54 protein-coding genes and 2 pseudogenes (1 of these 56 running past the window's edge) are annotated in these 57671 nt (G+C 39.7%); 32 read left to right on the top strand and 24 right to left on the bottom strand.

Annotation, left to right across the window (positions count from 1 at the left end):
* Positions 1 to 286, bottom strand: the beginning of a protein-coding gene (locus MMU07_RS14500) for a 3-hydroxybutyryl-CoA dehydrogenase (protein WP_241126595.1). Its footprint begins 602 nt before the window's first position; only the first 286 of its 888 coding nucleotides appear in the window; it begins with the start codon at positions 284 to 286; its stop codon lies off the left edge, out of view.
* A gap of 151 nt (positions 287 to 437) precedes the next feature.
* On the opposite strand from MMU07_RS14500, the gene MMU07_RS14495 reads away from it, so the two are divergent.
* Positions 438 to 1265, top strand: coding sequence for a CvfB family protein (locus MMU07_RS14495; RefSeq protein ID WP_241126594.1), 828 nt, complete (start codon positions 438 to 440; stop codon positions 1263 to 1265).
* Here the strand turns inward: MMU07_RS14495 and MMU07_RS14490 are convergent.
* A complete protein-coding gene (locus MMU07_RS14490) occupies positions 1262 to 1621 on the bottom strand; it encodes an arsenate reductase family protein (RefSeq protein WP_241126593.1) in 360 nt (119 codons plus the stop codon). The genes MMU07_RS14495 and MMU07_RS14490 overlap by 4 nt on opposite strands.
* Positions 1622 to 2183: 562 nt before the next feature.
* Here MMU07_RS14490 and MMU07_RS14485 point away from each other — a divergent pair.
* On the top strand, positions 2184 to 3113 hold the full coding sequence (locus tag MMU07_RS14485; protein ID WP_241126592.1) for an ROK family protein: 930 nt from the start codon (positions 2184 to 2186) through the stop codon (positions 3111 to 3113).
* Positions 3114 to 3346: 233 nt separating this feature from the next.
* Here the strand turns inward: MMU07_RS14485 and MMU07_RS14480 are convergent, their stop codons facing one another.
* Both MMU07_RS14480 and MMU07_RS14475 read right to left on the bottom strand, forming a co-directional pair.
* Positions 3347 to 3742, bottom strand: a complete 396-nt coding sequence (locus tag MMU07_RS14480) for a hypothetical protein (protein ID WP_241126591.1) — start codon at positions 3740 to 3742, stop codon at positions 3347 to 3349.
* Positions 3735 to 4985: a sterol desaturase family protein gene (locus tag MMU07_RS14475; protein ID WP_241126590.1), complete on the bottom strand. Its 1251-nt coding sequence runs from the start codon at positions 4983 to 4985 to the stop codon at positions 3735 to 3737. Before MMU07_RS14475 ends, MMU07_RS14480 begins: the two co-directional genes overlap by 8 nt.
* 124 nt (positions 4986 to 5109) lie before the next feature.
* On the opposite strand from MMU07_RS14475, the gene MMU07_RS14470 reads away from it, so the two are divergent.
* The 3 genes from MMU07_RS14470 (at position 5110) to MMU07_RS14460 (ending at position 10255) form a co-directional block, all read left to right on the top strand.
* Positions 5110 to 5610, top strand: a complete 501-nt coding sequence (locus MMU07_RS14470; RefSeq protein ID WP_241126589.1) for a DNA topoisomerase IV — start codon at positions 5110 to 5112, stop codon at positions 5608 to 5610.
* Between the two features lie 24 nt (positions 5611 to 5634).
* Positions 5635 to 7530, top strand: a complete 1896-nt coding sequence (locus MMU07_RS14465) for a DNA topoisomerase IV subunit B (RefSeq protein ID WP_241126588.1) — start codon at positions 5635 to 5637, stop codon at positions 7528 to 7530.
* A gap of 88 nt (positions 7531 to 7618) precedes the next feature.
* Entirely contained in the window at positions 7619 to 10255 is a 2637-nt protein-coding gene (locus tag MMU07_RS14460; RefSeq protein ID WP_241126587.1) for a DNA gyrase/topoisomerase IV subunit A, read from the top strand.
* A gap of 215 nt (positions 10256 to 10470) precedes the next feature.
* Here MMU07_RS14460 and MMU07_RS14455 read toward each other — a convergent pair whose 3' ends face one another.
* From MMU07_RS14455 to MMU07_RS14430, 6 genes are all read right to left on the bottom strand, one after another.
* Entirely contained in the window at positions 10471 to 12342 is a 1872-nt protein-coding gene (locus MMU07_RS14455; protein WP_241126586.1) for a CocE/NonD family hydrolase, read from the bottom strand.
* Between the two features lie 443 nt (positions 12343 to 12785).
* Entirely contained in the window at positions 12786 to 13463 is a 678-nt protein-coding gene (locus MMU07_RS14450) for a hypothetical protein (protein ID WP_241126585.1), read from the bottom strand.
* Positions 13464 to 13523: 60 nt separating this feature from the next.
* Complete coding sequence (locus MMU07_RS14445; RefSeq protein ID WP_241126584.1) at positions 13524 to 14420, bottom strand: hypothetical protein; 897 nt, start codon at positions 14418 to 14420, stop codon at positions 13524 to 13526.
* Between the two features lie 128 nt (positions 14421 to 14548).
* Entirely contained in the window at positions 14549 to 16411 is a 1863-nt protein-coding gene (locus MMU07_RS14440; protein ID WP_241126583.1) for a tetratricopeptide repeat protein, read from the bottom strand.
* 536 nt (positions 16412 to 16947) lie between these two features.
* Entirely contained in the window at positions 16948 to 17517 is a 570-nt protein-coding gene (locus MMU07_RS14435; RefSeq protein ID WP_241126582.1) for a hypothetical protein, read from the bottom strand.
* 60 nt (positions 17518 to 17577) lie between these two features.
* On the bottom strand, positions 17578 to 18189 hold the full coding sequence (locus MMU07_RS14430; RefSeq protein ID WP_241126581.1) for a hypothetical protein: 612 nt from the start codon (positions 18187 to 18189) through the stop codon (positions 17578 to 17580).
* Between the two features lie 390 nt (positions 18190 to 18579).
* Here MMU07_RS14430 and MMU07_RS14425 point away from each other — a divergent pair, with 390 nt between their 5' ends.
* Complete coding sequence (locus MMU07_RS14425) at positions 18580 to 19197, top strand: hypothetical protein (protein WP_241126580.1); 618 nt, start codon at positions 18580 to 18582, stop codon at positions 19195 to 19197.
* Positions 19198 to 19596: 399 nt separating this feature from the next.
* Here the strand turns inward: MMU07_RS14425 and MMU07_RS14420 are convergent, their stop codons facing one another.
* The 5 genes from MMU07_RS14420 to MMU07_RS14400 form a co-directional block, all read right to left on the bottom strand.
* A complete protein-coding gene (locus MMU07_RS14420; protein WP_241126579.1) occupies positions 19597 to 20583 on the bottom strand; it encodes an NAD-dependent epimerase/dehydratase family protein in 987 nt (328 codons plus the stop codon).
* 272 nt (positions 20584 to 20855) lie between these two features.
* Complete coding sequence (gene hrpB / locus MMU07_RS14415; protein ID WP_241126578.1) at positions 20856 to 23336, bottom strand: ATP-dependent helicase HrpB; 2481 nt, start codon at positions 23334 to 23336, stop codon at positions 20856 to 20858.
* A gap of 97 nt (positions 23337 to 23433) precedes the next feature.
* The gene (locus MMU07_RS14410) at positions 23434 to 23937 is read right to left on the bottom strand and encodes a DUF2911 domain-containing protein (RefSeq protein WP_241126577.1); all 504 of its coding nucleotides are present in this window, start codon (positions 23935 to 23937) and stop codon (positions 23434 to 23436) included.
* A 76-nt stretch (positions 23938 to 24013) separates the two neighbouring features.
* On the bottom strand, positions 24014 to 25159 hold the full coding sequence (locus tag MMU07_RS14405) for a Gfo/Idh/MocA family protein (protein WP_241126576.1): 1146 nt from the start codon (positions 25157 to 25159) through the stop codon (positions 24014 to 24016).
* A 214-nt stretch (positions 25160 to 25373) separates the two neighbouring features.
* On the bottom strand, positions 25374 to 25817 hold the full coding sequence (locus MMU07_RS14400; RefSeq protein ID WP_241126575.1) for a hypothetical protein: 444 nt from the start codon (positions 25815 to 25817) through the stop codon (positions 25374 to 25376).
* Between the two features lie 1383 nt (positions 25818 to 27200).
* Between MMU07_RS14400 and MMU07_RS14395 the strand changes: the two genes are divergently transcribed.
* The 7 genes and pseudogenes from MMU07_RS14395 to MMU07_RS14365 all read left to right on the top strand — a co-directional run bounded on the left by MMU07_RS14395 (position 27201) and on the right by MMU07_RS14365 (position 32527).
* Positions 27201 to 27659 carry a (2Fe-2S)-binding protein gene (locus tag MMU07_RS14395; RefSeq protein WP_241126574.1) on the top strand — a complete coding sequence of 153 codons (459 nt, stop codon included), beginning with the start codon at positions 27201 to 27203 and terminating at the stop codon, positions 27657 to 27659.
* Positions 27660 to 27661: 2 nt separating this feature from the next.
* Positions 27662 to 29824: a xanthine dehydrogenase family protein molybdopterin-binding subunit gene (locus MMU07_RS14390; RefSeq protein WP_241126573.1), complete on the top strand. Its 2163-nt coding sequence runs from the start codon at positions 27662 to 27664 to the stop codon at positions 29822 to 29824.
* 263 nt (positions 29825 to 30087) lie between these two features.
* Positions 30088 to 30339 carry a type II toxin-antitoxin system Phd/YefM family antitoxin gene (locus MMU07_RS14385; protein WP_241126572.1) on the top strand — a complete coding sequence of 84 codons (252 nt, stop codon included), beginning with the start codon at positions 30088 to 30090 and terminating at the stop codon, positions 30337 to 30339.
* Positions 30336 to 30614, top strand: a pseudogene (locus MMU07_RS14380) (Txe/YoeB family addiction module toxin). The gene MMU07_RS14385 and the pseudogene MMU07_RS14380 overlap by 4 nt, the downstream one beginning before the upstream one ends.
* A gap of 484 nt (positions 30615 to 31098) precedes the next feature.
* Entirely contained in the window at positions 31099 to 31671 is a 573-nt protein-coding gene (locus MMU07_RS14375; protein ID WP_241126571.1) for an Imm26 family immunity protein, read from the top strand.
* A 353-nt stretch (positions 31672 to 32024) separates the two neighbouring features.
* The gene (locus MMU07_RS14370) at positions 32025 to 32246 is read left to right on the top strand and encodes a hypothetical protein (RefSeq protein ID WP_241126570.1); all 222 of its coding nucleotides are present in this window, start codon (positions 32025 to 32027) and stop codon (positions 32244 to 32246) included.
* Positions 32234 to 32527 carry a type II toxin-antitoxin system RelE/ParE family toxin gene (locus MMU07_RS14365; protein ID WP_241126569.1) on the top strand — a complete coding sequence of 98 codons (294 nt, stop codon included), beginning with the start codon at positions 32234 to 32236 and terminating at the stop codon, positions 32525 to 32527. Before MMU07_RS14370 ends, MMU07_RS14365 begins: the two co-directional genes overlap by 13 nt.
* A 78-nt stretch (positions 32528 to 32605) precedes the next feature.
* Here MMU07_RS14365 and MMU07_RS14360 read toward each other — a convergent pair whose 3' ends face one another.
* The 3 genes and pseudogenes from MMU07_RS14360 to MMU07_RS14350 form a co-directional block, all read right to left on the bottom strand.
* Positions 32606 to 32761, bottom strand: a complete 156-nt coding sequence (locus MMU07_RS14360) for a hypothetical protein (RefSeq protein WP_241126568.1) — start codon at positions 32759 to 32761, stop codon at positions 32606 to 32608.
* Between the two features lie 361 nt (positions 32762 to 33122).
* A pseudogene (locus MMU07_RS14355) lies at positions 33123 to 33491 on the bottom strand (putative polyvalent protein kinase domain-containing protein); the annotation flags it as partial.
* Between the two features lie 15 nt (positions 33492 to 33506).
* Positions 33507 to 33755: a hypothetical protein gene (locus MMU07_RS14350; RefSeq protein ID WP_241126567.1), complete on the bottom strand. Its 249-nt coding sequence runs from the start codon at positions 33753 to 33755 to the stop codon at positions 33507 to 33509.
* A 133-nt stretch (positions 33756 to 33888) separates the two neighbouring features.
* Here MMU07_RS14350 and MMU07_RS14345 point away from each other — a divergent pair, with 133 nt between their 5' ends.
* Positions 33889 to 34113, top strand: coding sequence for a hypothetical protein (locus tag MMU07_RS14345; protein ID WP_241126566.1), 225 nt, complete (start codon positions 33889 to 33891; stop codon positions 34111 to 34113).
* 5 nt (positions 34114 to 34118) lie between these two features.
* Positions 34119 to 34418: a type II toxin-antitoxin system RelE/ParE family toxin gene (locus tag MMU07_RS14340; RefSeq protein ID WP_241126565.1), complete on the top strand. Its 300-nt coding sequence runs from the start codon at positions 34119 to 34121 to the stop codon at positions 34416 to 34418.
* 130 nt (positions 34419 to 34548) lie between these two features.
* Here the strand turns inward: MMU07_RS14340 and MMU07_RS14335 are convergent, their stop codons facing one another.
* Positions 34549 to 34905 carry a hypothetical protein gene (locus MMU07_RS14335; protein WP_241126564.1) on the bottom strand — a complete coding sequence of 119 codons (357 nt, stop codon included), beginning with the start codon at positions 34903 to 34905 and terminating at the stop codon, positions 34549 to 34551.
* Between the two features lie 79 nt (positions 34906 to 34984).
* On the opposite strand from MMU07_RS14335, the gene MMU07_RS14330 reads away from it, so the two are divergent.
* Complete coding sequence (locus MMU07_RS14330) at positions 34985 to 36130, top strand: cysteine desulfurase family protein (protein WP_241126563.1); 1146 nt, start codon at positions 34985 to 34987, stop codon at positions 36128 to 36130.
* Here the strand turns inward: MMU07_RS14330 and MMU07_RS14325 are convergent.
* Both MMU07_RS14325 and MMU07_RS14320 read right to left on the bottom strand, forming a co-directional pair.
* The gene (locus MMU07_RS14325) at positions 36127 to 36726 is read right to left on the bottom strand and encodes a nucleotidyltransferase family protein (RefSeq protein WP_241126562.1); all 600 of its coding nucleotides are present in this window, start codon (positions 36724 to 36726) and stop codon (positions 36127 to 36129) included. The genes MMU07_RS14330 and MMU07_RS14325 overlap by 4 nt on opposite strands.
* Complete coding sequence (locus MMU07_RS14320; RefSeq protein ID WP_241126561.1) at positions 36723 to 37841, bottom strand: XdhC family protein; 1119 nt, start codon at positions 37839 to 37841, stop codon at positions 36723 to 36725. Before MMU07_RS14320 ends, MMU07_RS14325 begins: the two co-directional genes overlap by 4 nt.
* A gap of 439 nt (positions 37842 to 38280) precedes the next feature.
* Between MMU07_RS14320 and MMU07_RS14315 the strand changes: the two genes are divergently transcribed.
* Positions 38281 to 38742 carry a cold-shock protein gene (locus tag MMU07_RS14315; RefSeq protein ID WP_241126560.1) on the top strand — a complete coding sequence of 154 codons (462 nt, stop codon included), beginning with the start codon at positions 38281 to 38283 and terminating at the stop codon, positions 38740 to 38742.
* A gap of 37 nt (positions 38743 to 38779) precedes the next feature.
* Entirely contained in the window at positions 38780 to 39265 is a 486-nt protein-coding gene (locus MMU07_RS14310; RefSeq protein WP_241126559.1) for a hypothetical protein, read from the top strand.
* 46 nt (positions 39266 to 39311) lie between these two features.
* On the opposite strand, the gene MMU07_RS14305 is transcribed toward MMU07_RS14310, so the two are convergent.
* Positions 39312 to 39530 carry a hypothetical protein gene (locus MMU07_RS14305; protein ID WP_241126558.1) on the bottom strand — a complete coding sequence of 73 codons (219 nt, stop codon included), beginning with the start codon at positions 39528 to 39530 and terminating at the stop codon, positions 39312 to 39314.
* A 34-nt stretch (positions 39531 to 39564) separates the two neighbouring features.
* Here MMU07_RS14305 and MMU07_RS14300 point away from each other — a divergent pair, with 34 nt between their 5' ends.
* The 9 genes from MMU07_RS14300 (at position 39565) to MMU07_RS14260 (ending at position 50876) form a co-directional block, all read left to right on the top strand.
* Positions 39565 to 42897: a carbohydrate binding domain-containing protein gene (locus MMU07_RS14300; RefSeq protein ID WP_241126557.1), complete on the top strand. Its 3333-nt coding sequence runs from the start codon at positions 39565 to 39567 to the stop codon at positions 42895 to 42897.
* 92 nt (positions 42898 to 42989) lie between these two features.
* The gene (locus tag MMU07_RS14295; protein ID WP_241126556.1) at positions 42990 to 43448 is read left to right on the top strand and encodes a lipocalin family protein; all 459 of its coding nucleotides are present in this window, start codon (positions 42990 to 42992) and stop codon (positions 43446 to 43448) included.
* 166 nt (positions 43449 to 43614) lie between these two features.
* Positions 43615 to 44463, top strand: coding sequence for an amidohydrolase family protein (locus MMU07_RS14290; protein WP_241126555.1), 849 nt, complete (start codon positions 43615 to 43617; stop codon positions 44461 to 44463).
* Between the two features lie 156 nt (positions 44464 to 44619).
* Entirely contained in the window at positions 44620 to 45723 is a 1104-nt protein-coding gene (locus MMU07_RS14285; RefSeq protein ID WP_241126554.1) for a DUF922 domain-containing protein, read from the top strand.
* Between the two features lie 84 nt (positions 45724 to 45807).
* Complete coding sequence (locus MMU07_RS14280; protein WP_241126553.1) at positions 45808 to 46374, top strand: antitoxin Xre/MbcA/ParS toxin-binding domain-containing protein; 567 nt, start codon at positions 45808 to 45810, stop codon at positions 46372 to 46374.
* Positions 46375 to 46379: 5 nt separating this feature from the next.
* A complete protein-coding gene (locus MMU07_RS14275; protein WP_336246197.1) occupies positions 46380 to 46847 on the top strand; it encodes an RES family NAD+ phosphorylase in 468 nt (155 codons plus the stop codon).
* A gap of 61 nt (positions 46848 to 46908) precedes the next feature.
* Positions 46909 to 48426, top strand: coding sequence for a serine hydrolase domain-containing protein (locus MMU07_RS14270; protein ID WP_241126551.1), 1518 nt, complete (start codon positions 46909 to 46911; stop codon positions 48424 to 48426).
* 128 nt (positions 48427 to 48554) lie between these two features.
* A complete protein-coding gene (locus tag MMU07_RS14265; protein ID WP_241126550.1) occupies positions 48555 to 49031 on the top strand; it encodes a GAF domain-containing protein in 477 nt (158 codons plus the stop codon).
* A gap of 210 nt (positions 49032 to 49241) precedes the next feature.
* Positions 49242 to 50876, top strand: coding sequence for a M1 family metallopeptidase (locus tag MMU07_RS14260; RefSeq protein ID WP_241126549.1), 1635 nt, complete (start codon positions 49242 to 49244; stop codon positions 50874 to 50876).
* 23 nt (positions 50877 to 50899) lie between these two features.
* Here the strand turns inward: MMU07_RS14260 and MMU07_RS14255 are convergent, their stop codons facing one another.
* A complete protein-coding gene (locus MMU07_RS14255; RefSeq protein ID WP_241126548.1) occupies positions 50900 to 51220 on the bottom strand; it encodes a hypothetical protein in 321 nt (106 codons plus the stop codon).
* Positions 51221 to 51934: 714 nt separating this feature from the next.
* Here MMU07_RS14255 and MMU07_RS14250 point away from each other — a divergent pair.
* The 3 genes from MMU07_RS14250 (at position 51935) to MMU07_RS14240 (ending at position 55276) form a co-directional block, all read left to right on the top strand.
* The gene (locus MMU07_RS14250) at positions 51935 to 52357 is read left to right on the top strand and encodes a hypothetical protein (protein WP_241126547.1); all 423 of its coding nucleotides are present in this window, start codon (positions 51935 to 51937) and stop codon (positions 52355 to 52357) included.
* 91 nt (positions 52358 to 52448) lie between these two features.
* A complete protein-coding gene (locus MMU07_RS14245) occupies positions 52449 to 54203 on the top strand; it encodes an adenylate/guanylate cyclase domain-containing protein (protein WP_241126625.1) in 1755 nt (584 codons plus the stop codon).
* Between the two features lie 188 nt (positions 54204 to 54391).
* Positions 54392 to 55276: a sulfite exporter TauE/SafE family protein gene (locus MMU07_RS14240; protein ID WP_241126546.1), complete on the top strand. Its 885-nt coding sequence runs from the start codon at positions 54392 to 54394 to the stop codon at positions 55274 to 55276.
* A gap of 130 nt (positions 55277 to 55406) precedes the next feature.
* Here the strand turns inward: MMU07_RS14240 and greB are convergent, their stop codons facing one another.
* Complete coding sequence (gene greB, locus MMU07_RS14235) at positions 55407 to 56045, bottom strand: transcription elongation factor GreB (RefSeq protein WP_241126545.1); 639 nt, start codon at positions 56043 to 56045, stop codon at positions 55407 to 55409.
* Here greB and MMU07_RS14230 point away from each other — a divergent pair.
* Together MMU07_RS14230 and MMU07_RS14225 are read left to right on the top strand one after the other, a co-directional pair.
* A complete protein-coding gene (locus MMU07_RS14230) occupies positions 55993 to 56277 on the top strand; it encodes a TSUP family transporter (protein ID WP_336246196.1) in 285 nt (94 codons plus the stop codon). The two genes, greB and MMU07_RS14230, sit on opposite strands and share 53 nt — an antisense overlap.
* A 465-nt stretch (positions 56278 to 56742) precedes the next feature.
* Positions 56743 to 57671, top strand: a 929-nt coding sequence (locus MMU07_RS14225) for an SLC13 family permease (protein ID WP_241126543.1), incomplete at its 3' end; no start/stop codon positions are given.

The following is a 57671-nucleotide window of genomic DNA, read 5'->3' as shown; positions in this document are numbered from 1 at the left end:
TTATCTCAAGGTTTTCGGTGGCAGCCTCAATCACCAAATCAGAATTCTTCACGCCCTCTTGCAGGGAATTAAAAGATTGGATGCGGCTCAAGGTGTCCTGTTTGTCATGTTCAGTCAAAGTTCCTTTGGCCACTTGCCTGTCTAAGTTTCTGGAAATGGTAACCAAAGCCTTATCCAAGGCAGCCTGATTGACATCAATGAGGCAGACGTGGTAGCCATATTGGGCAAAAACATGGGCGATTCCGTTTCCCATTGTTCCGGAACCAATAACAGAAATAGTATTCATTTTGATTTGGGTTTAGTATTCAGGTAGTTAACAATTGAAATGAAAAATGTACCGAAAAGGATTTAATTTTCCCTGTCAAATTTTGACCAAATCTAATTTGATTCGCAAGCAAATCCAATTCTCAATCATATAAAATGGCTAACTTTGAGGCATGAAAGAATTAGGAAAAATCAGTTCGCTTCTGATAAACAGATTCACTGCCAATGGTGCTTACCTAGCCCTGCGTGAAGGGGGTGAAGTATTATTGCCAAAAAGCTATCTCAAAGGCGAGGAAAAGGAAGGGGAGGAACTGGAAGTTTTTGTGTACACAGACAGTGAAGACCGACCTGTGGCAGTCACCAATAGACCAATCGCATTATTGGATGAATTTGGCGTCATGGAAGCAAAACAGATCACGGATTTCGGAGCTTTTGTAGATTGGGGTCTTCCTAAAGACCTTTTTGTTCCTAAATCAGAAATGGGCAAAACCATGCAAGTCGGAGGAAAATACCTGGTAATGGTCTGTCAGGATTACAAGACCAACCGCTTGATTGGCGTTTCGAAATATGAGGATTTCATTCTCAGCGATACACAGGGATATGTTGCAGGTCAGGAAATCGATGCGCTTATTTTTGAAGAAACTGACCTAGGATTCAAAACGCTTATCGACGGGAGTTATGAGGGATTGATTTATAAAAATGAAGTCTTTCAACCCATCAAGGTTGGTGATAGGATAAAGGCTTTTGTCAAAAAACGTCGAGATGATTCCAAAATTGATTTGCAGTTGTTGCCTTCCGGTAGGGAAAAATACGAGGAAGGGGCTGAAAAAATCCTGGAAGCCTTAAAAGTCCGGAAATTTTTGCCCCTTCAAGATAAATCATCCCCTGAGTCAATCAAAGAGTTATTGGGAATGAGTAAAAAACATTTCAAACAGTCAATTGGTCAACTGTATAAAGCAAAAAAAATTACAATACAGGAGGATGGAATAAGGCTTGTCTAATCCAATTCCAAAATATTGTTTGGCGTAAGACAAAGCACTGCTTTGTCTTTTTTTATGGCAATAGGTGCCTTCAACAAATGGGGATTTCTGATTAAAATATTAAGCCATCCCTCATCATCCCATGATTTTCCGGCTATGAAACTCTGGTAATCGGGATGTGCCCTGTTCATCAGGTCCTTTGGCCGTAGGTTGAGCTTATCCAAAATCGTCCTCCAGCCTGTCATTGTGATGGATTCCTTTTGTATGTTGATTTCATTGATATGGCGGGCAATGGATTTTGCATAAGCCCGCATTTGCTTGTCTACTTGATGGCTTGGATTGAAGTAGAAAAACAATTCGTTGGGGTGTCCTTTCATAGTATATTGGTTTACAGATGATTAATATACATTTTTTCATATGAAGTACCAAAAAATCTACCTTCATATTTGATCGTAATGAATTCTTATCGTTTCTGAAATTTCACAAAAAAGTTCGAAAAACTGCGCTCTATTGTAAATAGGTGTTTATAAATTGGTTCTTCTGATTGAAGAATATCTTTGGCTGTAGATGAGATTGGATCTATACCTTTTTATTTAGTATAATTTTTAACTCAAATAACCATAAATTACCATTCATTCTGAGTCTTCCAATTTGTATTCGATTTCAAACTGAAAAGGATAAAAGGATAGGATTACATGCCGATGGCTATCGGCATACACCCAGTCTCGGCATCTAAAGATTGACTTCAGCCCGGGAGGTCAAATGGCGTTTTTGTGGGTTTCCATAGAATTTCCCGTAAAATTATTGGAGAGCATAACCCTCAGAATTTCTTTGATTTGGCTTTCAGAAGTTGAAATATTTTAAGACTTTATCAAAGATTTTAGGAAGTAAGACAATCTGTTTATTATTTTAGGGTTTAAAACCTATTGAAAAATAACCATGAGCAAAGGAGAAGAACATTTTTTGGGAATAGATGTCGGAGGGACCCATCTAAAAATTGGCCTTGTCAACAAACAGGGAGAAATTGTTTCGTTTGACAAAATTGACACCGCACCATACCGTGATGACCCCAAAGGTTTTAGTGTCTGTTTTGTAGAAAACATGGTTGACATTTTAAAGAAATATCCTGAAGTCAAAAAAGTGGGTTTAGGATTGCCGGGTTTGATCTCCAAAGACAGAACGACAACACTTGAAATCCCTGCCATCCCTGACCTGAACGGATATAACCTCAAGGGAGAACTCAAAAAAAGATATCCTGGTATTTCTTTCTATCTGGAAAATGATGCTGCTGCTGCCGCTATCGGAGAATACAGGTATGGCAAAAACAATCCCCCTGAAAACTTCCTTTTCATCACCATGGGCACAGGGATTGGAAGTGCTTTGGTATTGGATGGGGAGATATTCAAAGGATCAAGGGGAAATGCAATGGAAATGGGCCATATGCTTTCCCGTGGGAATGAAGGATTGGAAAAGTTGGTAGGAAGAAACGGCATTCTTAAAATAATGGAACGCTTTATCCAAGGTTATCCAAGACTTGCAGGTGAATTGATAGACAAAGAACTCGGAACCCACCTTTTGGTCGATACCGCTAAAGCAGGAAACGAGGTTTCCCTGATGGTATTTGAGGAAGTAGGAAGGATTTTGGGAGAGGCAATCGTCTCTACGATCAGAATCCTAGATGTAACACACGTCTACTTTGGAGGCGGTATTTCAGCAGGATTGGAATATATGATGCCTTCTTTGGACAAGACTGTCAGACAGTACCTCACTCCCTATTATGTCCGGGATTTGCAATTAGTCAGAGCGACTTTGGCCAACAATGCCGGTACTCTTGGTGCAGCAGCTTTGTGCTTTATGGAGGAGGAATGAGGGTTTTAAGGTTAAAATGTTAGGAGGTTTTAGGGTTTTAATCGAACCTTAAAACCTTTTTTTTTGGATAATTTCTAGTTAAAAAATTATCTATCCGACCAATTAAGGATAAAATATAAGCTAACTCTAATTTCTGAAACAATATCCATTAATATCAATTATCGATATATATCAATAATTCAGAAACTTCATGCTTTCCCAACTTTTTAACCATTAACCAATTAACCTTTTTCTTACGGATCCAACCTGCTGATAACCACCTCACTTACCCTACTGTAAGCATTCATCCTGAGCATCACTTTCATTGGTTGTTCTGCAGAGGCATCAAAATTGTCACAGGATGGGGCAGGATCTATAAAATACATGAAAAAGGATTGGCTTCTGTCTGTCAACTCGACTTTGTCAGGCCTTCCAAAAGTCTTGATAATGGATTGATTGTCTTTTCCCAACAAATCGTTTTTGACAACCCTAAATGCTTCTAATTCCTGCATACGTAATCCAATGCAACCATCTCTGTCATTTTTCCAGTTTTCAAGGTTGACATTTTTGAGGTCCACTTTGCCAGAACAAGAAAAGAAAAGGGTTGAAAATGAAAGAATTCCAAGTGCTAAAATAAACGATTTATACATTTTGAGGGGTTTGATTAACTGATTTTTGGAAATTTTTTACCGTTCCATAATTAAACCAAAGCCAAAAGTAGGAGAGGGCCACATAAATAGAAAGGAAAACAAGGGATATGTTTTCAGGCGCCAATTCTTTAAGAATAAACCAATTTGCAATGACAAAAACGGCGACCCTGAGGATTTCCTGAACATGATACCATTTTTTTTGTTCAAAAATCCCGGAAAAACTTACCGTACTCCAAATAATCAGAACAGAAAGGCCAACTTTGGTCATCCAGTCAAATTTTCCCAGATTGAAAAGGAAAAATGCGGTCAATCCCATCAGCACCACATACTGGAAAAAAACATAATAGTTCAGGGCCAAAGGCACCGTGGTATCGAATTTTTTGTAATCAGGTCCTACCTCCTTTACAGGCCGATAGCCTCCAAGATATTCGGGAAGCCATCCGGGCTTGTTAACTAGGTACCTCAGCTTGTCCTTGATATTGGGAATCATTTCTAATTCTTTTTTCATGGTAGCATAATGCGAAATATTCACCCAGACAGGATTCCAGCTTTGTACCGGAGTCGTAATTCCGTAAGTTGGCCTTTCTTCCTCTTCTTGAAAGGTGCCAAACCACTTGTCAAAGATGATAAATGTACCTCCGTGGTTTTTGTCTATATATTTTGGATTGCGCCCATGATGTACACGATGGTGGGAGGGGGTATTCATGAATTTTTCCAAGAAACCCATCCTGTCAATCGCTTCTGTATGGATCCAAAACTGGTATAGCAAGTTAATGCCGGACACCAATACCAGCATCACAGGATCAAAACCGATTACCGCCAAAGGCAGATAAAACATAAAAGTCCAGATCGTCTGTGTCGAGCTTTGTCTCAGGGCTACAGAAAGATTGTATTCCTCCGAAGAATGGTGTACAACATGACCTCCCCAAAAAAGGTTGATTTCATGACTTAGACGATGCGCCCAATAATAGCACAAATCATAAAGGAAAAACAGGATAAAGAATGTCCAGACATTGTTTGGAATCTGAAACAAACCGAAAGTCTCAAAAAAGAAAGTGTAAACACCGATAGAAAGTACTTTAAGAAAAACCCCCGAAACCTGGGAGACCACTCCGAGGTTAATGTTGGTGATGGCATCATTCAGCCTGTAGGTCGGGTTTTTTTGAAACCTTAAGACAAGCAATTCAATTCCCATCAGGATAAAGTACATCGGGATGGCGATTACGACAGGACTCAGATTCATCTTTCTATCAGCTATTTGGGTTTTCGGTCAGGAAATCTACCTATAAAAACCCAAAAAGGAAAAAACAGTTTCGGATTTGTACCATCATTAATCTTTATATTAGCATCCAAAATCAACTAGTTTTATGTATTACCGATTCGGAAAAGTATTTCATTTCATTTCAGTACTCCTGTTTTTATTCACCTTCCTGTATTTCTATTCGGCCATGCCGGAATTTGTGGCCTACGAACTCGATGAAAACGGGTATGCGGCCAAGGAATTTTCAAGAAGTGCCTATTTCTATACGGGCATTATTCTCTTTGCGGTTTTGAACTTTGCACTGATCACCCCTGCCAAACTCATTGAAAATAAAAGCACCAAATCACTGAGGCAACTATTTCCAACTGGGGACATTTTCAGGGATTACATGCTGACTTGGATATTCAGTTTTACAGGAGTTGTAAACATTTCCCTGGCGATCATGTGTTTGTTTATCCACGCCATCAACAATCAGAATGAAATAGGTTCGGGCAGTTATTCCCTTTTCTTTTATATGATTCCTATTCTTTTTGTGGTTTGGATTATCGCTTTGTTTTGGATATTGTTGCAGAAATTCAATGCAATCAGAAATAACAGTACCATTTAACCAAAATACCAACAATAAATTTTCATGGCAGAAAACGTAAAATACACCGAAGACAGCATCAAGTCCTTGGATTGGAGAGAACATATCAGGCTCAGACCGGGTATGTATATCGGAAAATTAGGAGACGGAAGTGCCCAGGATGACGGGATATATGTTTTGGTCAAAGAAGTCCTCGATAACAGTATCGACGAACACATGATGGGTTATGGCAGGACCATCGACATCAAAATATCCGAACACAAAGTAGAAGTCCGTGATTATGGGAGAGGAATACCTTTGGGAAAAGTCATTGACTGTGTATCCAAAATCAATACCGGTGGAAAATACGATTCCGGAGCCTTTCAAAAATCTGTAGGATTGAACGGTGTCGGTACCAAAGCGGTCAATGCACTTTCTGACTTTTTCAAGGTACAGTCCTACCGGGATGGAGAAACGAAGGTTGCGCAGTTTGAAAAAGGGATATTGGTCGAAGACCGTCCTGTAGAAAAAACTTCAGAAAGAAACGGCACCAAAGTCGTTTTCTCTCCTGATGCCGGGGTTTTCAAAAATTACCACTTCATCCCCGAATACCTAGAAAACCAGATTTGGAATTATGCCTTTCTCAACGCAGGCCTGACCATCAATTATAACGGCAAGAAATTTTTCTCTGAAAGGGGCCTATATGACCTTTTGATGAGAAAAGTCGATGAAGAAAGCATCAGGTACCCAATCATCCACCTCAAAGGAAATGACATTGAAATTGCACTCACTCATTCCAACCAATATGGAGAGGAATACTATTCCTTCGTGAATGGCCAATACACGACCCAAGGAGGTACCCACCTTGCCGCTTTTAGGGAGGCAATCGTAAAGACGATCAGGGAATTTTATAAAAAAGAATATGATGCATCAGATATAAGAGGTAGTGTGGTTGCTGCAGTGGCAGTTCGGGTCATGGAACCAGTATTTGAGTCCCAAACCAAGACAAAGTTGGGTTCCCAGACCATTGGGCCGGATGGCCCAACGTTACGTACCTTTGTCAATGACTTTGTAAAAACTGAACTTGACAACTTCCTTCACAAAAACCCGGCTGTGGCAGATGCCTTGCTCAAAAGGATATTGCAGTCCGAAAGGGAAAGGAAAGAAATCTCCGGTATCAAAAAACTGGCAAACGAGAGGGCAAAAAAAGCCAACCTGCACAATAAAAAACTAAGGGACTGCCGTGTCCACTATGACGATGCCAAGGGTGATGAGGAACAGAAAAACAAAACCATGCTCTTCATCACTGAAGGGGATTCAGCCTCAGGCTCTATCACAAAATCACGTGATGTCCAGACACAGGCAGTATTTTCCCTCCGTGGTAAGCCTTTGAACTGCTATGGCATGACCAAAAAAGTGGTCTATGAAAACGAAGAATTCAACCTGCTGCAACATGCTTTGAATATTGAGGACGGAATAGAAAACCTTCGATTCCGAAAAATAGTCATTTCCACAGATGCAGATGTCGATGGCATGCACATCCGCTTACTCATTATGACTTATTTCCTCCAGTTTTTCCCTGACTTGGTCAAAAACGGCCATCTCTATATCCTAGATACGCCGCTTTTTAGGGTAAGAAACAAGAAGGAAACCATCTACTGCTATACCGACGAGGAAAGGCAAAGGGCAATCCACAAAATCGGAAAAACCGCCGAAATCACCCGCTTCAAAGGTTTAGGGGAAATTTCTCCTGAAGAGTTTGGTAAGTTTATTGGAGACGATATCCGCCTAGAGCCGATCATACTGAGTAAAGAAACCAAAATTGTAGAATTGCTGAACTTCTACATGGGCAAAAATACCCCGGACAGACAGACCTTCATCATAGACAACCTCAAAATAGAAAAGGACATCGTTTTTGATGACCCTTCTAAAAAGCAGGAAGAGGAGACCGAAGCGGCGTAAATTCAATTTCTCCTCTAATAAAAGAAAGTCGATCAACTTATACCCAATTCAGATGGCATAGTGCCCATCTCATATTTCAAAATATAGCATGAGCGATATAATTAACGAAACTCCGGAAGGAAAAGACGGAAGCCTACATGAATCCATCCCTGTAACAGGAATGTACAAAGACTGGTTTTTGGATTATGCCTCCTATGTAATTCTGGAGCGTGCCGTGCCGGCGATTGAAGATGGCCTCAAGCCTGTACAGCGACGTATCCTGCACGCCATGAAGGAAATGGATGATGGAAGGTTCAACAAAGTCGCCAACATTATTGGTCAATCTATGCAATACCATCCCCATGGCGATGCTTCCATCGGGGACGCCATAGTTAACATGGGGCAAAAAGACCTTTTGATCGAAACCCAAGGCAATTGGGGTGATATCAGAACAGGTGATGGTGCAGCAGCGGCAAGATACATTGAAGCGAGGTTGTCCAAGTTTGCCTTGGAAGTGGTTTTCAATCCACAGACCACCGAATGGCAGCTTTCCTATGATGGCAGAAAAAGAGAACCTGTAACCCTTCCGGTAAAATTTCCCTTGTTATTGGCCCAGGGAGTGGAAGGTATTGCGGTAGGCCTTTCTACCAAAATTCTCCCGCACAACTTCTGTGAACTGATCTTGGGATCCATTCAGATTCTCAGGGGAGAAAGGACGCATATTTTGCCGGATTTCCCTACAGGAGGAATGGCGGATTTTTCCGAATACAACGAAGGCATAAGAGGGGGAAGGGTAAAGGTCAGAGCTAGAATTGAGGAAGAAGATAATAAAACCCTATTGATCAAAGACATACCGTTTGGTACCACAACCAATTCTTTGATTGAATCCATTATCAAAGCCAATGACAAAGGAAAAATCAAGATCAAAAAAGTGGTCGACAATACGGCCAAAGATGTAGAAATACAGATCCAATTGGCTCCCGGACAGTCTCCTGACATGACCATAGATGCGCTTTATGCATTTACGGATTGTGAAGTAAGCATCTCTCCCAATGCCTGTGTAATCATCAACGATAAACCTGTTTTCCTTTCTGTCAATGACATTTTGGAATACAATACCAAGCAGACCAAAGCCCTCCTCAAAAAGGAACTTGAAATCCGCAAGGCAGAACTGATGGAGAAATTGCTTTTCTCCTCATTAGAAAAAATCTTCATCGAAAACAGGATTTACAGGGATATTGAGGAATGCGAAACCTGGGATGCCGTCATCCAAACGATCGACAAAGGTCTAGAACCTTTTAAGCCTGATTTCTACAGGGAAATCACCACCGAAGACATCGTCAGGCTAACAGAAATAAAAATAAAGCGTATCTCCAAGTTTGATGCTTTCAAAGCTGACGAACTTATGAGAAGGCTGCAGGAAGAGCTGAAAGAGGTCAATCACCACCTGAGGCATTTGACTGAATATGCCATCCAATACTACCAAAATTTATTGGATAAGTATGGCAAAGGAAGAGAAAGAAAAACCGAAATCAGGGCATTTGACACCATTCAGGCCACTGTGGTCGCTGCAAATAACGCCAAGCTGTATGTCAACAATACAGACGGATTTGTTGGGTATGGATTAAAGAAGGATGAATTCGTATGCGATTGCTCTGATTTGGACGATGTGATCGTATTCCGAAGGGATGGCAATTGTGTCGTGACCAAAATCCAGGAAAAGGGATTTGTGGGCAAAGACATTCTCCATGTCGCCATCTTCCGTAAAGGAGACGAACGCATGGTATACAATATGGTCTACTTGGATGGTGAATCCGGCAAGGCTATGGTGAAGCGTTTTCAGGTCATCGGAGTTACGAGAGACCGGGAATATGACTTGACCAAAGGGACCAAAGGCTCCAAAGTATTGTACCTGACGGCTAATCCAAACGGCGAGGCAGAAGTCATCACCATCTACCTTACCCAAGGAGCCAAAGCCAAAATCAAAGTCTTTGACTTTGACTTTAGCAGCATTGAGATCAAAGGACGTGCTGCAGGAGGTAATATTCTGACCAAATATCCTGTCCGAAAAATCCAATGGAAAATGGCAGGAACTTCCACCTTAGGGGGGCTAGATATCTATTTCGATGCCTCTATCGGCAGGCTCAATACCGACCAAAGAGGCCGTAAAATAGGCAATTTCCTTGGTGAAGACAGGATAATCGTATTCTACAAAAACGGGGATTATGAGTTGACAACCTTTGAACTTACCAACCGCTATGAAGCCAATGAGGTGGTATTGATCCAAAAGTTTGACCCAGAAAAAGTGATTTCAGCAGTCTATCTTGATGGCGGAAGTAAATCCTTTTTTGTAAAGCGCTTCCTGATCGAAACCACCACCATCAACAAGAAATTCAACATCATCTCCGACCACAAACAATCATTCCTAAAAATTGTCTCTACCGATAAGCAACCACAGGTCAAAGCAGTCCTTCAGAAAGGTAAAGAAAAAGAGGAACAAGAGTTTGACCTCGATATCCTGATAGATGTCAAAGGATGGAAAGCTATAGGTAACAAACTGTCTTCCTATCCGGTTTTGGAAGTTTCACTGATAGAAAGCACTGCCAAAATCCCTGAGGAAACCGAAATTGCTGCTGAAACTCCAGAAGATACACAAGCAGGGGAGGAAGACTTAGAAATCGGAAGAACCATCGAATTCAAAATCAAAAAAGACGAAGACGAAAAAGACCAACTCGATTTGTTCTGATCTCGTTTTTTTATTAATACCAAAGGCACAAAAGAAACTCATCTTTTGTGCCTTTTTTTTTATTTTCTTTAACTCATTGAGAATTATTCATTCCTTATTTCCATTCTATACCTTACTTCCAAACTGTCATCGTAATTCCACCACAGTTCTCACCTCGAACTTTCAAACTTCCTGACTTCCAACTTCCTTACTTCCCGACTTCAGCAATTCTTATCTCATTTTTTCATTACCGGCAAACTTACACTACTCGGATATTTGCTTGAGTGGTGAATCTTATTGGTAGCAATCACCCCCTCTGTTTCATCATAATTATTCCCACCAGTATTCATATTCCTATCAAATCTCGGGAAGTTGGAGCTGGAAACCTCAATCCGGATCCGGTGCCCTTTTTCGAAGTAATTAGAAGTAGACATGGGAGTCAAATTTACCTGATAGACTTTTCCGCTTTCCATAAAAACTTCCTTCTCATATCCCTCCCGGTATCGCACCCTTTGGATAGTTTCATCCAGATTGTAGGCCTTACCATCAGGGTAGACATCGATCAGCTTGATAGTGAGGTCAGTATCCTTTACATCGGTAGACAAATAGAGGGTAGATTCTATAAATCCGCTGACTTCCATGCCTTCAGCCAAAACCTCAGAGGTATAGACCAAAATGTCATCCCGAAGCTCCATTTCCTGTTGGTCAAAGGAACCGCCTTGCACCGCATTGCCGGTACAGCAGACATTGCCTCCAAAGGAAGTCACAGGATTCATGGGATCGTATTGGAATGTATCAGGATTGTCCTTGCCGGGTTTCTTTTTGGTCAAAATGCCATCACCATTTCGGGTATTGGCTGTGCCGCGGCTATTCAGGTAATAAGTCGTCATTTGCGCTTCTTTGGGTGGCCAAGTATCGGAAGTTTGCCATTTGTTAGAACCCATTGTAAAGTAAGTCACTTTGGCCATTTCCTTTTTTGTCTCACCTTTGAGCCAATAATCAAACCAAGCATACGTCATTTCATTGTAAGGAAGCCTGGCATCACCCATGCTTCTTTCACCCACGATGGTGTTTTCAGTCGCCCTGGTAAACGCACAATGGAGGGTAGGGGCAATCACCAAGTATTGGTTGTCGCTGACCTTAGGGTCTTTGGCATTGGTCCTGATATGGTTGTACATCGCAAGGTTAGGGCTTGTAGATACATCATACCAAGAGACAAACCAATAAGCGGGCTTTTCGAACTCCATGTTGTCATGGTACAATCCACCCTCATACCATTTTGGATCGTTAGGCTTTCTTGTAATCATTTCCTCATAAATCCCCCGAGGGCCATTCACATTTTTGATGATATCCAGTACCGGTAGGTGACTCAGGGCCACTTTCCAATCCACCTTTGGATACCTAGGGGCCATGTCATAGAACTTTTGCAACCTCAACAAATCTTCTTGGGAAATTCCTTCCGGCAATTTTGGCGCCATGGGGTCATGTTGGGTGCCATAAAGCCAGGCAGTGAACAGCATCTGTCCCGCACCACCACGATACCAGTTTCCTTGCTCATAGTAATTGCCGATTCTGCCAACTCCTGCACCAAATGCCTGTGGCACCAAAGCCACATGGGCAGGGTGATTCAAAGAAGCTACTGCCATCTGCCATTCTGCTGTGGAAGAACAGCCGATAGTCCCGATTTTTTGGTTGCTCCAAGGCTGAGCGGCCATCCAGGTAAAGGCATCATACCCATCTGTCAAAGGCGTGCCGAGGATATCCCATTCACCCTCAGAGAAAAACCTCCCGCGCTCATTTTGAACGACATAGGCGTAGCCGCGCTTTACGGCTTCTAAAGCAGTCTGAAGACTTCGTTCCTGCAGTTCTCCATCTCGGTAAGCGTTGAAGTTGTAAGGAGTCCTTGAAAAGATAATCGGAACAGGCTGTGCAGTCTTGGGTCTATAGATGTCCGTGGCCAATCTTACGCCATCTCGCATGGGCATCATGACTTTTTGGTCGATGATGGAGATTTCTTCCAGTTGGGCCAAGATTGATTTTTCCTGTGCAAAACTGTTTGTTCCCAGCAGGAGAAAAACTAGAAGAAAGAATAAATATGTCCTTTTCATTGTCATTTGAATATTTTCTTTTGAAAACTCAAATTAATCAAAAAGTCGGTTTAAGGTCATTTTTTTTATTCTAGTGGAAAGAATTTATCCTTTTGTAGCCCTAACCGACAATTAGTCCACCACTTCGCGGCGAAATCTTGGTAGCATCACAGAAATGTTAAGATAAATCTTTCAATTTTTTCGCCTTTGGCCAACAGTCAACACGCGGAAGAGCAAAACACTAATTACCCTGTGCAAGAAGCTTTTCTAATTTTTATTCATACAAAGAATTTTTCTACACCACCTCTCGGGGATAAGTATCCAGCTTTGTGTCCCAACAACTGTTGCGATCGTTCGTGAATCTTCTAAGGATGAAAATCTTCCATACCGAAATGTTAATTCTATCTTCACCACGACCCATCAAATCCCTTACAAAACAAATTTTTTTTAGCCTCCTGCATGTTTTAATCACATTTTGCAGGGACTTCCTGAACTTTACTTTGGGTTTCAAGAAATTTGTCCAAAACAAAATACCCAAGCAGGGTTACCACGATCGAATTATCCTCTACGGCATTGATCACACCATTAAATCTTGAAATCTTAAACAAGGTACTGATCTCTTGGCCGGAGAGGGACCTACCTCCTTCATTTTTCCCCGAGATTCTCATCCGTTTCACATAGTTCACCCTTACATCTGAATAATATTGGTAGGCATCATAGACGAGTGATGCCTTTCGGGGAGGAACAGTGATTACCCTGCTTGAAAAATAGGTCTCCGTCTGGGAAAATGATTCGGAATCATAGGTTGAAGATGTGGCCGTGATGGAATGGGACCACTCGAATCCCGAAGTCACGGAGGCATTATATGTCGATGCAGCACCAAAAAATGGTGCATTGATGGAAACCCCAACAGTAGAAGAAACTGAAACTATTTTTGTGGTATTTACAGAAATTGTTTCAGTCCAAGCTGTGGTGGTCGTTCGAGACTCACTAAAATCCGCACCTACAGTCTGCTGCAATTCTCCTCCGCTACAATTGGTAAGGGTGCTGTTGAATCCAAACCCTGAAGTGGCTTTTGGCAAAATGGGTTCTACGACAGAGGCGGAGATAGGTTGCACATTCCAGTTTACTTCCTTGGCCACAACCCGGAAGAAAATATCCTTTGCACCGGGATAATCAAGCGTAAGTCCTATGCCGGCAGCCTATTTTACCCGCTTCCCATCATGGGTAAGCAAGCGATATACGCCATCACTCACCTTAAAAAGCTGGAAAAAATAATTGGTCCTTTCAGCAAAAGAAAGCCCGTTCAAGGTTTTGCGGGTTGTTTTTCTCGGTGCAGTATGAATAACCAATGGGATTGAATTAATTGATGGGAGCCTGGTAAAACTAAAATAATCCCCGTTGCTCTTTAGCTGGATATAAAAATTGTTTCGTCGCTCGGGAACTGGTGTCAACTGGAATACAAAATCAGGTTTGTTTCCCATAAAATCATTTGCGCTAACAGTCATTTCAGCTGTGGCAGACTGACGAAACCACCTGACCCCAGCTTCCAAAGGTGTTCCATTTGAATTAACCTGTTGTAAATAGACTCCGGTGCCTTCATTTATCATCAGAGTAGAAAAATCAAAGGTTTCATTGATGTTGGTTTCTATTTTTGTGGGTGTAGGATTGGCAAGGAAAGAAAGCGTTCCCAAGTTGTGGTTTGTAAGGATGTCCTCACCTGCCTCATCTTTCAAAGTGACTTCTACCGGAACGCCGTCAGTGAGTTGTTTGGCCTGATCCTGCGAAATACCATCTACCGGGAACTTAAGCAAGCCCATATAAGCAAATGGGTCTAAAGGTATTGTCTCTTTCAGGGTGCCCGAAGGTGCCTTTACACTAACCACGGCCTCTTTAGGAAAACGTCCACGCTGTGCGAGGGAACGTGCATTGATGATGATTCCTATTTCTCCGGTAAATGGATCCAAGTCTTCCGGAGAAATGCCGTTCCCTGCAATCACTTCGCCCGGTCCATCCGGCGCGATATCCTGATCCGATTTACAGGAATACAAAAGAAGAAATCCAATTCCGAGGAGCAACGCCAAAATTTTTGTTTTCATGTTAAGCTTTATAAAAGGTTGAAAATGCCAAAACTGACAAAATCAAACCTATTCAAAACCCAATGAAAAGCTAAAAAACAAGGGGGGACAAATGGTATACTCGTAACTTAAATCAGTTAAAAGATCGGTTAAAGTGTAATTATAGCCTCTTCAAGCGAGTCTCCTGATTCAAGTCCTAACTTTTTTCGGAGCCGTTGACGGGCTTTTTTGATCCCGGGAATGGAAATACAAAGGATATTGGCGATTTCCTTGGAGGAAAGATTCATCTTAATCAATGCCATCAGGCGGTAATCATTGGGTGACAGACCGGGACAGGCAGCAGCTACACGTGAAAAAAAATCCGGGTGAACCTCTTCAAAAAAACTTGCAAATATATGCCAACCCTTGTCTTCTCTGAGGTCAGCACTGATCGTCTGGATCAACTTGTGATATACTTCCGGGTTTTCGTTTTCTTTTCCCTTTTGGGCAATGTCTTTTAAAATACCAAGAGTCTCATTCTTTTTGGCAAGATGCAGGGCTTGGGTAGTGAGTTCTCTGGATTTATAATGTAGGGCAGCATCCATCTGTTTCCTGATAACCTCGTTTTTTTTGAATTTCTGCCGAAAAGCATACCATCCAAAACCGCCGACCAATGCCATCGCGATCAAACCTAAACCCAAAAGTATTTTTTGGAGAGAGGCAATCTGTGCTTCTTGCTCAAGAAGTTGAATGGAATTCTGCTGAATCTGGATTTCATTGTCCTTGGTTTCTAATTCAAAAATTGCGCGTAACTCCTCAATTTGTTGGGATTTAGCAACATTAAAAATAGAATCCTTTAGTGCTGCATATTTTCTATAATCCTCATAGGCATCCTTTAGGTTGTTGACACTTTCATTGGAAACCGACCGATAGAGGTAGGCTTTGCTCAATGCTTCAAGTATGCCATTATTTCCTGCCAGCTCAATAGAGCGATCAAAATATTGAATGGCGGTATCGAATCTATTGAGCCCTTGATAGCATTTACCAAGTTCGTTACAGATTTCTACGATTTTTAAAAGTGTTTCTGTTTCCTCTACCAGTTTTAGCCCTTTTAAGAGAATTTCAATTGCCTGTATATATTCCTTCCTGGCAGTGTAGGTTTTACCAAGGTTGGTATAGGCGGTTGCTTCCAAGTCTTTAAATTCAAGTTGTCGAGAAAGGTCCGCACTCTGCATCAGGTGGGAAATAGCTTCATCATATTGTTTTAGATAATAGTAGCTGTTACCTATATCATTCAATGCCTGCGCCTCATACAGTTTGTCATTACTTTCCTGATATATTTTCAGAGAAAGCAGGTTATACTCAATGGATTTATTGAAGTTACCCAAACTGCTTTCTATACCACCGAGGGTGTTGTAAGCATCTGCCAAACCCACCTGATTTCGGGATTTTTCAAAAATTCTAACTGCCCGGAGTGTTTTTGAAAGGGCGATATTCAAATTACCCTGCCGCATACTTACCATGCCAATCATATGGTATTCATCACCTAATCCTGATGAATCAGACTGAGTCTCTAGAGTCAAACGGACATTATCCTCCAACAGATCCAAAGCAGCAGGGTAATCCCCATCATAATATGCAAGAATTGCCTGGCCATACTTGACAAGGATTATTTTTTCAGGATTTTCGGCTTCTTCAAAATATCCAAGTGCTTTCTTGTACCAAAAGGCGGCAGAATCAAACTGATTTCTGTTGTTGGACAGTACCCCAAAATTATAATTTGCCATACCTATCCCAAGCAGGTCACCTATACTTTCTGCATACAAAAGTTGCTCTTTGGCGTAAAGGCCCGCTTTAGCCGGATCATTATTAAGGTAGGAAAGGAACAATTGGTGAAGTGCCGAGAGTTTTGCTTGCCCTTCCTCACTGGAATGATAGACCGCAAGCAGGCTGTCTGAATTTTGGGATTTTGCCTCAAGTATAGGGGAGAGGAGTAGCATCCAAATAAAACCAAAAAAACACGGACAATTCATAATTTCTCTTTTCAGATTTCAATTATTCTTAAAATATAGTCGAAAATAAGAATAATTCAAACCATACAATAGTTAAGTTGGCCTAGCAAATCACATCTTTTAATATCCAAAAACCTTTACAAACAGACTAAACTAAAATTTAGTTTAGAATTTTCTAAGAACTTAGAACATCAATATAAAAATTGGAGGAGAGATTTCTTGGATTTTACCTCTAACTCACAACACATTTCTGGAAAACAACAAGGTCGTTGATAGTGCCTGATTGCTTCCTTGCCGTCAAACTTTCTTAACCGAACTGCATTCTTCCTAGCAAAGCCATACTAAAGTAAGAGGTAAGAAGTACCAAAGTAAGGGATAGTGCAACCTTTCTCACCTGAAAAAATTCATCCCTGCCTGTCCATAATCTGAAAACCCAATAACGAAAAAGCTCCAAGATTCAAATTTATCCACAAGATTCAAGATTTAATTCAGCAATAACAATTAAAACCTCTAATACCAATAAAACAATTAAATCCTTTATTCACCTCGTCAACCGCCTACTTCCTCCGCTTTGATTTTCTTTTTTCCCTTAGCCTTTTCTTTCTTTTTTTATCCTGTTCTTTGCTTTTGACCAAGACAATCCTGGCGGAAATACCCACTTGACTACGCAAAAATTCTTCCCTGCCCGAAAGGTTAAAGTTTGGCTTGTAATCTAAAGAAATGACTGTATTGGCAAGCGTCATTTCTATCCCGCCTACAAGGTCTACACCAGTGGTCGGATTGCCATAGGTATGGATGATTTGGTTTGATTCCGGTATTTTGACGAAACTTTCCTCCCACCCTGAAGATACTCCCGCCCCTAGATAATAATTAAAACCCTTGGAAATGATAGGTTTATGCTTTTGCACCAGCAAATGTAAGGTCGTGTTTCTATCAAAATCCGATTGAACAATACCCTCCAAAGTAACGTGTTTAAAGACACGCTGTTGTCCGGAAAGTCCGATTGTCCTGCCATTGGAGTTATTGCCCATCCTTAGGCCCAATGCACTGCCATAGCGCTGTGCAAAAATATCCTGAACAAAAAAAGACTGTATGCAGATAAACAAAATGAGAACTGTTTTATACATATCAAGGGTAAATTTTTCGGATTTACCCCAATAACTGTTCCAAGAAATTAATCCTAGGCCTTACCAATCTTCCCCACTGTCCTCCTCTAGTTTGGGAAATACTTGTGCTAGATAGGGGCGCAGCAGTACTTCATTATTGTGATCTACCCATATTTTGGTTTGAGAAATAGTGCGATAGGTTTTTTCCATATTTTCAAATGTGGCTGAAGGAACATGTATAGGAATTTTGAATATCCTTGGATCTGACTTTTCAAAGGGAGTGGCCTTTTTACTGTTGAAAAAATATGGGACTAAAGTAGGAGAACAGCCCAAAGCTATAAGGTCTACCCGATTTTCTTCAAAAAAGGATTGAAGCCTTTCGTTGATGTTTTCAAAAAATTCCAAAGTCTCCTGTAGCCGAACTCTTGAACCAGCTCTTGATTTTCCTTTGGTTTTTAAATGTTTGATTTGGCTTTTCCCCTGTTTCTTCCGGACCATATATGCCCTAAATACCTTATGGTCTGTCAATTGGCCATTTTCATAAAAAGCTGTAACCGCCATTCCTGACTTTATGGAGACAATAACCAGATTCTGAAAATCCTGGTATTGAAGGGAATTATCTTCTATCAAAAACTTACTTTGAATTGAATGCCTGATCTTTATTTCCTCAGAAGATTGGGGTTTTTTAACCAATATTATTTTCCTGAATGTATTATAAGAAAAATTAAAATCTGCTTTTGTGCAAAAGGAAAGCAGTTTATTTACTTTTTCATCACTAATATTTACCCAATACATAATTTTTTTTATTCTTAAGAATGAAAATGGTCTAATTTTTGTATCTTACATACATAAAAAATACGATCGTTGCATTTTGGTCGAGTGTAAATGTTGTATTTAAGATTTTCAATCCTCTCAAAATTAGAAATAGTATTTCAGTTTCAATACTTAAGTGATAAGCCTGCTAAGATTTATATCAGACAGACCATTTGGAATTCACTTGAAAATGAAACATAAATATTATAAAAAAGTTTATAATACAAGATCACATTAATCGTTATATCAAATATAAAATTGGAATAATCCATGAAAATAAAAGAAATGATATTGTTGCATGAGGAATTCCTTGCTGATTTCGGCTTCAGCTTGGAAAAGAAACAGCTTCATTATTCTAAAACCACAAATCAAGGAAAGCAGATCATTTTCTTTCATCATACCCACTTCAATGATGCTTCTTATTTGGAGTACCATCTGGGGGTAAGGTTTGATCTTGTTGAATCCATCATACATAAATTCTTGCCGACACTTGGGGATTACAAAGACAGGAGCATCACTTTGGTTGAAACCTTGGATAAAATTGATCCTAAAATGCCAAAGAGGTATTTTTTGGAAAATGACATGGAGATAAATTCTGTAATCCAAAAAGTAGAAGACTTCCTTGTCAAAGACGGGTTTCCTTGGATGGACAGCTATTCCAAAGGAGTTAAATTGGAGAGGTTTTTCAATGAAGATCCTGATAGAAACATTGTAACCCAAAATTTTACCTACAGGTCTTCACGTGGCATAGCCTTAGCCAAATTATACAATCCAAGCAGATACAAAGAGGTGCGTGATATCTATTTGGCCAAAATGGATGAAATGCAGGTTACACCGTTTTCTGTTGCTTGTTTCCTAAATCTTTTAGGTTATCTGGACAACCTCTAATTTTCTCCCGATAGCTATTCTCTATAAAATTTGTCCCGGTTTCAGGGATCATTTAAAGTATTTTTTTGGCTTTACTTTTTACATCGTAGGCATCTATAAAATTTCATATTGGAATACTGGTAATTTCCTCCCACACTTGCATGGTTTTTAAGAGTAAAAATCGGATACTTTTATTTTTTTATCCTCCTGAATAGGTCCTTAAAAACTTGAGCATTGTGCAGGTCTAGACAAAAAAGTCTGCATAAATCCTAAAATTAGATTTGACAAGATCACAAAAAACAGGCAACCCTGTATTTGGAAAAGCTGCCAAAAATGGCCCATAGCGCTTTTGACAGATTCTACAGCCAAGGATTTTACCAACTCTTCATATTGCTCTGGTAATCATGACAAAGTGATTTTTCAGTCTTGTGCTTTGGTTAAAAATCGGACAGTTGCTTCAATCGCCTCCTCAAATGGGGTAATGTGATACCCGAGCTGTGAGATTGCCTTGGAACAGTCAAAAGCGGAGTTTTGACCTAATCGCTTGACCAGGTCAGGGGTGATTCTTGGCTCGATCCCAAATCGATCTGCCAAAAATTGGGAAAACATCGAATAATAAGACAGAGGCCACACAGGGATTTTCAAAATCAATCCGTTTTTGTTTACCCGATTTTTTATTGCCTCAAACAGTTCTCCCAAAGTCCTATTTTCCCCTCCAAGGATATACTTTTCTCCTATTGCTCCCTTATCTCTTGCCAAAATATGTCCGTTGACGATATCATCGATGAATCCATAATTTCCGATAACCCCGCTTTGCTTTGGAATGACTGCAAATCCTTTTTTGATGAAACCTATTATGATCCTGTTGACCCCGGAACTTGGGGAAGCTATCCCGGGGCCAAAAATCCTTGATGGCATGACAATCAATCCCGGAAATCCGTTAGCGGCATGTTTCAACAATTCCTTGTCTGCCATTGATTTGCTGATTTCATAATCGTTGTTGAAACTGCTCCATCTTGGGGTTTCCTCATTATTGGGAAGGTTCAGCGAAGGTCCGATAGTGCCAGTTGAACTTGTCAGTATAAATTTTGAAATATTCAGTTCTTGGGAGGCACGGATGACATTGGCCGTCCCGTTTACATTTATGTTATAAAAATCATCTGCATCCCTTGCCCAAACTCTTGCCAAGGCAGCAACATGAAAAACGGTATCACAGCCTTCCATGGCTGTTTTGATGCTGTTATCATCCAAAACATCACCATAAAAAATCTTGATGTTGGGATGTTCCAAGGTCTTGACAGCCTTGGGGTTTCGGATCATGGCATGTACTGACTCACCTGTTTCGGCAAGCTTCATTGCCAGCCTCTGCCCTAAATATCCCGATGCTCCTGTGATAAGAGATTTCATGTCAATAGTGGTTAAGAATTAACTTATATACAGCAAGTTAACCCACATTGTATGATAACCGAAATTGATTTGGAATTTTAATGCGTTTTGAAAACGGATTTTGGAATAATGAACCCTAAAAATCGGGAAGATGGCAGTCTAGACCACACTATAGCAATTTAAGGGAGGTAAGAATTGTATTTCAAGAAATTAACTTACAGGATTTGCAAATATAGCGTTGGAAATCAAAAGAAACCTAAAGGGTTCTCAAATCAGGTTATGAAATTTGCTTTCTATTTTCGCTTTACCCCACGGACAGCTTCTGCCTGTAATGGTTCCTCAGGCCAGGAATGCTTTGGATATCTTCTCTTAAGCTCTTTCTTAACCTCAAAATAAGTGTTCATCCAAAAACTCCTTAAATCTGAAGTCACCTGTACAGGCTTGAATCCGGGGGATAAAAGGTGCAACAACAGCGGGATTTTTCCCCCATTAATTTTGGGCGTGTCGAGCCAACCGAATACTTCCTGAAGACGTACGGCCAACACCGGTGATTCTCCATCTCCCTGATACTGTATAGGAATCATGCTTCCGCTCGGAACAGCTATTTTTTCCGGAGCCATGGACTTAAGAAGCTTTTGCTGGTCAAAATCCAAGCTGTTAAGCAGGATGTCTTTCAGTTTTAATCTGAGAAGGTCTTCTTCTCTTTTGATCCCGATGAGGTAGGGTGAGAGCCATTTATCAGCAATCTTCAGAAGTGAATGGCTCGAAAAATCAGGCCATCCTTGATCAGGATTCCAAATCCTTAGGGAGTTGACACGGTTTTGAAGCTGTTGGGTTTCTTCATCAAAATCAAGTAAATTACCTCCATCCGAGCGTATAACTTCCAGGATTGCTGCTGCCCTATCAGTTTCAGACAGGTTGGTCAGCGGACTGGATTTTAAGATAATTGAACCGAGACAAAGGTTTTTGACCGCTACCAATTCCCCGTTTCTTTTGTCCCACTTAACAATCTTTTTTTCTTTGACCATGGGCAACAGGTCCTTGGGATTCAATGGAGAAGCCAAAAATATTTTACCGATTCCATCTCTTGCATCCACATGGGATACAGCTAGCCAAGATTCGTGTGCAAGGTCGTCTTTATGACCCATCGTGGCAATCTTTCCATTTGCTAATTGAAATTGAGCATTGTTGCCCGGTCTAGAGCAGGCAATCCTTTCAGGGTAGGCATAAGCGATCAGCAAACCTGTTTCAAAAGGATCTACAAACTCGTTTTCTTCCTCAATCTGAAGCATTTTACGATATTGTCGAGCCACTTTTTCTATTTTGTTGATCCCCTTTAGAGATAGGTCTTCCTTGCGAGCCCTTCGCATTGCTTCCAGCCTTAGATTGATATCTACCCCGGAATCCGCATCCAAAGGATCTCTTTCCTCAAGCAGGGCGGCGATATCTGTGGCCAAACCTGTTTTTTGGATTTGATCCGCCATAAGCAACATATGAGCGATCCTGGGGTGTGCAGGAATGGCATGAATATTTTGTCCATGAGCAGTGATTTTTCCTGATTCCAAGGCATTGATTTCATGGAGCAAATCATAAGCTTGAAAAATATGTCCGGAAGGGGGAGGAGTCAGCCAGGTAAGTTGCTGTATGTCATTGATTCCCCATTGGACCATATCAAGGACTAGAGACGCCAAATCCGCCTCCAAAATCTCTGGCGTCCTAAACTCAGCCATTTGTGAATGGGTATGCAGTGACCACATTCTGTAGCAAGCACCGGGACCAAGTCTACCCGCCCTTCCAGAGCGCTGGTCGGCTGAATCTTTAGAAATCCTGATGGTTTCCAACTTTGAAAGACCCGTTCTTGGATTAAACTTGGAGGTACGGCCATAACCTGAATCCACTACTGTTTCGATGCCTTCAATTGTCAAGCTTGTTTCTGCGATAGAGGTTGCCAAAACGACTTTTCGCTTTCCATTTTTATTGGGGAATATAGCCTGATGTTGGGTTTGTGGACACAGCAGTCCATACAATGGGTGTATTGAGAAATCAGGAAGCTGTCTCCTCAATATTGCTTCAGTTTTTTTGATCTCTCCCTGTCCGGGTAAAAAAACAAGAATATCTCCTGAATGCTTCAATGAAGCATCTATCACAGTTTTTGAAACCATCTCAGGTAAAATTCCAAGGTCAAAATCACCGACATAATGATGGACAACAGGGAAGGATTTTCCCTCACTTTTGATGGCAGGAGCCTGAAGCAGAGTTGTCAATTGCGGCATATCCAATGTTGCCGACATGACCAAAATCCTTAAATCAGGTCTAAGTATCTGCTGAACTTCACGGCATTGGGCCATAGCGACATCAGCATGGATATTCCTTTCATGAAACTCATCAAAAATCACCATTCCTACATCTTCCAACGCACTATCTGAATGCAACATCCTCGTCAAAATCCCTTCAGTTACTACCTCTATCCGTGTTTTTATAGATATTTGGCTTTCGAACCGGATCCTAAATCCAATGGATTCCCCAACTTTTTCACCGATCAAATCAGACATTCGCCAAGCTATGGTTTTGGCTGCAAGCCTACGCGGTTCGAGCATCAATATCTTTTTACCCTCTAAAAATTTCTCCTCCAACAAAGCCAGAGGCAAAAGTGTACTTTTACCTGCTCCCGGAGGCGCATTTACAATTAGTGTGTTATGGGCAGCAAGTAGGGATTTTACTTCAGGAATAATGTCCTTTATAGGAAGGTCAATAGAATGATAGTCGAAGTTCAAAGTTTAAATTTTAATGCAAAGGTAAAAAAAATACCGCTGCTTATTGAATATCAACTTATTCATAGCAGCGGTATTGCTTTACAAATGGAATTATTTTCTATTCAATCTTGGCAGAAGCTTTCCCATATTCCCACCTGATTTCGAAACTGTCAGATTTCACTTCGTAAACCAATCTTTCTTCCAAAGTGCTTGTCTGTACAGAAGGAACTTCTACTCTTAACTCATCTTTGCTTTGGTCATATTTGTAAGCTCCCCATTGCTTGGCCTCTTTATTGAAAATGAAGGTTGAAGTAGTCTCTCCTGGGATGAGAAAGAAAGAATACTTTCCTGCAGGAAGAGTCTTTCCCTCGACTTTGATGTCCTTAGATGTCTCAAAGGTGGTGGCATCATCAGCACCTGCTCTCCAAACCTGGCCAAGAGGAACCAAATCTCCCCAGATTACTCTTCCTTTTACAGCAGGGCTACCGTATTTAATGGTGATTTTAGAACCTTTTATTGTTCCTTCTGCAGTTTTTGCAGGACTTGCTTTTTCTTGTGCAATCGCAACAATTGACATCATTGCCAATAACATTGTCAAAAAGCCAAATCTTTTTAAGTTCATTTTTTGCATGGTTTAAAATGTAGTAAGTATTTGATGGTTTAACTTGTGCGGCCTAATTTTGGTTTTAAAAACTTGGTTAAATCTTGACCCAAGCCTGCTTCCTATGGCTTTCAATGATCCTTTCGCAGATCAAAAGCTCTCTAAGCCCATCAGCGAAAGTGGGGAAACTGGGATTCTCAGGCTGCTTTCCTTCCCTTACTGCAGTATATACTTCTTTGAACATTTGCTTGGAGGTATCAGGAAACCCTTCATTGTGACCTCCAGGAAAGCTTACCAATGCGGAAGCCTCACGGGTCAGTAGGGAAGGGTCTTTCATCAAATGTTGGTTTGCAGATTCTCTTTTTCCTACCCAAAGTTCATTAGGCCTTTCAGAACACCATTCTAAGTTTGCTTTGGAACCGGAAATTTCAATATTCAACCTATTTTTTCGCCCCGCATTGACTTGGCTTACAGTGACTGAGCCTTTGTTTCCATTGTCAAATCTCAACAATACACTTGCATGGTCTTCAGTATTGATTGGCACTTCCGCATAATCTGAGGGTTCAAGCATTTTCCCTGAATAGGTTTCAATGGCTTTCAATGGCTTTAGCCTTGTTTTATGGACTGTACTAAAATCTGCCATCACCTCAGTTACTTTTAAGCCTGTAACATACTCCGTGATATCCAATAGGTGAGAACCGATATCAGCGATTGCCCTAGAATCACCTGATTTGTCCGGCTCCAACCTCCAGTTATAATCAGTCTGCAAAAACAACCAATCCTGAAGGTAAGAGCCCATTACACTGTATACTTCGCCCAAATCGCCATTTTCACGCATGGTTTTCATCTGACGGACAAGTGGATAGTAACGAAGGTTGAAATGAACGGCATTAACCAAGCCTTTTTCTTTGGCCAATGCAACCAATTCTTCTGCTTCTTCAATTTTTGTGGCAAGGGGTTTTTCACACACCACATGTTTACCGGTCAATAATGCCGCCTTTGATTGCGAAAAATGCAAGAAATTTGGCGTACAGATGTGAACAACATCAATTTCCGGTTGCTTGAGCATTTCCTCAAAAGTGTAAGCATTAGGAATGCCTAGCTGAATTGCTTTTTCTTTAGCCAAGTCAATATTCACCTCGCAAAGTGCTGTGACTTCGATATTAGGTAACCTTCTCAATGCTTCTAAATGCGCAGGACCGATAAAGCCTGTTCCCACAATGGCTGTTTTAATCTTTTTCATAGGTCATTTGGTTTGAAATCAAAATTAAAGATAGGGTCAAGAATTCGATTTTAAAATATATTACATTCAAAAAGTCTAGCAATCCCAAGGGTTAACATTACAGCAAATTAAAAAAAAAGGCCACCACACAATGTGTGGTGGACCTCTTCACCAATTATGATTAGATAAAAAAATTAGCCAAAGTCAATGTTTTGGTTAAGGCAATAGAGTCTATTTAAGTTATGATCAATACTAATGATGAAAAGGCTACAAGGATTCCTAAAACCCTGAACACTTTTGCTAAAAAGCTTCGAAATTCGTAGTCGTTTTGTTCTTCTGTAGTTTCAAAACTGATATTTCCATCCCCATTGGAATGATAAAATGCATAAATATCTGTCTCGAAACTGTTTTTGTGAGCAAATACCAATAAAGTAATAGCAAGAATGATGCTTAGGAGTATGATGTGTGTTTTGCTGAATTCCATAGGAAAACCGGAAATTTCGCCAAGAAAAGGAAATACACCCGATTGAACAAATTGAACGGGCTGTTCCTGCAACTGCACCTGATTTTCTATTCTTATGTCCTGAGACACAGTTCCCTCATTTGCCAATAAATCATTGGCCATAAACGTCAGGCAAACCATTAAGATTGCCATTGTACTTGTTATGAATTTTTTCATTTCAAATGGAGTATAAGGATGATTACTGTTGGGCTTTTGGGTGACTCAACTGATTGAAAATAAGCAAGAAAAAAATTAATATCAAAATAATAATATAAAAATAAATCAAAATACAAATTAACTGTTGTGAAACCGTATTTTCCGAATACGAAAATTGCTTCAAATTATTTTTGTAGGTACATAAAAATGCTTCTACGTCAAATAAGAGCATTAATTAAAGACTAATTACAGTTTGTAACACATCCAATCTTTCTAAAATTGGGTATACTTTTTATCCAAAATCAAGCTCAAAAAATATACTTTTTTTAAAACTCTTAGTAAAACTGAACTTAAAATAAATTAAGTGGTTGATGAATATTTTAATTTGAATATTCTTTCAAATATGGGTACCCGCAATGTTGCACCTTGGGCTTTAGGAGGTTGTATCGGATGAGGATACTTGTCGCAGACGACAGTCCACTTTCCACTTGGTGTTTGATAGCTCCTCCAACAAATTATTGTTTGGTACATGCAAGAAGGCGGATACACATACTATCCAAAACAATTTTTAATAAATTCTAATACCTGTGTTCAAATTGTTGATGCGACCTATCAAATTCTGAAATTTTCTATTATTAAATCAATCCCAATTTTTTTGAGATGGCGTCGAATGATTCCCAAAGTAAGATAGGCTAGGAAAGGATTGTTGACAGATAGGGGATTAAATCAGGAGCTAAAGAATTCCAACATGCTGTTGCACATCTTATATCGAAAGCAATTCCTACAAACAGCATTTTTTACTAAAGAATAAAAAGAACAAAAACTGTTTATAAATTAAATGGCCGGGTTTTGTAAAACCCTATAAAAATCTTCAAATTTTAATATCTTCAGGTGCATTCGTGCAAATACTCCTATCAGCAAAATCGTTTAATTGGAAATAAGGTGAAAGCACTGCTTAATATATCAAAGATGGAACTGCAAAATGGAATCTGATAAAATCTTTGGTCTTCAATTTTATTACAAATCCATAAAGGACCTGTTAGGCAACTTATTGAAGCAATATTTTTCGAGAATAAATCAAAAGATTAGGCTCTTTAACAACTCGATGTAGTCAAAAACGAAGACCAGTAATTTTAAAGTTTTTTAAATTATCAATTAAGATTCAAACAAAGACTGCTTTTCCCTTCATTAATTCTTAACCTGCCAATGGTTTTTTTAAATACTAATGGCAAAAAAAAGAAATTGTGATTAAAGTGATAAAAAACAAATCATTGATCAGTTTTTTTGTATCCGCTTAAACCCGAAAAATGCATTCTATCACTTTCAGTCAAAAAAGGAGGTGATTTTCCTTAATACTTGAGAGTAAATGATTAAATTTTGTGGTTAATCAATCATTATTTAAAAATGGCAAACTATAACCTACGAATTAACGGAAACGATTACAACGTTGAAGTTGAAGACGACACACCATTATTGTGGGTGTTGAGGGACCATATCGGCTTGGTAGGAACCAAATATTCCTGCGGAATAGCCCAATGCGGCGCCTGTACGGTCCATGTAAACGGTGAAGCGGCCTTTTCCTGTACCTTGCCGGTTTCCAGTATCGGTTCTGATGAAATCACTACCATTGAAGGACTTTCTTCTGAAGGTGACCATCCTGTCCAAAAGGCTTGGGATGAGGTAGATACTGCACAGTGCGGTTACTGTCAAGCCGGTCAGATCATGACTGCAGCGGCATTTTTGAGAAAAAATCCAAAACCAACCATGGAAGAAATCGAAAATGCGATGAACAGAAACCTGTGCCGATGTGGCACATACCACAAAATCCGAGAAGCAGTAGCCTTAGCAGCAAAACTTAAATAATCATGGCAAATCTAACGAAAACAAATAGAAGGGATTTCCTCAAAATAGCAGCCACTGCTTCCGGGGGATTGTTTATCGGTTTCTATTGGTCAGGATGCGATTCTCCCAAGATGAAGGTTTTGACCAATGAAGAGATACTTCTCAACGCACATAATTTCAACAGCTATCTTTCCATTTCTCCAACAGGTGATGTGGTGATTTATTCCCCTAACCCGGAATTGGGACAAAATATCCTGACTTCGTTTCCAATGGTGGTAGCAGAAGAATTGGATGCCGATTGGCAGAAAGTAAGGGTCATTCAGGCCAATTTGGATGTTGAAAAATACGATAGACAACTGACCGGTGGTTCAGGTGCCATGCCGCATTCCTGGGAAAGACTCCGTAAAGCAGGTGCTACCGCACGACATCTTTTGATAGCAGCCGCTGCGACAAAAATGAATGTTGATGCAAGTACCCTTTCGACTTCCAATGGAGAAGTAATCCACAAGGAGAGCGGTAAAAAAATGGGTTATGGTGAATTGGTCACCGATGCGTCCAAACTTACTGCCCCCGAAGAGGTCGCTTTGAAAGATCCAAAAGACTTTAAGATCATCGGCACCCCTGTCAAAAACGTGGAAAACAAAGCCATGTTTACAGGACAGCCGCTTTATGGTCTTGATTTTTATAGGGAAGGCATGCTTCATGCCATGATCCAAAGGCCTCCTTTTGGCATGAAAATCAAATCTGTGGATGATGCCGCCGCAAGGGCAATCTCAGGTGTGACAGAGGTGGTTACGTTCAAAAACAACGTAGCGGTCGTAGGTAAATCCACTTGGCCACTGATGAAGGCAAAAAAACTGCTTAAGATAGAATATGAGCCGGATGGTGTCGTAGAAAGTACTTTTGACCATGACAGGCTATTTGCAGAATTGCTAAACGGTAAAACTGCAGAAGTCAAAAGAAAGGATGGTGATGTGGATGCTGCTTTCAAAAATGCCGCCCAAGTCATCACGAGTGAATACCAATGTCCATTCCTTTCGCATTCTCCCATGGAACCGCAAAACTTCTTTGCGCATGTGCAGGGAGACAAAGTCGAATTGGTAGGACCAACTCAGACTCCCGATAGGGCTAGGAATGATACTGCACAGTTGTTAGGCATTCCGCCTGAGAATATCACTGTACAAATCACAAGATTAGGGGGAGGTTTTGGCAGAAGGCTGAGAGCCGACTTCGTAACCGAAGCAGCTGAATTGTCCAAAATGATGAATGCCCCTATCAAATTAACCTGGAGCAGGGAAGATGACATGACTGGAGGAGCATATCGACCTGCAGTCAGGTATAGATTCCAAGCAGCTTTGGATGAAAGTGGAAACATGATCGGGTATAAGTTGAGGGGTGTGGGAATCAATGCGGGTAATTCTACGAGAGAAAATAATTTCCCTTCAGGAGCAGTAGAGAATGTGCTGATCGAATCTGTAGACCATAAATCTGCCATCACTACCAACGCATGGCGAGCACCGATCACCAATTTCTTGGCCTATGCTGAGCAGTCATTCTTGGATGAAGTAGCTTTGGCAGCCAAAAAAGATCCTGTCCAATTCAGATTGGATTTATTGGCAAAAGCCAAAGCTTCGCCTGTGGGTGAATTGCAATATGACGTAGATAGAATGATCGGCGTCATCAAGATGGCTGCTGAAAAATCCAATTGGGGCAAAGATGCCAATGTCATGCAAGGCTTCAGCGTGTATTTTTCCCATAGATCGTATGTCGCTCAGGTGGCAAACATCGAAATGGAAAATAACCAACCTGTTTTGAAGAAAATCGTCGCAGCAACAGACTGCGGTATTGTAGTGAATCCAACTGGTGCGAATCATCAAGTGCGGGGCGGTATCGTCGATGGCATGGGACATGCCATGTATGGAAACCTAACCTTCGAAAACGGATTGCCGAAGCAGAAAAACTTTGACACTTACCGTTTGATCAGGATGAAAGAAGTTCCTGAAATCGATGTCCATTATGTCCAAAACGGCATTGATCCAACAGGATTGGGTGAACCTGCTTTGCCGCCAACAGGTGGTGCAGTGGCCAATGCGATCTTCAAAGCAACCGGTAGAAGACTTAGGAGTCAGCCATTTATTGAACAAAAAGAATTCTCAGATATTAAATTGCAGATAAAGAGAGCCTAAAAAAATCAAGGTTATCATTTAAGCCCACCGTTGGAATTTTTTCTATGGTGGGCTTTTTTTTAAATCTCATCCTTTTTCACAACTTAGGAAAAGACATTTTTGACTGTTAAACTATTTTTTTTAATCATTTACCTTTCTCCCAAAAATCTTCGGTTAAATAGAAAACAGGCAGACCAAAAACTCGAAAAGTCACCATTAGCATGGAATTCTGAACTTTTTTACCTAGTTTAGTGTACCATAATGTGTACACATAATTTAATATCATGTTAGTAATAAGCACTAGAGAATTCCGGCAAAATCTCAAAAAATATCTAGATCTGATCGATAAGAATGAGCGAGTGATCATTCAGAGAGGAAAAGGCAAGGTCTATGAAATTTCAAACGAAATAAAAAATGATCGATTCTTTGATAACCCTGTCGTTCAGGAACGATTGGCCAAAAGCATTCAGTCTTATTCAGAGGGAAAAACGGTGAAGTTGTCTGATGAGCAATTGAAGGAACTCCTGGGTATGTGACTTTTGAGATAGAATTTACAGTTGAGGCTTTGGAGGATATTCAGAAGCTGAAAAAAACAGGTAATCAGGCGATTTTAAAGAAATTTTTCTCTTTAATTCAGGAATTAAAAGAACATCCTGAAAAAGGTACAGGAAAACCGGAAAGGCTCAAACATTTTCAGTAGAATACTTGGTCAAGAAGGATAGATAAAAAGCACAGGCTCGTTTATTTGATTGATGGGACTAAAATCGTGGTGACTATTTTAGGAGCCTATGGCCATTATGGTGATAAGTAAAATTCTTTCAAAAATTGAAAATATAGGGAAGCGTCTAAAAAAGTCATTTGCAATATAATTTGAGAGCCTATCAAGACTTTTGGTTCTGAAAAGACAAAAAAATGAGATAGGGAGCTTTTTTATTTTGGTATCGTCCATTCCGCGCCTGGTTTAAATGAAAGGTGTAAACCGCAATTTGCCAACGAATCCAAACCTTTTTTCTTATTGGAATTTGTAATTCATTTTACTAAGAATTACATTTCGTTTGGGTGTTTGCCTGAATCCAATTACAAATTGGAATTGATTAAAGGGTGGAATTACAAATCCCACCCAGTTCTAGTATAAGACGTTTGACTAGACCCCGAGGGGGGCATCAATCTCTAAACAAAACCTAGGTGGGATTAATGGTAGTTTTGGTTGATTTTCAATTTCAAATTGGTAAGAATATTAGAGTGAAGTTTCAAATTTCAGTCAGGGCCAACTTGAACTTCAGCGGTGCTGATAAGTGACTAAGCCTAGGAAGGAAATAGTAGAAAAATCGATAGATCCAAGTAATAAAGAAAGGGTACAACGAACCCAGCAGGCGGCTAAAAAGAATTTGGAAATTATTAATATGGCAAACCAAAGAATAACAACAGGTTCAATCCTTGAAATCAATATTGACAATCAATATTATTCTTATGCTCAGATTCTTCAAAATGGAAGAGGCATTGCATTTTTTGATTATAAGACAGAAGATAAGCTTATAGACTTTTCGATTTTAGAAAAATGTAATCTTTTGTTTATTGTTGTGGTATATAATGACGTCATCACCCAAGGAAAATGGCTAAAAGTTGGGAAACTACCTATTCGGAAAGAATTAGAAATTTTACCAATGAAATTTATCCAAGACACTCTAATTCCAAGTGAGTTCCGATTGTATAACCCGAACACAGGAGAAATAACAAAAGCCAAAAGGGAAGAATGCGATGGTTTAGAATATGCAGCAGTTTGGGAAGCAAATCACGTAGAGGACAGAATAAGAGATTATTATTTGGGAGTTCCAAATGTTTGGGTTAATCAGTTGAAAATTAAGTAATTATTTAAATAGACGTAAATAGGTACCAAACTTGGGTGAAGTTTGGCGTTGGTATTAAGCGAGTTTGTAACTACTATTTACTGTAATTTTTAAATTTGTATTTGATTTTATGCAAAACCATATCCGATTTAACGATTGTTTGGCTCGTCCAATTGCGAATTGAAATATAAAAGGGTTGGACTTACAAATCCCAATCACTCCAACTTCGGACATTTTAATGACCATATTAGAGGGATGTAATAGTTTTCTCCATCTAAACTTATGACTTCATTATTTCCAATGAAGGAAATATTTTACAAAGTGGTGGACTATATGAAACATAAAATTCGTTATTTTTAATAAAAAGTATTGAAATGAGCAACTCGCAATTACAAAAACTGGAATTACTTGAGTGGTTGGCAAATATCCAGGATCAAAATCTAATCAATGAACTCACTAAATGGAAAGATTCACATTATCGGATAAGTATTGATCAATATAACCGTGAATTAGAAGAGGCCAATAGTCGAATAGATTCAGGAGAATTTGTAACTCATGAAGATGTTAAAAAGGAGTCAAAATCATGGCTGAAATAATATGGGATACTAAAGCCCGAAACTCCTTTAAAAAACAAATTGATCACATTAAGAAGGATTCTATTCAAGCTGCTGAAAACGTATTTGATGAAATCTTTAGAATCCTTGACACCTTACCATCCAACCCAAAAAAATTTTCTCCTGATAAATTCAAGATCGATAATGATGGTAATTTTAGGTCTTTTGAAAGTAACAGCCTAAGAATTGCTTACCTTATCACGGACAAGCATATCAGAATTTTGAGAGTAAGACACGTAAAACAAGAACCAAAACATTATTGATATTTTGGCAGAAGTCAAAAAAATATTCACGTAATCTGAATTAAAACTTGAAAGATTCCTCATTATTGGAACTAATACTTAAATCTCATCCATCTCTCTTTCAGGCCAATAAGGTCCGGTCAAAGTAAGGTTTTGGAATAATGGATCAAATTCAAATTGAACGTCCATTTTATCCCGTTTTTGTTCATGGATATTGAGGTAGGCATTGAAATGGACCAAATCAAAATCTAACATCAACTTACCTTTCAAATCGTTAATAAATTCAATTTCCCCACCGTTCGAATCTTATTCACGGTGGTTTTTTTTTCTATCTGGGTATAAATAGCGTAACCGCTTGGCGTGAATTTGCAATTACGCCTTCATATATTTTAGAATTTGTAATTCAATTGATCTGGAACTATCTTTCGTTTGAAGGTTTGGTGGATAGTCCAATTACAAATTGGTAAAGATAAATGGGTGTAATTGCAAATTACACCGAGTCCTAGCATCCATCGTTTGACTACGCTCAAAGGGGCTTTTTTTATTTTTTCTCTTCTAATGATTTGATTAAAAAGGAATTAAGAATTTTGAACAGCTACTGGACCATGTACCTTGTTCATTCATCTTTCACCCAAAAATCTTCGGTTAAATAGAAAACAGTATCTATGAAGTAAAGGATACCATTTCTGGTCAACACATTTTCATCATGTAAATCTTCCAAAATGATTCCTAATTCAAGATTGAAATAGTCATTATTGCGGGAACAAACAAAACCATTTGATCCCATAAAAATCTTAACTTTTTCCAAATCTGTATTTTCGGTGATAGATACGTAAGCTTGACGCACAACACCATAAAGTTTTTGGTTTTCTTCAGTAAAACCAATTAAATCGTAGGCGGTGTCGGGAAAGAAAAAATTATGAAGCAATAAATTTAAAAAGTAGTCTTTCCAAGAATTGAAATATATCCCATCATTCAGTTTAAAAACGAATTCCGAATCTTACAAAAAAACTCTTTGCTCTGCACCTTGGCTTACGAACTGCGAAAAATCAATTTCAGTGATCCAAAGGCTTTTTTCAAAAATATGTATTTTTAATTTTTCCTCTTCTTGTTCTCTGACTTGCTTTGGGATTTCAATTTTTGAACTTGAATGTGAGCCATCTCCAAGGTAACTGGAGACTGCTTGGATAGTTGCTCCATACCTAACTTGGCTCTTTCCTGAAATGATATTGTGTGGTTCATGCTTCATAGGGTTATACATTATTAAAAGGTAAATATTTTAAAGAACAGAAAAAACAGTTTCATTCTTAGCTTAATTGATTAACAAAAATTGAACTACTTAGACGTATTAATCTTTATATTTAGAAAAACAAAAAAACAATATGAGTCTGGCAGAATTGCAATTAAAACTTCACCAAACCATTGATTCATTCACAGACAGTGATAAATTAAATGCTTTGTACATTTTATTAAAAGGTTCTAAGCCACCTTTTCCATCTATGCCTTTACAAGATTACATTGATGCTATTGATGAAGGCAGACAACAAATAAAAGATGGAAAATCTTCTTCATTGGAGGAATTGGAAAAAGAATCTGAAAATTGGTAAGATTGATGGTACTAAAAAAAGTTGTTTGGTCAGAAAGGGCAAAATTGTCCCTGAAAGCTCATTTTAACAAGATCAAAGAAGACTCTCCAAATGCAGCTATTAGGGTCAAAACTGAAATAATTGAAGCCTCAAAGCAACTAAATCTCCATCCAGAAAAATACCAATTGGATGAATTTTATCCCAATAATACTGGAAATATCAGAAGATTTTTTAGGTGGAGTTATAGAATCGTATATGAAATCATTGAAAATTCTATCGACATCCTAAATGTGATTCATATAAGTCAGGAGCCAATAAAAGAATAATTTGGTTCCAATGTATACCTTTACTTGTAATCCTTACATTACTTTTTTTACAAACTGCATTTAATTACTTAGAGATACCGGAAATTATCAATAAGATTATGATAGCTCATCTACTTCATAAGCTTCTCCCTTATATCTCATCCATTTCCCTTTCCGGCCAATAAGGTCCGGTCAAAGTTAGGTTCTGAAATAATGGGTCAAATTCAAATTGAATCGGCATTTCATCCCGCTTTTGTTCATGGATATTGAGGCAGGCATTGAAATGGACCAAATCAAAACCTAACATCAACTTACCTTTCAAATCGCTTATAAATTCAATTTCTCCTTTCAACTTCACCTTTTCTGCTACAGCCCCTTCTTTTTTGAAGTAATAGGAAAGAAAAATTCCTAAATCTCTTTCATTTGCTTCCAAAACTTCTTCTAGCAGGATTTCAGGATTTTTTGGTTGATCTTGTGGGTTTAGGGAAAATTTCCAGGTTTCTTGCATCTCCAAAATTAATTATTTTAACCATTTATTAGGTTTGGTTTTGCTAAAGGTTTTACATTGGAATTTACTTTGCAATTCGATGAAATACCCGATTTATTTGGATTACAATGCCACTACACCCTGTACGCCTGAGGTAATCGAAGCGATGTTGCCATGGTTTGGGCAGCACTTCGGCAATTCAGCAAGCAAAATCCATCCATATGGTTGGATGGCCGAGGATGCTGTCGAGACCGCCCGGGAACAAGTCGCCAACCTGATAGGAGCAAAACCAAAAGAAATCATTTTTACCTCAGGTGCTACGGAAGCCATCAATTTGGCCATTAAAGGGATTTTTGAACATTATAGCGGAGAAAAGCAACATTACATCAGCTGCAAAACCGAGCACAAAGCAGTATTGGATACTTTGGATCACCTTCAATCCAAAGGAGCAGAAGTTACTTATCTACCTGTTAATCAATTTGGTGAGATTGATCTTGAGGAACTGAAATCAAGCATATTGCCACATACCAAAATGATTGCCTTGATGTGGGCCAACAATGAAACCGGGCTTATCCATCAAATGGATAAAATAAAGCAAATTGCTGAAGAACGAAATATTATCCTCTTTACGGATGCAGTACAGGCGGCAGGAAAAATTCCTTTGGACATCAAAGGAATTCATTTAATGGCCATTTCTGCTCACAAGATGTATGGACCAAAAGGCGTCGGAGCATTGTATATCAGGCACAATCATCCACTTCCAAAGCCTTTGGCATTGATCGATGGGGGAGGACACGAAAAGGGATTCCGAAGCGGAACGCTCAATGTACCCGGAATTGTAGGGTTTGGAAAAGCAGCTGAACTTCGGTCAAAAAATCAAATTGTAGAAGCAAGTCGTTTAGAAAACCTTCGAAATCTATTAGAAAGCAAGCTTTTAGAAATAGAAGGAACAAGGAAGAATGGGAATCTTCAAAACAGGTTGTCTCATGTTTCCAATATTTCCTTTGGTGGGGTAGAAGGAGTGGAGCTTCTTCAAAGGGTAAACAAAGAAGTTGCCGTAAGTTCAGGTTCTGCATGTACGAGTATTTCACCAAAACCATCCCACGTTTTGGCGGCGATGGGAATTGACCCTGATTTGGGAAGGGCATCAATCCGCTTCAGTTTGGGTTTAAATACGTCAGAGTCAGAGATTATTTTTGCGGCAGACTATATCAAAAAAGTGGTGGAAACTTTGAGAAAATCCTAGCTATCATTTTTGAGCTTGAGATAATCTTCCCCGGTGTCGATGTCAATGGCTCCTTTTGGAAAATCAATGGCGTATAAATCATCTTGGTGGGCCATTACCAATTTTTTAGCACCTTCATTCCCCGTTAGGGAAAGTAGTTCCGGAAAATACTTTTTGGTAAACAATACCGGAACACCCATTGTCTCCTTATAACTGCAAGCAATGATTTCACTATGTGTATTTAATTTATTTTTAATCAATGAGTTAAGAATTTTTGAATCTACAAAAGGCTGATCCGAAAGCATCAGGATTACCTGGTCAGGATCTGAATTTTCCATCAGATAATTCAGGCCTTTTTGCATGGAAGAGGTCATCCCATTTTCCCAATTTTCGTTGACGACTCGATCTACTTTGGTATGGTCGATTTTTTCAACAATTAAATCCGCATTTGCACCCAACACCAATACGCAGGATTGGGCTTGTGAATTTTGTGCAGCCTCGACCGCAATTTCAAGAAGGGTTTTTCCCTTGAATTCAAGCAATTGTTTGGGTTGTCCCAATCGGGAAGAACTGCCTGCAGCAAGGATGATGACACCGGTTCTAATTTCCTTTTTCATCTTTCTTCATGGATGGGGCCAAGTTTGTTTTTAAGAAAATCCGGATTTTTCTTAGCCAATACGGCTTTGATTTCAGCCAAGGCCGATAATGCAATCTCCTCAGATCCTTCAGCCCCGATATCCAAACCAATTGGAGCATAGATATTTTCGGTGGGAACTTTGATTCCTTCTGATTCCAACCGTGCTATCAATTTGTCGGTTTTCTTTTTTGGCCCCAAAATCCCGATGTAGGGAAGTTCATGAAGCATCAGGTCCTTCAGCACCACTGCCTCATAGTCAAAATTATGGGTCATCAGTAAGGCAACCGTATTTTTATCAGGATTCAAACCTGAAACAGCCCTGTCAGCCGGCTCGATGATGATCTTTGCAGCGGTAGGAAATCTTTCCGTTGTCGCGTGGTTTTTTCTACCGTCAATCAAAGTCAATTCCCAGCCCATCAAAGAAGCCAATTGGGCCACAGGAATAGTGTCATTTCCAGCACCAAACAAAAGAATATGGATAGGAGGGATGATGGCTTCATAAAACACCCAGATTTCTTCCGGGTCGGAATATTGCTTTATGGAGCTTACTTGATTTTCAGCGTTGGTATTGATTTCAAGGTGAATTTTCTCAGACAATCCGGGATCTAATGTTTCGATTTTACCGAATGTGTTTCCACCTTTAGACAGCACTCGGGTGCCTATTTGCTCTCCACGGGTATTTTTCAAAGAAAAAGCAGTAACCAAAACATTTGGAAGCCGGTCACTCAGTGCCACTTTCAACAATTCGGCAGGATTGGATTCATCCTCAAAATCAAGAGGCTCGATCAGTACTTGAATGATACCGTTACATCCCAAACCAACACCGAATTTTTGGTCATCTTCATCTGTGGTATCATAGGTCACAAGCATTGATCTTTGTTGAAAAATGACCGTTTGGGCTTTTCTGAGTGCATCACCTTCAAGGCAACCTCCACTGATAGCTCCGGTCAATTCTCCATCTTCAGTAACAAGCATTCTTGCGCCAGGTCGTCTGTAGGCAGATCCATCGACTTTTACGACTGTTGCCAAGGCTGCTTTTTGCTTTCTGATCTTGCAATTTTGATATGCTTGAATGATTTGTTGAAGGTCTTTCATCGTTATGGGTTGGAATTGGAATTTTAAACCGACAGAATTATCTGATAGGTTCTGCCTTGGAAACTCTCTCTTTCATTTTTTCGAACAAAATTTACCCGGAAAATAATCCTCAATCTAAGTATTTCTGAGAAAGAGAAGTAGAAATTTTATCTGGAAAAAAATCAAATGAATTAATGGCTGTTGAGGGTGTAGAATAGTAAGCTTTTTATTTGGACTTTCCCGACGAATAAACTTTGTCATAAGGTTATTCCTATTTAGGTTGTTTGGTTTTGAATATCAAACAATTAGAAGTTTATTGAAATACATATCCTCGAAAAAAAAATCATAAGTATGATCCTGATCACTTTATATGCCTCTAGTTCATTGAGAGTTAATAATTGTTAAAATACTTTTTCCATAAAATAGGAAATACCCAAAAATTCCCGGATTTTTGTACCATATGGCAAAATCAAGAGATACCTTCGACAAGAAGGAAAAAGAAAAATTAAGACAGAAGAAAAAACAGGAGAAGCAGCAAAAGAAAGATGACAGAAAGTCCAATACTGCCAAAGTTACGGATTTCGAAAATATGATTGCTTACGTGGATGAATTTGGAAACATTACTTCTACCCCTCCAGATCCATCAAAGAAAAGAGTTTTTGATGCTGACACAATTGAAATCGGTGTTTCAAAGCATGCTGAGCCGCTTCCAGGCGAAAACCTTAGAAAAGGAAAGGTAACGTTTTTCAATGCTTCTAAAGGTTATGGCTTCATTAAGGATGAAGTTTCCCAAGACAGTATTTTCGTACATATCAACAAATGCATAGATCCTATTCAGGAAAATGACAAAGTTATTTTTGAAACTGAGAAATCTCCGAAAGGGTTGAGTGCAGTGGATGTAAAACTTTTCAAAGCACCTTAATCACGGTCAGTGACTGAACAAAAAACAGTTTAATGGCATGAAAATCGGCAGCCTTGCAGAGATAAAAAAAGAATTGGCCTTCCTTGATACAAAAGAATTGTCCGTCCTGTTGTTGGATTTAGCCAAGTTCAGTACGGACAATAAAGCCTATTTATACTTCAAACTTTTTGAAAGGGAAAACCCAAGATTATTTGTTGAATTGGTTCAGGAAGAAATTGATTTTGAATTCGAAAAAGCCAACACCCGGAATTACCACCTTGCCAAAAAAGCTGCCCAAGGGATCAGGAGAAAACTCAATAAAAGCCTTAAACTTACCAAAGACAAAGAAATTCTCATTGAGTTGATTATTTATTTTTGTGAGAAACTAAAGTTATATGGTTTCTTGGAGTTTCGCCATCCGGTAATCGACAATTTGTACAGGGTACAGGTGGGAAAAATCGAAAAGCTTATTTCAGGATTGCATGAAGATCTGCAATATGACTACACTGAAAAAGTCCAGGAGTTAAAGCTAATGTCAAAATAGATTTTGCAGTTATCCAAAAACTCCCTTTCCCTGATTTTTTTTTGAATTAATCTTTCCACTTAGCATTAGAGTTTTGAGAAAACCCCTTTTTTAAATTTTTATTTATTGTCAGCCTCCAAATCATATTTTTTTCTTTAAAAGGCTTGCTTGATGTATATATGATGTATTTTTTTTTCATACCTGATGTAGTTATGATGTAGCAATAAATCCCAATCTCTGCTACCCTATAGGTAATTTTATTTTCTCCAAAATGCTTAAAATCCATTCATAACAATTTTCCCAAAAAGAAATCAGTGCCTATGAAAAATTTTACAATTATCATGTTGCTATCATTTGTGTTTTCTTTCCAAGCAATTGGACAGACACAAATGATATTACCAGTAACCTTTGACGAAACCAATGTCAACTATGGCTTGGTAGGTTTTGGGGGTGCAGAAGCTTCTTCTATCGTTGAAGATCCTACTTTAGCATCCAACAGAGTTGCTAAGGTTATCAAATCTGCCGGTGCAGAACTTTGGGCAGGTACTACAGTCACTGCCGTCACAGGAGGTATCCAAACCGGATTCAGTACTAAGATTCCTTTTACCGAAGCTAATAAAAAAATGACTGTTAGGGTATGGTCACCCGATGCTGGTATAAAGGTTCGTCTGAAAGTGGAAGACCACCTTGATCCAACCAAATCAGTGGAGACAGAAGCTATTACAACTGTGGCGGCTGCTTGGGAAACCTTGACCTTTGACTTTGGAACACAGGCACCTGAAACGGCTGCCATCAATCTAGGATTCAACTACAACAAGGCTTCCATATTCTTCAACTTCGGAACGACCGGAGCTGTGGCAGGTGAAAAAACCTATTATTTTGATGATATGGCTTTTGGTTCAGGTGATGAAGGAAGCGGTGGTGGCGAACAGGGTGAAAACCTCATTATCAATGGGGATTTTGCGGACGGTCTAAATTCTTGGACTCCGTTCATTGCGGATTTTGCAGGAGTAAGTGCTACAGTTGCTGCTTCTGAGGGAGAAGCTTCCATCACAGGGATTGCAGGGGCCGGTGGAGAAATCTGGCACATTCAGCTAAACCAAATCTTAACCGCCGCGCAGATCAGCGCCCTGGAAGTAGGAAAAAATTACATTGCAAAATTTGAAGCAAGGTCAACGGTAAATGAAAGATCTCTGCGACTATACTTCGGTGAAGATGGGGGCGGTTTTGCTTCGGTAAGTGTTACCGACCACACCTTGAATACCGAGACAAAGACCATCGAAGTGCCGTTTACTCTAGGTACCAAGTATGGAGCCATGAAGTTTGGATTTGAAATGGGACTCAGCAATGATCCTGTTTTTATCAAAAATGTTTCCCTCACCAAAGTTGATGGCGGCGGCAACGGTGGTGGTTCAGATCTCGAACTGCCTGTCACATTTGAAAACGCAGATCTGGATTACGGCTTGACGGATTTTGGTGGAAACGCCTCAGAAATAGTTGCAGATCCGACCAATTCAGCCAATAAAGTGGCCAAGACTGTAAAGACAGGGAGCGCGGAACTTTGGGCAGGTACAACGGTAGGTGGGACAGCAGGTTTTGCAAGTCCGATTTCTTTTGCCGAAGGTGCCACCAAAATGAGTCTCAGGGTATGGTCCCCAACAGCAGGGATCCCTGTAAGGCTCAAGGTGGAGGATTCCGGTGACCCTACCAAAAGTGTCGAAACAGAGGCTACAGTGACTGTTGCATCTGAGTGGCAGACGCTTACCTTTGATTTTGCCAATCAGGCTGCAGGAACCGAGGCCATTAATTTCTCAAGGAATTACAACAAGGCTTCTGTGTTTTTCAATTTCGGAACAACAGGGGCACAGGCGGGCGAGCAAACCTATTACTGGGATGATATGGCCTTTGGTTCAGGTGATGAAGGAAACGGTGGTGGCGAACAGGGTGAAAACCTCATTATCAATGGGGATTTTGCGGACGGTTTAAATTCTTGGACTCCGTTCATTGCGGATTTTGCAGGAGTAAGTGCTACAGTTGCTGCTTCTGAGGGAGAAGCTTCCATCACAGGGATTGCAGGGGCCGGTGGAGAAATCTGGCACATTCAGCTAAACCAAATCTTAACCGCCGCGCAGATCAGCGCCCTGGAAGTAGGAAAAAATTACATTGCAAAATTTGAAGCAAGGTCAACGGTAAATGAAAGATCTCTGCGACTATACTTCGGTGAAGATGGGGGCGGTTTTGCTTCGGTAAGTGTTACCGACCACACCTTGAATACCGAGACAAAGACCATCGAAGTGCCATTTACTCTAGGTACCAAGTATGGAGCCATGAAGTTTGGATTTGAAATGGGACTCAGCAATGACCCTGTTTTTATCAAAAATGTTTCCCTCACCAAAGTTGATGGCGGCGGCAACGGCGGTGGTTCAGATCTCGAACTGCCTGTCACATTTGAAAATGCAGATCTGGATTACGGCTTGACGGATTTTGGTGGAAACGCCTCAGAAATAGTTGCAGATCCGACCAATTCAACCAATAAAGTGGCCAAGACTGTAAAAACAGGGAGCGCGGAACTTTGGGCAGGTACAACGGTAGGTGGGACAGCAGGTTTTGCAAGTCCGATTTCTTTTGCCGCAGGTGCCACCAAAATGAGTCTCAGGGTATGGTCCCCAACAGCAGGGATCCCCGTAAGGCTCAAGGTGGAGGATTCCGGTGACCCTACCAAAAGTGTCGAAACAGAGGCTACAGTGACTGTTGCATCTGAGTGGCAGACGCTTACCTTTGATTTTGCCAATCAGGCTGCAGGAACCGAGGCCATTAATTTCTCAAGGAATTACAACAAGGCTTCTGTGTTTTTCAATTTCGGAACAACAGGGGCACAGGCAGGCGAGCAAACCTATTATTGGGATGATATGGCCTTTGGAAGTGAGACGACATTAGCCGAACAGGTAATTACTTTCCCCACAATTGCCAACAAAACGCTAGGTGATGCACCATTTGCATTGAATGCAACTTCTACATCAGGCCTTTCGATCACCTATTCATCTGCTGATGATAAAGTTACCATTAACGGAAACCAGGCAACAATCGTTAAAGCAGGCAGAGCTACAGTCACTGCTTCACAGGGAGGTAACGATGAATTTTTACCTGCAGAATCTGTTTCCCTAAGCTTCTGTATCAATCCTGTAAAGCCTTCCATTAGTGTCTCAGGTACTAATACAGAAACTGTCACTTTGACTTCAAGTGCTGCAGCCGGTAACCAATGGTTCTTAAATGGAACAGCAATAACCGGTGCTGTTGGTCAAACACTTGCAGTAACGACCTTTGGAACTTACACAGTTCAAGTCAAGGTGGATGACTGTATCAGCGCTATCTCAGATGAAATTTCATTGATCATCAACAGTGCTGAGATTGGAAAAATCCAGGAATTGTCTGTTTATCCTAATCCTGCAGAAAGCTATATACATTTGAAAGGAATAAATGGACCCATCAGAAGTGCAGTGATGATAGATATGGCAGGACGATCCAATCCAATTCAATTTGAATTGTCCAATGAAATATACTCCGCCAATGTTCAAAGTCTTTCACCTGGAATTTATGTCCTTTGGATTCAGCAGGGAAATAAAAGCTATCCTTTGAGAGTTATTAAAAAATAAGTGAAAAGCTGTTTTTACCCAACCTTCATACTGATTTTGTAAAATGGTTGGGTATAATTCAGATTTAAACTTTCACCTTAAAAAAAGAAAAAATGAAAAAGCAACATAATCAAAACAAGATTTACAGTTTGGTGTTTTCAATGATGCTTGTGCTAACCCTAGCCCTTTCAGGTTGCGGTGATGAAGTAGAAACCCCACAACCTTCTGCCCAGGATATCGCAAGAGAAAAACTTACTTCAGCAACGTGGAAACTTACCAAAGTAACCGTTGATGGGGTTGATCAAACAAATGTATACAAGGACCTGACATTAACTTTTTCCAATACTGCTTATAGCTCGACAAATGGAAAAGTGATCTGGCCATCAAGCGGAAGTTGGACATTTGATAATGACCAAGCTACAGCTATCAAAAGAAATGATGGATTGGAAATATCAATACAAAATCTTACCAACTCATCCCTAAGGATGGGATTGGATTGGGAATCGACCTCTATAGGTACAGGAAGAGTCCTGGCAGTAGGAGGTAAGCATGTATTTGAATTTGGAAAGTAGGGTTTATTTGTACTGCAAAGAAGCCGGGGATTTTCTCCGGCTTCTTTTTTGCCATTTTTTTCCAATAAAATAATTCCTCTATATATTCTTCAATCAAGCAAAAAACGTAAAGACATTGTTTAATCGTCGATTTTCAGGTAATTATACATGAAAAATAAACCACAGCATGGATACAATAAAGAGAATCGATAGCCACCAGCATTTTTGGAAATACAATCCAAAGGTTCACTCTTGGATGAACGAGGATATGAACATCATCCAAAGGGATTTTCTTCCCCAAGACTTGAAACCGCTCTTGGATAAGGCAGGAATCCATGGATGTGTCGCAGTGCAGGCAAGCCAAACGGAGGAGGAAAATGATTTTTTACTTTCCCTTGCATCGGAACACAATTCCATCGAAGGAATTGTCGGATGGGTTGACCTTCAGTCAAAAGATGTTTCCGAACGGATAGAATTTTATACAGGTCATCCAAAAATTAAGGGATTTAGACATATCATTCAGGATGAACCTGACATTGATTTTATGCTGCGTCCATCTTTCCTGAATGGTATAAGCAAACTTTATGAATTTGGGTTTACCTACGATATCTTGATTTATCCCAAGCATCTTCCAAATGCCTACACACTTGCCAAATCTTTCCCAAACCAGCTTTTTGTGATAGACCACCTTGCCAAACCAAAAATCAAAGAACAGGAAATAAAGAATTGGAGCAGGGACATAAAAAAAATTGCATCTCTTGAAAATGTCCATTGTAAAATCTCAGGAATGGTGACAGAGGCGGATTGGTACAATTGGAAACCTGAAAATTTCACCCCCTACATTGAAACGGCATTGGAGGCTTTTGGTGTTGGACGAATGATGTATGGATCGGATTGGCCCGTTTGTACTTTATCATCTCCTTATCAAAATACTTATGAAATAGCAAAAGGCTTCTTTTCGAAACTCTCTGAAAAAGAACAGGAACAAATTTTTGGGAGTAACGCAACCCTGTTTTATAAACTGAGCAAAGGCTGATTGAATTTGATAAGATTAATTACCCTAATGGAGAATTAAGTAATCAAAAAATTCAGTTTATGGAAGTCAATTGATTGCTTGACTTTTTTATTTAGGCTATTAATTATATAGCATGCTATTATAGAACTGTTGTTTTTCCCTTTTCGTTAAGTGGTTATGCGTAGAAAATCATTGCTCTTTGCTAGCCTGATCCTAATTCTTATCCGAAATTCATTTGCTCAGGATATTCTTTTTGATTTGAAAGGAACTGATAAAATCATATTGGAAGTTGCGGGTTTTGAATTATCAGAGGTATTAAATACTCAAGCGGATTTGACTTTAATTGGAAAGGTATATAATACTAATAACCAATTGATTAAAGCCAAAATTAATAAAGGATTGTCCAATGGAATCAAAACTTTTTATAGCAACTCTATCAAAAAAACAGACCCCGGTAGGGTGATACAACTGAAAGTTTTGGAATTTAAAATTGCTGAGAAACCACAAAGCAGCAAGGTCGCCTCAGGGGAGTTGAAAATCAAATTCGGGTATTACCTTAAAACATCATTTGAACCAGTTCACCTGGTGGATTATGAAGCCGGAATAACCTACAAAAGGTCCATACACCGAATGGATTTAATTGATCAGATTCTAAATAGGGGATTGGCAAATTCCATTGTCTTTTTCAATGATTGGATAAATGGCAACGCCTCCGTTAATAGAAAATTGGCAAAAACTGTTAGGTTGGATATTCTTGAAAAAAAGAAAAAAAGTGATCAGGATACAGTTTTTTATGATCATGATAGACTGTTGACATGGGATGATTTCAGGGAAAGACCCAATAAATTGAGCGGGTACAATGCTACGATTTTTACAAGTTTGGCCATGGAAGGCTCTCCGTTTATGGAAAATGGTGTTTTGGTATTTCCGATAGAAGTCAAAGTCTACATGCTTCCTGAATCTTCTTGGGTCAAAACCCAAGGGAAATCTGATTATGCTTTGAATCATGAACAAAGGCATTTTGATGTCACTAGGGTGGTTGGCAACCGGCTCATCGAGAGATTGAAAGCTTTGCAGGTAACTCTGGAAAACTATGAAGCGCTGGTCAATGATGTATTTTTTGATTCGTATAGGGAGATGAACAAGCTTCAGGAAATTTATGATGCCAGAACAAAGCATGGTTTGGACAAGGATGCCCAATCCCGATGGAATTCCATCATTGATCAAGCTTTAAATGGAAACATGGATGAAGTTGAAAGAGAATTGATGAAGGGGATTTAAAAAGTAAATAAATTTTTTGTTTCAATGTCAAATGACTATATTTATTGTGTCAAATGAAATATTTGTTGTTATTCCCATAAAAAAATGATGGCTATTAAATCCTCAAAAATTCCAAAAATCTATCCCAAGCCTGATTCCAAGGCTGAAAATTTGGTGTCGGATTTTCAAAGTTCAGTTTATGGTGATCGTCCGACATTTAAGGTTAGCCGATTAGGTCAGGTTAAGTCTTATGAGGTCCCAAGCGGTTATGGATATTTTATTCCGGCATTTAACAAAGCAAAAGGAATGGATGAGGTAGGGGAGTTGTTGGACAAAAATCTCCTTTTAGAGGATATTTTGCCTATCATTGATTTTCTCGGCTTCAAGATACAAGATATTGCCAAGGCAGCTTCAGTATCACCTAGTACGGTTTCCCGGTGGGACAATAAAAGCCCAATAGGTACTCCGGGTTCCTATCAGTTTTTCAAAATCGATGAGGTGATCAAAAAAGGAGTGGATCTCTTTGGCAATACGACCCATCTCAAACAATGGCTGGACAGTCCTAATATGGCCCTTGGCAATGATGCTCCTATCAAAAACCTGACCTCGATGATCGGTTTGGAGTTGGTAGATGAAGCCCTTGATGCCCTTCATTTTGGAAATGTCATGTAGGGTCTATGCGTTATTTTAGAATAATGTCAGAATCCAATTACAACCCCCCCCTTAGTTGTTCCTATAATGCAGGGAGATGGAATCCAAAAGGTCTGGGAATGATATATGCCGGAAGTGGGCCTGCTATGTCTTTATTGGAATACCTCTGCATCAAAGGCAATGCTGTCTCCGGAAAATCGTGGTATATGATTGAATTTGGGATACACAACCCCAATTTGATTGGTACTTTGGAGAAAGATAGTTTGCCCGAAAATTGGAACGCCTTGCCACACGCAAAGGTAACACAGGACTTTGGGCGGGTCTGGTTACAGGAAAAGGAATTTCCTTTCTTGAAAGTACCTTCAGCCAGGCTGAACTTGTCTTTTTATCCTTTGGAACATAACCTATTGATCAATCCTGATTTTCCTGATTTCCAAAAATATATTGAAGTTGTGGATGAGGTAAGGTTTGATTACCTTATGAATTCCCATTGAAGAAAATAAGCGTTTTTTTTTCAATACTTCAGTATCCACTTCAAGCCCATCAAACCCTACAATGAAAGTTTACACTATCTTCTTTATACTCTTTCTGGTTTACCTGCCTTCAATTGCCCAAAGTTTTCTTCCCAGAAGTACACCAAAGGACCAACAAGTTTCCTCTCAAGGCATTCTCGATTTTGTAGATGCAGTGGAATCGAGTAACCACGAAGTTCACAGCATGATGGTGCTGAGACATGGTAAGGTAATAGCTGAAGGATGGTGGGATCCTTACAAGCCCGAACTCAAGCATACCATGTATTCGGTCAGCAAGAGCTTTACTGCCACGGCCATTGGCTTTGCTGTCGCCGAGAAAAAACTCAAAGTAACAGATAAAGTCATTTCGTTTTTTCCTGAATCCTTGCCCAAAACAATCAGTCCAAACCTTGCCAAATTAGAAATCAAGGATTTGCTTACGATGAGCGTGGGGCATGATAAAAGCTTTAACCAAGAAGTTTTTACTTCAGAAAACTGGGTGGAAGCCTTTCTGAATATGCCGATTGCCAATAAACCCGGAACAAAATTCCTGTATAATACCTCGGCGAGCTACATGATGTCTGCCATCATCCAAAAAGTTACAGGTCAAACGCTCTTGGACTATCTGGAGCCAAGATTATTGAAACCATTGGGAATTTCAGGCTTGGACTGGGAGACAGATTTACAAGGAATCCAAACCGGTGGTTGGGGTATCCGAGTCAAAACCGAAGACATGGCCAAATTCGGTCAATTGTTCCTGCAAAAAGGGAATTGGGAGGGAAAACAAATACTGCCGGAGTCATGGATAGAAGAAGCCACTACTTTGAAAATACTTCAGGAACCGGATGCTTCTCCTGAGAAAATGGCTTCTAATGATTGGATTCAAGGATATGCCTATCAAATGTGGAGAAGCCGACACAATTCTTATCGGGCTGACGGTGCTTTTGGACAATATATTTTGATCTTGCCTGAAAAGGATGCGGTCATTATCCTTACTTCAGAAACCAATGACCTCCAAGGTTTACTTGACTTGGTCTGGAAAAATCTGCTACCTGCATTTGATGCTTCTTCCGATCAGGATTCAGCTTTGAAAGATAGATTGGAGAAGCTTTCTTTGGCTCCTTTACAAAGCGAAATCAATCCTGAAATAGAAAGAAGATTGAATGGAAAAAATTATACCATCACTTCCTTTGTGGATAAAATCAGCGCTTTTTCTTTGAACTTTCAGGAGAGTGTCTGTATTTTGAATTATGTTCAAGGGCCAAATACTTACAGGTTCATCTTTGGTTCCGGAAGGTGGATCAAGGATGAAACCGAGAAGGTAGGGCCTAATCTATTTACGTTTGCCCAAAACCAACAGGTGGGCTTGGCTCCATTCAAAATCGCCGGGAGTTATGCCTGGATAGATTTGAATACCATTGAACTTAAGCTGTGGTACATCGAAAGTCCGCATACCGAAATCATCCGCATCAAGTTGGAAGGGGAAAAGGCAATCATCACTTTTATCAACAGCTTTGAGGGGGAAGGGAAGAAGGTGAGTTTTGAGGCGGAGATTGAATGAAAAGGGCGGAAGACCGAAGTCGGAAGACCGATGTATCGTCCTTTTAAATATCAAGCATCAATTCAATTAAGTTGTCCTTAAACAGACAAAAATTAATTTAACGTTTGACTGAATAAATTTAAAACCTCATGAAGAATACAGCATCAATCATCGAATCTATAAGAGAAACAAAAGGTGAAATCAATTGGCAGGAATTGTTGGAAACCATCATCGCAGCTTTTGATTGTACTACAGGAACTATCCACACCCTTGACAAATCGACCAATTTGCTGATGCTAAAATCACAGAAAGGCATTCCTGATTTTTTGTTGCCCAAGATGTCTATGATTCCCATCGGAAAAGGAATGGCAGGAATCGCTGCAGAAAGAAAACAGCCTGTCGAAATGTGTAACCTGCAGACAGATTCATCCGGGGTGGCAAGGCCTGATGCGAAGGAAACCAAAGTCGAAGGTTCCATTGCAGCACCGATGTTACTTGATGGGGAATTGCATGGAACCTTGGGCATTGCCAAGCCTGTTCCTTATGATTTCACCAAAGATGAAAGTGATGCATTGATGAACATAGGGGAGGAGATTGGGAGAAGGTTGATTAGCAAGGAACTTTAAACATCGAATTATTTTCTATCCAAGTTGATATTTATGGATATTGGATATTGATAGATATTGGCTCAGAAGCTAACTTACTTCGGATTTAAATCATTTTAAGGTGGTTTTAATGAAGTCTTTTGATTCTAAAAAAGAGGTTGTTCATATAATTTCCCAAACCCATTTCCAAAAAATTGCCGATATTCACTCCCCTTTGCTAATTTCCATCCCATGAACTTATCCACCAAACTCTTTGCCACGCTAGTCTTTTTTCTAACTGTTTCCATTTCCTATGCACAGGAAAAGTTTACCCGGGCAGATACGCTGCGGGGAAGCATCACTCCGGAAAGGGAATGGTGGGATTTGAATTACTACCACCTTGCTGTGGAAGTATTTCCTGAAACCAAATACATCAAAGGAACCAATACAGTCCGGTATCAGGTAAAGAAAGCACACCAAGTATTGCAGATAGACCTGCAGGAACCTTTACGGATTATCGATGCAAAGCAAGACGGACAAAAACTTGAAATCCGAAAGGAGGGAGCCGCCCACTTCATAACCCTACCCAAAAAGCAGGTTGTGGGAGTATTTGAAGAAGTCATCATCTCTTATGAAGGCCAACCCAAAGAAGCTGTACGTCCACCTTGGGACGGAGGCATCACCTGGCAAAAAGATGAAAACGGGAACCATTTTATCGCCTCATCCAATCAGGGAATCGGTTCGAGCATCTGGTGGCCAAGCAAAGACCACCCTGCAGATGAGGTTGACAGCATGCTGATCAGCGTAACTGTTCCAAAAAACCTGATGAACATTTCTAATGGCCGGTTGCGGAAAACCGAAACGAAGGGGGAGACCAAAACCTTCCATTGGTTTGTCAGCAATCCCATCAATGATTACGGCGTGAATATCAACATTGGCGACTATGTCCATTTTTCGGAGAAATATCAGGGCGAAAAAGGCCTTCTCGACATGGAATATTATGTGATGCGGGATAATCTGGAGAAAGCCAAAAAACAATTCATGGATGCAAGACGGATGATGGAGGCTTTTGAGCATTGGTTTGGGCCTTATCCATTTTATGAAGACAGCTACAAACTCGTGGAAGCGCCTTACCTTGGTATGGAGCATCAGAGTTCGGTTACTTATGGCAACGGCTACCAAAACGGCTATCGCGGAACGGACCTCAGCGGAACGGGTTGGGGGATGAAATTTGACTTTATCATCATCCATGAATCCGGTCACGAGTGGTTTGCCAATAACATCACTTACAAGGATGTGGCGGACATGTGGATCCACGAGAGCTTTACCAACTATTCGGAAAGTCTCTATCTCGATTATTTCTATGGAAAAGAAGCCGGTCAGGAATATGTGCGGGGTACGAGAACCCGAATAGATAACAAACTTCCCATCATTGGCAGGTACAGTGTCAACAGCCGTGGTTCGGGAGATATGTACTACAAAGGTGGGAATATCCTGAACACACTTCGTGAAATCGTGAATGACGATGAAAAATGGAGAAAGATACTTAGGGGATTGAACAGCGAATTTTACCATCAGACAGTCACGACGGCACAGGTGGAAGATTACATTTCCCAAGAGGCAGGAATTGACCTTACTAGCTTTTTTGACCAATACCTAAGAAATAGCTCTGTGCCCATCTTGGAATATTATTTTTCAGACGATCAGACATTTAATTTCCGATGGGCAAATTGCATTGTATCATTTGATATGCCTGTGGACTTGCACTTGGGAGATAAGAAAGTAAGAGTTGAACCAACTACGAAATGGGCACAGTTGACCTTGGAAAAAAAGTCGGACCTGACAGTTGATGTGGATTATTACGTGGGGAGCCTGAGGGTAAGATGATTTTCAGAATCTAATTCGACAACTTACATAAACCGCACCGCTGTCCCAGTCAACCTATTTTTTCCATCAATAATATCATACTTGACATCCACTAAACCATTTGCACCTGCTCTTTTTGCTTGCCTTACCAGTCTATTCATCTTCGTTCTTGGCCCTGAGAGCCAGCCACCTGTGACTCTAATTATTCTGACTTCTTGATAATCTCTGCCCAAAGGCACATTAGAGGTAAAAATTTCCATGCCATCATACCTGTTTTCTGAAATTGGGATAGTTCTCAATGATGTACAACTTGCAAAAAGGAATATAGAAACCAATATGACTGAAATTGAAAAATATTTTCTCATAAAATAAACGATTTAGTTAATGGGTTAACGTTCAATTAGGCCCAAGGTTATTAAAATCTTAGCCTTTAATCCTCAATAATGTGGAAGGTCAAGTCCGAAACTTCTCTCTTATCAATCAGGATAATCTTAGGTTAAAAGAAATCATCGCCCGAAAATGCCTTGATTATATTCATCCGGGTAATGCCATTATATTAGATTCAGGTTCAACAACTCCAACTGGTTGAGAGCTCCCTCGATATCCGAAATAAACCGGAACTCACCCTTGTTGTTGATAAACCTTATGGGATTGTAATTGGCTCATTTGCTTCTTCTCCCCAATTGGTTGCTGAGTAAATGGAGCTTTTTATAAATAAGTCTTATCACTAACCCCTACAAATACCATAATGAAAAATATTTTGTAAATATCTTTTTTAAACAATGATTCTGTTGTCCATCAGATTCAGGCAAAAGCCAAATTTTCAACCTTTGCTTATTTGTATAGATTCATGTAGAAAAGGAATTACAAATTCCGAGGAAAAAATGGTGTAGATACAATTTAAACCTAGCAAAGGAGAGTTTGAAAGTGAGATAAAGGTAGAGACGTCGGAGTGTTTATCTAATGGGAAACAAGTGGTGCTATTGTATTTTACCAATTTTAGTTTTAATTTGAATAAAGTTCAACCAAATTCTTTAAAAACAAATTTTTGACAATGTAATAATAAACCCCCCGAAAAAATGAAAGATACCATCATCACGCTGTACGTAAACACCCAAAAGATTATTGCTCTAAAAGAAAAACCAAGCAAAGAAGAAGTCTTGGAATGCATTATAATCGGAGACAATCACAACGACGCGCCAAAAACGGAAAATTTTGTGAGCAACATCCGAGACAAGTCAAAATTGGCTTGGGTGGGAGCGGCTATGCATATCATGGAAAGTGTCCAAGATTTCGTTATTATCACGAAGATTGTAGTAAATAAAAAGAAATCTCTGATCAAACTCTATGATGATGGCAAAAGCTCTGGAAAAACACACAAAGATGGACATGTCGGTAAGGCAAAGCATGGGGCGGAAGAAGAGTATAGAATTCACTTTCTAGTTAATTCCGGTGGGTTGGAAAGAAAATTTAAGATCGACCCAAAGATTCGGGTGATTTGATTTTCCAACATTTTGTGATGTGGAAATGAAAAAATTCCTAATTCCTTTTTTATTTTTTATCTTTTTTAATTGCGCTTTTTCGCAATCAGAAATGGATGTGGAAAAGAATCTTGCTTTACTGGATAGTTTGAAACAGCTTTATTTCCAAAGAAATGGTGACAAGGGACTTTTGGAATCTATCCTTCAAAAAGACCCAAATCCGGACAGTCTCCTAAAATATGGTCAGATTCTAATTGATAAATCGTTGGTTGAATCTGATTACAAAGGCACATATTACGGCTACTTACAATTAGGAAACGGGCATGTCCTGAAAGGAGAACTTTCCCAAGGTTTGGATTTTTACTTTCAAAGTCTCGCTTATGCTGATAAAGCCAACTACCAAGAGGGTAGGGGAAAAGTTTTTTTGGCGATAGCCGATACTTATTCACAAAGTGAAAACAGTCAAAATGCCGCCATTTACTATGGCAGAAGCATAGAAATCCTTAGAAATGGAAATGATTCATTAGCCCTCGCAAGTAGCATATTCAATGCCGGCGATGAGTACCTTAATCTGGATAAACTTGATTCTGCTTTACTTTTTACCAATGAGGCCTTAGCCATTTTCAAGAAGGTCAATTACCCGATCGGAGAGGCATATTGCTTTGGGAATCTAGGGATGATCAATGCCCAAAACGGTGACAATGCAGCCGCGGAAGAGAATATCAATAAGGCAATCAGCATTCTGGAAGCTTACAATGAATTTTATCCCATATCGGTATACCTCGAATTCATGTCCACCATTTATTTGGAAAGTGGAGATCGAGCCCGCGCTTTGAATTATGCCAATCGAAGCCTCGAACTTGCCAGTCACTATGGACTTAAAGACCAAATCAGCAATTCCAATCTAACCCTTTCCAAAATATATGAGCAGGATGGCCTTCCTCAAAAAGCTCTGGAATATTTTAAGCAGCACATCATTTATCGTGACAGTGTCAATAATATAAGCGCTGTGCAGGAGATGGCAAATCTGAGGACAGATTATGAAGTTTCTCAGAAACAAGTAGAAGTAGACTTATTAGAAAAAGAAGCTTTCATCAAAGATCTCCAGACAAAACGACAAAGGTTTATCATATATGGCGTGATGATGGCATTGCTATTGATTGCGTTGCTGGCGTTTGTAGCATACCGTCGGTTCCTCTTTGAGAAACAGGCAAAGAAGATGATCGAAAAAGAAATGGATCGCTCGGAAAAACTTCTTCTGAATATTTTGCCTGCAGAAACCGCGGAAGAATTGAAAGAATATGGATCAGTCAAAGTTCTGCGAAATGAATCTGTCACCGTTCTATTTACTGACTTCAAAAATTTCAGCGCTACAGCGGAAAATATTTCACCGGAGCTATTGGTTAAAAGTTTGGATTTTTATTTTAAAAAATTTGATGAAATATGCACGCGGAATAATTTGGAAAAAATCAAGACCATTGGGGATTCCTATATGTGTGTCGGAGGACTTCCAAAAGAAAACCAAACGCATCCCCGAGACGTGGTTATCGCTGCCAAAGAAATGATGGCATTTGTAAAAAGTAAATCAGAAGATAGCATTTGTTCCTTTGAAATGCGGGTAGGGATCCATACAGGTCCTGTGGTGGCGGGAATAGTTGGAATTAAAAAATGGCAATATGACATATGGGGAGATACCGTCAATATAGCTTCTAGGATGGAATCAAATTCGGTCCCGGGAAAAATCAACCTTTCCGAAACGACCTATAAGCTCGTCAGCGAGGAATTTGAATGTGAATACAGGGGAAATTTCGAAATAAAAAATAGAGGTACTTGGAAAATGTATTTTTTAACTGAAGATTTTTCCTAGCAGATTATTGAACAAGTAGTTTGGATTTTTAGGAGGGGAATATTTGGTTGAGGTAATGCCCTGGGTTATTGTAAAAGCTGAATTTCTGTTCAATTTATTGATATATTTCCTAGAAAATTTCCCACTTTTTGATGGAATAAAGGATTCACTCGACAAGCAATATAATTATTTCTAATTAGCTAGACTCAATGGTGGCATTTATTTGGATTTCACTCGGCATTCTGACCGTTTGGTTTACCCTTGTATTGACGAGGGATTTTCTAAGACACAAAAACAGGTTGGAACCTAGCAGCTGGAGAAAAACTTTCGTGATCGGATTTGTGGTCAATTTTTTTGATGTGTTGGGTATTGGTGCCTTTGCTCCTCAAACAGCGTTGTTAAAATTCACCAAACAAACCGAGGACAAGCTTATTCCCGGTACAATGAATGTTGCCAATACGCTACCTGTGTTGTTACAGGCCCTGATTTTTATCACGATCATTGAAGTCGAGCCAAAAACCCTTATTCTAATGCTAGTCTCAGCTGCAATAGGTGCCATCGTGGGTGCAGGTGTGATTTCAAAACTTTCCGAACGTAAAATCAGGCTGACTATGGGATTTGCTTTGCTCATTACAGCCGGTTTTATGCTTGCCCGCAACTTGGATTGGATTCAGGGAGGTGGCGAGGCTATCGGACTTGAAGGAGGTAAACTTCTGATTGCGATCGTTGCCAACTTTTTCCTGGGTGCGTTGATGACTGCAGGTATTGGTTTGTATGCTCCTTGTATGGCTTTGGTTTTTGCGCTTGGGATGTCGCCGCAGGTGGCTTTTCCGATTATGATGGGATCATGTGCTTTTTTGATGCCGCCCGCATCCATTCGTTTTATCCGTGAAGGAGCCTATAATAGAAAAGCTGCAGTAGCCATGGCAATTCCGGGTGTGGTGGCAGTATTGATAGCTGCATTTATTGTGAAATCATTGCCATTGGATATTCTAAGATGGCTTGTGATTGTCGTTATTCTTTACACTTCCACAGTGATGCTGAGAGCTGGATTGGTTCAAAAGGAATTGAGTATGGATTTGGAGAAAAAGTGATTTGGAATTATTTTGAAATTACCATCAGGAAAAATGAATTAGAAGAACTGCAGTTTACCAACACGAAGAAAAAAGGTGTATGATAAATTACTTTATGCTAAGCAATTTCTTATAGCTATGAGTAGCAAAACTACTTTTGGTACTCTATTTTAAGAATTTTCCATACAAAATCACCCATTTTGGTTTTTACTATCACCTCATCTCCAACAGTTTTACCAAGAAGCGATTTAGCCATGGGAGAGTCCATAGAGATATAATCCTTGTTACCTATTAACTCCTCGTAACCAACAATACGAAAACGATTTTGAAGTCCTTTCTTTTCGTTTTTAATTTCTACCCAAGCACCAAAATTCACTTTTCCTTCTTGGTTGGGGTGATAGTCAATAACTTTAAAGTCATCAATGCACTTTCGTAAATAACGTAGGCGATTATCAATTTCTCGAAGACGTTTTTTGTTGTAATGGTAATCGGCATTTTCTGAACGATCTCCCAAACTTGCGGCCCATGCAACCTTAGCGGTAACGTCTGGACGTTCAACTCGCCATAAATGATCATGTTCTTCCTTTAATTTTTGTAAACCTTCGGAAGTAATAAATTGTGAGCGATTGAGTTTTGGTAGAGTTGACTCTGGAATTTTTCGCCTCATGATAAATGATCTTACTTTGAAAATTTTCACAAGATAATATAATGATGGGATAGGTTTGTATGTCCCTTGTATGGCTTTGGTTTTTGCGCCTGGGATGTCGCCGCAGGTGGCTTTTCCGATCATGATGGGATCATGTGCTTTTTTGATGCCGCCTGCCTCAATAAGATTTATTCGTGAAGGTGCTTACAATAGAAAAGCAGCCATGGCTATGGCAATTCCGGGTGTGGTGGCCGTCCTTATTGCTGCATTCATTGTGAAGTCATTTCCTTTAGATATTCTCAGATGGCTTGTGATTGTCGTTATTCTTTATACCTCAACAGTGATGATGAGAGCGGCTTATTCTAAAAGTCAATGAGGGATTTATCTGTTGATTTACAGGAATGGATTGGAATATAATGAGATTATTTATTGCGTTCAGATTTAATAGCTACTTTGAATTCCTGTGTATTATTTAGGAAAGTTGGTTAAACCACAATTCTTTAAATCTGTTCTGGATATTTGACCAAATGGTTGAAAGGAAAATTGTCACCAAAATCAATGCAGCATCGTCACTCAAAAAATTGCTTACAATCAACTTAATGTATAACGGTGCAACAACCCTTAAAGAAATTGAAAAAAGAATTGAAGATTGGAATGGAAGTTAAATCCATTGTTTGAAGCAAATGGATATTAATTGTTATATAATTTACATTATGTTAAATAAAAAAATCTCATCAACTTAAACTGGTATTTCCAAGTAAATTTAATTGAATCCACCTCCCTAATCATTCTGATTTGAATTCATTAATTTTTTTGGTAATTATAGGATTCAATTGCTGACATGAACCCGAACACTACTTCACGCATCGGTATCATTCTTGGGCCGGTTTTATTTCTACTGATTTTATTTTTTGTAAAGCCTGCTGACATGTCATCGGAAGCTTTGGCAATGATGGCTGTGACGGTATGGATAGCAATTTGGTGGATCACTGAAGCGATTCCGATTGCGGCTACGGCCTTGTTGCCTTTGGTGCTATTACCAACATTGAATGTGTTACCGATTGCCGAAACTGCGGCGTCATATTCCCACCCGATGGTGTTACTGTATATGGGTGGATTTATGATTGCGATGGCGATAGAAAAATGGAGTCTGCACAAACGGATCGCATTGAGTATCATCTCTTTTATTGGTACAGACATCCAAAAGATTATTTTGGGATTTATGGTGGCAACCGCATTCCTTTCTATGTGGATTTCGAATACCGCTACTTCCCTAATGATGTTGCCCATCGCTGTGGCTGTGGTGACACAGTTGACTCCTAATGCGGCCATCAATGAAGTTTTGCCAAACAACCTTGGAAAAGCCCTGATGTTGGGAATTGCTTACAGTGCATCTATAGGTGGCATGGCTACTTTGATCGGAACGCCTACCAACATCATTTTAGCCAGTGTAATCAATGACATGTATGGTTATGAAATCAGCTTTTCACAATGGATGATGTATGGCCTACCTGCGTCAATTCTTTTATTGGGATTTTGCTGGATTTATTTGGTCAAATTTGCTTTTCCTTTTGATAAAAACTTTCAGTTGGCTGGCGGCAAAGAAGAAATCCAACGACAACTCTCCCTTTTGGGTCCGATGACAAAGGAAGAAAAACGGGTTGCTTGGGTTTTTGGTTCAGTGAGTTTTGCTTGGATCAGCAGGACATTTTTACTCCAAGATTTGATTCCTGCCTTGGACGACACGATTATTGCCATAGCCGGGGTTTT

It is taken from the genome of Cognataquiflexum nitidum (assembly GCF_022538055.1).
GTDB classification, from domain to species: Bacteria; Bacteroidota; Bacteroidia; order Cytophagales; family Cyclobacteriaceae; genus Cognataquiflexum; species Cognataquiflexum nitidum.
This window is presented reverse-complemented; position numbering and strand designations above follow the sequence as displayed.

Bases quoted from the DNA above. Each gene is read 5' to 3' on its own strand.
- MMU07_RS14385 (WP_241126572.1), top strand. From the start codon at position 30,088: ATGTTAGTAATAAGCACTAGAGAATTCCGGCAAAATCTCAAAAAATAT.
- MMU07_RS14370 (WP_241126570.1), top strand. From the start codon at position 32,025: ATGAGCAACTCGCAATTACAAAAACTGGAATTACTTGAGTGGTTGGCA.
- MMU07_RS14400 (WP_241126575.1), bottom strand. From the start codon at position 25,817: ATGAAAAAATTCATAACAAGTACAATGGCAATCTTAATGGTTTGCCTG.
- MMU07_RS14300 (WP_241126557.1), top strand. From the start codon at position 39,565: ATGAAAAATTTTACAATTATCATGTTGCTATCATTTGTGTTTTCTTTC.
- MMU07_RS14490 (WP_241126593.1), bottom strand. From the start codon at position 1,621: ATGAAAGGACACCCCAACGAATTGTTTTTCTACTTCAATCCAAGCCAT.
- MMU07_RS14315 (WP_241126560.1), top strand. From the start codon at position 38,281: ATGGCAAAATCAAGAGATACCTTCGACAAGAAGGAAAAAGAAAAATTA.
- MMU07_RS14445 (WP_241126584.1), bottom strand. From the start codon at position 14,420: ATGAAAACAAAAATTTTGGCGTTGCTCCTCGGAATTGGATTTCTTCTT.
- MMU07_RS14310 (WP_241126559.1), top strand. From the start codon at position 38,780: ATGAAAATCGGCAGCCTTGCAGAGATAAAAAAAGAATTGGCCTTCCTT.
- MMU07_RS14320 (WP_241126561.1), bottom strand. From the start codon at position 37,841: ATGAAAGACCTTCAACAAATCATTCAAGCATATCAAAATTGCAAGATC.
- MMU07_RS14230 (WP_336246196.1), top strand. From the start codon at position 55,993: ATGGCTTTGGTTTTTGCGCCTGGGATGTCGCCGCAGGTGGCTTTTCCG.
- MMU07_RS14345 (WP_241126566.1), top strand. From the start codon at position 33,889: ATGAGTCTGGCAGAATTGCAATTAAAACTTCACCAAACCATTGATTCA.
- MMU07_RS14270 (WP_241126551.1), top strand. From the start codon at position 46,909: ATGAAAGTTTACACTATCTTCTTTATACTCTTTCTGGTTTACCTGCCT.
- MMU07_RS14425 (WP_241126580.1), top strand. From the start codon at position 18,580: ATGAAAATAAAAGAAATGATATTGTTGCATGAGGAATTCCTTGCTGAT.
- MMU07_RS14330 (WP_241126563.1), top strand. From the start codon at position 34,985: ATGAAATACCCGATTTATTTGGATTACAATGCCACTACACCCTGTACG.
- MMU07_RS14290 (WP_241126555.1), top strand. From the start codon at position 43,615: ATGGATACAATAAAGAGAATCGATAGCCACCAGCATTTTTGGAAATAC.
- MMU07_RS14250 (WP_241126547.1), top strand. From the start codon at position 51,935: ATGAAAGATACCATCATCACGCTGTACGTAAACACCCAAAAGATTATT.
- MMU07_RS14435 (WP_241126582.1), bottom strand. From the start codon at position 17,517: ATGTATAAAACAGTTCTCATTTTGTTTATCTGCATACAGTCTTTTTTT.
- MMU07_RS14335 (WP_241126564.1), bottom strand. From the start codon at position 34,905: ATGCAAGAAACCTGGAAATTTTCCCTAAACCCACAAGATCAACCAAAA.
- MMU07_RS14255 (WP_241126548.1), bottom strand. From the start codon at position 51,220: ATGAGAAAATATTTTTCAATTTCAGTCATATTGGTTTCTATATTCCTT.
- MMU07_RS14455 (WP_241126586.1), bottom strand. From the start codon at position 12,342: ATGAAAAGGACATATTTATTCTTTCTTCTAGTTTTTCTCCTGCTGGGA.
- MMU07_RS14360 (WP_241126568.1), bottom strand. From the start codon at position 32,761: ATGTTAGATTTTGATTTGGTCCATTTCAATGCCTACCTCAATATCCAT.
- MMU07_RS14395 (WP_241126574.1), top strand. From the start codon at position 27,201: ATGGCAAACTATAACCTACGAATTAACGGAAACGATTACAACGTTGAA.
- MMU07_RS14390 (WP_241126573.1), top strand. From the start codon at position 27,662: ATGGCAAATCTAACGAAAACAAATAGAAGGGATTTCCTCAAAATAGCA.
- MMU07_RS14260 (WP_241126549.1), top strand. From the start codon at position 49,242: ATGAACTTATCCACCAAACTCTTTGCCACGCTAGTCTTTTTTCTAACT.
- MMU07_RS14275 (WP_336246197.1), top strand. From the start codon at position 46,380: ATGCGTTATTTTAGAATAATGTCAGAATCCAATTACAACCCCCCCCTT.
- MMU07_RS14240 (WP_241126546.1), top strand. From the start codon at position 54,392: ATGGTGGCATTTATTTGGATTTCACTCGGCATTCTGACCGTTTGGTTT.
- MMU07_RS14470 (WP_241126589.1), top strand. From the start codon at position 5,110: ATGTATTACCGATTCGGAAAAGTATTTCATTTCATTTCAGTACTCCTG.
- MMU07_RS14340 (WP_241126565.1), top strand. From the start codon at position 34,119: ATGGTACTAAAAAAAGTTGTTTGGTCAGAAAGGGCAAAATTGTCCCTG.
- MMU07_RS14460 (WP_241126587.1), top strand. From the start codon at position 7,619: ATGAGCGATATAATTAACGAAACTCCGGAAGGAAAAGACGGAAGCCTA.
- MMU07_RS14485 (WP_241126592.1), top strand. From the start codon at position 2,184: ATGAGCAAAGGAGAAGAACATTTTTTGGGAATAGATGTCGGAGGGACC.
- MMU07_RS14405 (WP_241126576.1), bottom strand. From the start codon at position 25,159: ATGAAAAAGATTAAAACAGCCATTGTGGGAACAGGCTTTATCGGTCCT.
- MMU07_RS14325 (WP_241126562.1), bottom strand. From the start codon at position 36,726: ATGAAAAAGGAAATTAGAACCGGTGTCATCATCCTTGCTGCAGGCAGT.
- MMU07_RS14245 (WP_241126625.1), top strand. From the start codon at position 52,449: ATGGATGTGGAAAAGAATCTTGCTTTACTGGATAGTTTGAAACAGCTT.
- MMU07_RS14495 (WP_241126594.1), top strand. From the start codon at position 438: ATGAAAGAATTAGGAAAAATCAGTTCGCTTCTGATAAACAGATTCACT.
- MMU07_RS14440 (WP_241126583.1), bottom strand. From the start codon at position 16,411: ATGAATTGTCCGTGTTTTTTTGGTTTTATTTGGATGCTACTCCTCTCC.
- MMU07_RS14480 (WP_241126591.1), bottom strand. From the start codon at position 3,742: ATGTATAAATCGTTTATTTTAGCACTTGGAATTCTTTCATTTTCAACC.
- greB (WP_241126545.1), bottom strand. From the start codon at position 56,045: ATGATCGGAAAAGCCACCTGCGGCGACATCCCAGGCGCAAAAACCAAA.
- MMU07_RS14280 (WP_241126553.1), top strand. From the start codon at position 45,808: ATGATGGCTATTAAATCCTCAAAAATTCCAAAAATCTATCCCAAGCCT.
- MMU07_RS14475 (WP_241126590.1), bottom strand. From the start codon at position 4,985: ATGAATCTGAGTCCTGTCGTAATCGCCATCCCGATGTACTTTATCCTG.
- MMU07_RS14285 (WP_241126554.1), top strand. From the start codon at position 44,620: ATGCGTAGAAAATCATTGCTCTTTGCTAGCCTGATCCTAATTCTTATC.
- MMU07_RS14265 (WP_241126550.1), top strand. From the start codon at position 48,555: ATGAAGAATACAGCATCAATCATCGAATCTATAAGAGAAACAAAAGGT.
- MMU07_RS14350 (WP_241126567.1), bottom strand. From the start codon at position 33,755: ATGAAGCATGAACCACACAATATCATTTCAGGAAAGAGCCAAGTTAGG.
- MMU07_RS14465 (WP_241126588.1), top strand. From the start codon at position 5,635: ATGGCAGAAAACGTAAAATACACCGAAGACAGCATCAAGTCCTTGGAT.
- MMU07_RS14410 (WP_241126577.1), bottom strand. From the start codon at position 23,937: ATGAACTTAAAAAGATTTGGCTTTTTGACAATGTTATTGGCAATGATG.
- MMU07_RS14420 (WP_241126579.1), bottom strand. From the start codon at position 20,583: ATGAAATCTCTTATCACAGGAGCATCGGGATATTTAGGGCAGAGGCTG.
- MMU07_RS14365 (WP_241126569.1), top strand. From the start codon at position 32,234: ATGGCTGAAATAATATGGGATACTAAAGCCCGAAACTCCTTTAAAAAA.
- MMU07_RS14295 (WP_241126556.1), top strand. From the start codon at position 42,990: ATGAAAAAGCAACATAATCAAAACAAGATTTACAGTTTGGTGTTTTCA.
- MMU07_RS14305 (WP_241126558.1), bottom strand. From the start codon at position 39,530: ATGGATTTTAAGCATTTTGGAGAAAATAAAATTACCTATAGGGTAGCA.